Source organism: Moorena producens 3L (genome assembly GCF_000211815.1).
In the GTDB taxonomy this organism is placed as follows: Bacteria; Cyanobacteriota; Cyanobacteriia; order Cyanobacteriales; family Coleofasciculaceae; genus Moorena; species Moorena producens.
The window spans coordinates 18,649-76,319 of sequence record NZ_GL890840.1; the positions used below are offsets into that span (position 1 = coordinate 18,649).

General features: G+C 44.2%; 35 protein-coding genes and 2 pseudogenes (1 of these 37 running past the window's edge). 11 read left to right on the top strand and 26 right to left on the bottom strand.

Annotated elements, in window-relative coordinates; genetic code table 11:
* Positions 1-554: 554 nt before the first annotated feature.
* Positions 555-2,276, bottom strand: a complete 1,722-nt coding sequence (locus LYNGBM3L_RS06740) for an ABC1 kinase family protein (RefSeq protein WP_008180667.1) — start codon at positions 2,274-2,276, stop codon at positions 555-557.
* Positions 2,277-2,857: 581 nt separating this feature from the next.
* On the opposite strand from LYNGBM3L_RS06740, the gene LYNGBM3L_RS06745 reads away from it, so the two are divergent.
* From LYNGBM3L_RS06745 to LYNGBM3L_RS06755, 5 genes are all read left to right on the top strand, one after another.
* Positions 2,858-3,874: a hypothetical protein gene (locus tag LYNGBM3L_RS06745; protein WP_008180669.1), complete on the top strand. Its 1,017-nt coding sequence runs from the start codon at positions 2,858-2,860 to the stop codon at positions 3,872-3,874.
* Positions 3,867-4,157: a hypothetical protein gene (locus tag LYNGBM3L_RS37970; protein ID WP_008180671.1), complete on the top strand. Its 291-nt coding sequence runs from the start codon at positions 3,867-3,869 to the stop codon at positions 4,155-4,157. The genes LYNGBM3L_RS06745 and LYNGBM3L_RS37970 overlap by 8 nt, the downstream gene beginning before the upstream one ends.
* Positions 4,136-4,429, top strand: a complete 294-nt coding sequence (locus LYNGBM3L_RS33715) for a hypothetical protein (RefSeq protein ID WP_229414346.1) — start codon at positions 4,136-4,138, stop codon at positions 4,427-4,429. The genes LYNGBM3L_RS37970 and LYNGBM3L_RS33715 overlap by 22 nt, the downstream gene beginning before the upstream one ends.
* A complete protein-coding gene (locus tag LYNGBM3L_RS34705; protein WP_229414385.1) occupies positions 4,351-8,331 on the top strand; it encodes a PAS domain S-box protein in 3,981 nt (1,326 codons plus the stop codon). Before LYNGBM3L_RS33715 ends, LYNGBM3L_RS34705 begins: the two co-directional genes overlap by 79 nt.
* A 169-nt stretch (positions 8,332-8,500) precedes the next feature.
* Positions 8,501-9,574, top strand: a complete 1,074-nt coding sequence (locus tag LYNGBM3L_RS06755) for an ATP-binding response regulator (RefSeq protein ID WP_008180677.1) — start codon at positions 8,501-8,503, stop codon at positions 9,572-9,574.
* Between the two features lie 127 nt (positions 9,575-9,701).
* Here the strand turns inward: LYNGBM3L_RS06755 and LYNGBM3L_RS06760 are convergent, their stop codons facing one another.
* The 6 genes from LYNGBM3L_RS06760 to LYNGBM3L_RS06785 all read right to left on the bottom strand — a co-directional run bounded on the left by LYNGBM3L_RS06760 (position 9,702) and on the right by LYNGBM3L_RS06785 (position 18,939).
* Positions 9,702-12,320, bottom strand: coding sequence for a M1 family metallopeptidase (locus tag LYNGBM3L_RS06760; RefSeq protein WP_008180678.1), 2,619 nt, complete (start codon positions 12,318-12,320; stop codon positions 9,702-9,704).
* A gap of 259 nt (positions 12,321-12,579) precedes the next feature.
* On the bottom strand, positions 12,580-13,362 hold the full coding sequence (locus tag LYNGBM3L_RS06765) for an MlaE family lipid ABC transporter permease subunit (protein ID WP_044492430.1): 783 nt from the start codon (positions 13,360-13,362) through the stop codon (positions 12,580-12,582).
* 7 nt (positions 13,363-13,369) lie between these two features.
* A complete protein-coding gene (locus LYNGBM3L_RS06770; RefSeq protein ID WP_008180681.1) occupies positions 13,370-16,429 on the bottom strand; it encodes a methyl-accepting chemotaxis protein in 3,060 nt (1,019 codons plus the stop codon).
* Between the two features lie 85 nt (positions 16,430-16,514).
* Complete coding sequence (locus LYNGBM3L_RS06775) at positions 16,515-17,045, bottom strand: chemotaxis protein CheW (RefSeq protein ID WP_008180683.1); 531 nt, start codon at positions 17,043-17,045, stop codon at positions 16,515-16,517.
* Between the two features lie 21 nt (positions 17,046-17,066).
* Positions 17,067-17,432, bottom strand: a complete 366-nt coding sequence (locus tag LYNGBM3L_RS06780) for a response regulator transcription factor (RefSeq protein WP_008180685.1) — start codon at positions 17,430-17,432, stop codon at positions 17,067-17,069.
* Between the two features lie 298 nt (positions 17,433-17,730).
* Entirely contained in the window at positions 17,731-18,939 is a 1,209-nt protein-coding gene (locus LYNGBM3L_RS06785) for a response regulator (protein ID WP_008180687.1), read from the bottom strand.
* Positions 18,940-20,294: 1,355 nt separating this feature from the next.
* On the opposite strand from LYNGBM3L_RS06785, the gene LYNGBM3L_RS06790 reads away from it, so the two are divergent.
* Both LYNGBM3L_RS06790 and hmpF read left to right on the top strand, forming a co-directional pair.
* The gene (locus tag LYNGBM3L_RS06790) at positions 20,295-21,815 is read left to right on the top strand and encodes a group II intron reverse transcriptase/maturase (protein ID WP_008180688.1); all 1,521 of its coding nucleotides are present in this window, start codon (positions 20,295-20,297) and stop codon (positions 21,813-21,815) included.
* 627 nt (positions 21,816-22,442) lie between these two features.
* A complete protein-coding gene (gene hmpF, locus LYNGBM3L_RS06795; protein WP_044492395.1) occupies positions 22,443-24,206 on the top strand; it encodes a pilus motility taxis protein HmpF in 1,764 nt (587 codons plus the stop codon).
* 161 nt (positions 24,207-24,367) lie between these two features.
* Here the strand turns inward: hmpF and tilS are convergent, their stop codons facing one another.
* Complete coding sequence (tilS, locus tag LYNGBM3L_RS06800) at positions 24,368-25,381, bottom strand: tRNA lysidine(34) synthetase TilS (protein ID WP_008180692.1); 1,014 nt, start codon at positions 25,379-25,381, stop codon at positions 24,368-24,370.
* A gap of 115 nt (positions 25,382-25,496) precedes the next feature.
* Here tilS and LYNGBM3L_RS48440 point away from each other — a divergent pair, with 115 nt between their 5' ends.
* Together LYNGBM3L_RS48440 and LYNGBM3L_RS50150 are read left to right on the top strand one after the other, a co-directional pair.
* Positions 25,497-26,357 carry an RNA-guided endonuclease InsQ/TnpB family protein gene (locus LYNGBM3L_RS48440; protein WP_008180695.1) on the top strand — a complete coding sequence of 287 codons (861 nt, stop codon included), beginning with the start codon at positions 25,497-25,499 and terminating at the stop codon, positions 26,355-26,357.
* Between the two features lie 73 nt (positions 26,358-26,430).
* Positions 26,431-26,733 carry an RNA-guided endonuclease InsQ/TnpB family protein gene (locus LYNGBM3L_RS50150; protein ID WP_008180697.1) on the top strand — a complete coding sequence of 101 codons (303 nt, stop codon included), beginning with the start codon at positions 26,431-26,433 and terminating at the stop codon, positions 26,731-26,733.
* A gap of 257 nt (positions 26,734-26,990) precedes the next feature.
* Here LYNGBM3L_RS50150 and LYNGBM3L_RS33720 read toward each other — a convergent pair whose 3' ends face one another.
* From LYNGBM3L_RS33720 to LYNGBM3L_RS06830, 4 genes are all read right to left on the bottom strand, one after another.
* Positions 26,991-27,977: a KGK domain-containing protein gene (locus tag LYNGBM3L_RS33720; RefSeq protein WP_008180699.1), complete on the bottom strand. Its 987-nt coding sequence runs from the start codon at positions 27,975-27,977 to the stop codon at positions 26,991-26,993.
* Positions 27,978-28,178: 201 nt separating this feature from the next.
* On the bottom strand, positions 28,179-29,273 hold the full coding sequence (gene ccsB / locus LYNGBM3L_RS06820; RefSeq protein ID WP_008180701.1) for a c-type cytochrome biogenesis protein CcsB: 1,095 nt from the start codon (positions 29,271-29,273) through the stop codon (positions 28,179-28,181).
* A gap of 140 nt (positions 29,274-29,413) precedes the next feature.
* Positions 29,414-30,952: an MBOAT family O-acyltransferase gene (locus LYNGBM3L_RS06825; protein ID WP_008180703.1), complete on the bottom strand. Its 1,539-nt coding sequence runs from the start codon at positions 30,950-30,952 to the stop codon at positions 29,414-29,416.
* Between the two features lie 290 nt (positions 30,953-31,242).
* Positions 31,243-34,368, bottom strand: coding sequence for a DUF1574 family protein (locus LYNGBM3L_RS06830; RefSeq protein ID WP_008180706.1), 3,126 nt, complete (start codon positions 34,366-34,368; stop codon positions 31,243-31,245).
* Positions 34,369-34,770: 402 nt separating this feature from the next.
* Between LYNGBM3L_RS06830 and LYNGBM3L_RS06835 the strand changes: the two genes are divergently transcribed.
* Entirely contained in the window at positions 34,771-35,013 is a 243-nt protein-coding gene (locus tag LYNGBM3L_RS06835; protein ID WP_044492433.1) for a hypothetical protein, read from the top strand.
* Between the two features lie 58 nt (positions 35,014-35,071).
* Here the strand turns inward: LYNGBM3L_RS06835 and LYNGBM3L_RS06840 are convergent, their stop codons facing one another.
* From LYNGBM3L_RS06840 to LYNGBM3L_RS06900, 14 genes and pseudogenes are all read right to left on the bottom strand, one after another.
* Entirely contained in the window at positions 35,072-36,109 is a 1,038-nt protein-coding gene (locus tag LYNGBM3L_RS06840) for a pentapeptide repeat-containing protein (protein ID WP_008180709.1), read from the bottom strand.
* A 365-nt stretch (positions 36,110-36,474) separates the two neighbouring features.
* The gene (hemB, locus tag LYNGBM3L_RS06845; RefSeq protein ID WP_008180710.1) at positions 36,475-37,497 is read right to left on the bottom strand and encodes a porphobilinogen synthase; all 1,023 of its coding nucleotides are present in this window, start codon (positions 37,495-37,497) and stop codon (positions 36,475-36,477) included.
* Between the two features lie 313 nt (positions 37,498-37,810).
* On the bottom strand, positions 37,811-38,557 hold the full coding sequence (locus LYNGBM3L_RS06850) for a CmcI family methyltransferase (protein WP_008180711.1): 747 nt from the start codon (positions 38,555-38,557) through the stop codon (positions 37,811-37,813).
* Positions 38,558-38,597: 40 nt separating this feature from the next.
* Complete coding sequence (locus tag LYNGBM3L_RS06855) at positions 38,598-39,149, bottom strand: HD domain-containing protein (RefSeq protein WP_052308411.1); 552 nt, start codon at positions 39,147-39,149, stop codon at positions 38,598-38,600.
* Between the two features lie 19 nt (positions 39,150-39,168).
* A complete protein-coding gene (locus tag LYNGBM3L_RS06860) occupies positions 39,169-40,293 on the bottom strand; it encodes a TauD/TfdA family dioxygenase (protein WP_008180713.1) in 1,125 nt (374 codons plus the stop codon).
* 35 nt (positions 40,294-40,328) lie between these two features.
* Complete coding sequence (locus LYNGBM3L_RS06865) at positions 40,329-40,955, bottom strand: class I SAM-dependent DNA methyltransferase (protein ID WP_008180714.1); 627 nt, start codon at positions 40,953-40,955, stop codon at positions 40,329-40,331.
* A gap of 390 nt (positions 40,956-41,345) precedes the next feature.
* Positions 41,346-42,113: a CmcI family methyltransferase gene (locus tag LYNGBM3L_RS06870; RefSeq protein ID WP_008180719.1), complete on the bottom strand. Its 768-nt coding sequence runs from the start codon at positions 42,111-42,113 to the stop codon at positions 41,346-41,348.
* A 275-nt stretch (positions 42,114-42,388) separates the two neighbouring features.
* A pseudogene (locus LYNGBM3L_RS06875) lies at positions 42,389-43,624 on the bottom strand (RNA-guided endonuclease InsQ/TnpB family protein).
* A gap of 65 nt (positions 43,625-43,689) precedes the next feature.
* A complete protein-coding gene (locus LYNGBM3L_RS06880; RefSeq protein WP_008180723.1) occupies positions 43,690-44,055 on the bottom strand; it encodes a thioesterase domain-containing protein in 366 nt (121 codons plus the stop codon).
* 388 nt (positions 44,056-44,443) lie between these two features.
* Positions 44,444-44,596, bottom strand: a pseudogene (locus tag LYNGBM3L_RS36030) (thioesterase domain-containing protein); the annotation flags it as partial.
* 15 nt (positions 44,597-44,611) lie between these two features.
* Positions 44,612-45,394, bottom strand: coding sequence for an SDR family NAD(P)-dependent oxidoreductase (locus tag LYNGBM3L_RS06885; RefSeq protein ID WP_008180729.1), 783 nt, complete (start codon positions 45,392-45,394; stop codon positions 44,612-44,614).
* 12 nt (positions 45,395-45,406) lie between these two features.
* Positions 45,407-46,171 carry a sulfotransferase-like domain-containing protein gene (locus LYNGBM3L_RS06890; protein WP_008180731.1) on the bottom strand — a complete coding sequence of 255 codons (765 nt, stop codon included), beginning with the start codon at positions 46,169-46,171 and terminating at the stop codon, positions 45,407-45,409.
* A 58-nt stretch (positions 46,172-46,229) separates the two neighbouring features.
* The gene (locus LYNGBM3L_RS06895) at positions 46,230-46,856 is read right to left on the bottom strand and encodes a class I SAM-dependent DNA methyltransferase (protein ID WP_044492435.1); all 627 of its coding nucleotides are present in this window, start codon (positions 46,854-46,856) and stop codon (positions 46,230-46,232) included.
* Positions 46,857-47,107: 251 nt separating this feature from the next.
* On the bottom strand, positions 47,108-56,623 hold the full coding sequence (locus tag LYNGBM3L_RS06900; protein ID WP_071986817.1) for a hybrid non-ribosomal peptide synthetase/type I polyketide synthase: 9,516 nt from the start codon (positions 56,621-56,623) through the stop codon (positions 47,108-47,110).
* Positions 56,624-57,423: 800 nt separating this feature from the next.
* On the opposite strand from LYNGBM3L_RS06900, the gene LYNGBM3L_RS06905 reads away from it, so the two are divergent.
* Positions 57,424-57,671, top strand: partial view of a hypothetical protein gene (locus tag LYNGBM3L_RS06905; protein ID WP_008180740.1) — the 5' portion only. The gene runs 181 nt beyond the window's last position; the window shows 248 of its 429 coding nt (coding positions 1-248); it begins with the start codon at positions 57,424-57,426; its stop codon lies beyond the right edge, outside the window.

A 57,671-nucleotide genomic window follows, 5' to 3' on the forward strand; every position in this document is an offset into this window, starting at 1 on the left:
TGTAGCTTCAAAAGCTAGCCCACAGGTAATCCCAGCAAACAAACCAAAAATTAACAAAAAATACGGTGGGTCTGGCCAAAAATTATACACAAATAACTCCTAATCTTCATGGTTTTACTGCCTGTGAAGATTATGACAAAGAATGACACCTTATCCAATAGCAAAGGGAACAGGGAATAGGGAATAGGGAATAGGGAATAGGGAGTAGGGAATAGGGAATCAAAAATTCTCACAATCCTGTTTTATTCAATAGCTGTTCCCGTAGCCCATTAGCTGTTGGCGTAGCCTGCGCGTAGCGCATATGCTGATAGCTGAATGCTGATAGCTGAATGCTGATAGCTGAATGCTGATAGCTGAATGCTGATAGCTGAATGCTGAATATAATCTTATAGTTTCCTAGGGTGGGTTAAGCGCAGCATTGATTTTTTTTCGGGCTGTAACCCACCAAATCCTATAACGTTTGGAAGCGCTAATTAAATAACAACAAGTAGTGAATAGCCAGGAGTCAGTAGTTACGATAAGGATATTCCTTATCGGCCAGTTGCTCTGACACACTATTTGGTACTCACAGCAGGAGCTTTCGGTAAAATAGCCCCAATCCCATCACTGGAAATAGTACTTAGTGCATTCAAAGCTACATTGAATAAACGTCCTGGTGGTAAATCATCTTTGACTAAGTTCCACAGACTCTGAATTTCTGCTCCATGGAGTTGGTCATCTTCGGTTAACGCTAACAACAGTTCACGTCGCAAAAACTGACCTTCCTCAGACAAGAGATACTGCAAACCAAGTTGAGCGGTTGGGAGCAAATCAAAGTTCTGATCAGACCGAGCGATCGCAATCATATTTTCCAGTCGTTCCCACTGGAATTTACCGTCTTTGAACAACACCTCAATCAAACGCCGCCGCATTTGTGGGGTTTCACCGGTAAGCAGACGCTGAGCTACATAGGGGTAGGAAACCTCGACAATTTTGAAGTTGGGATCTAAGGTCAGTGCCAGTCCTTCCTGAGTCACCAGAGAACGGATAATTAAGGAAAACTTGGCTGGTACCCGGAAAGGATAGTCGTACATCAACTCTGAGAACTGATCTGTGATCGTCTTGAAGTTGAAATCCCCGACACTTTCACCAATTGCTTCTCCCAACACTGCTTCTAAGGCTGGGATAATCGGCTGGATATCTGTGTTGGGTGCTAGGAAACCTAATTTAACAAAAGCCTGGGCTAATGATTGATAATCTTTATTAATTAGATCAACGACACAGCTGACAAGAGTTTCTTTGGTGTCCTGATCTAACTGATCCATCATACCAAAGTCAATATAGCCCATGCGTCCATCCGGAAGGGCAAATAAGTTACCTGGATGAGGATCAGCATGGAAAAAGCCATGCTCTAACAACTGACGTAAACCAGAGGTGACACCGGTTTTAATCAAGCTTGCGCTGTCTAGTCCTAAGGCTTCAATACGTTCTGTGTCTGTTAACTTGAAGCCATCAATCCACTCTAGGGTGAGGACACGGAGACTGCTGTAGCGCCAGTATATTGCTGGAACCTTCACAGTGGGGTCGTCTTGGAAGTTTAGAGCAAACCGTTCGGCATTGCGACCTTCATTGAGATAATTAATTTCCTCAAAGAGCTTAGTACCAAATTCATCTACAATCAAAGTTAGGTCATGACCGAGATTGAGTGGTAACCAGGGAGCAATCCAGCTAGCTGCCCAGCGCATCAAATAAAGATCTAGGGTGAGGATAGGGCGTAAATTAGGACGTTGTACCTTAACCGCCACCTCTTCACCGGTGTGGAGTTTAGCCCGATAGACTTGACCGAGACTAGCGGCTGCTACAGGTTTTGGGGAAATTTGGCTAAACAGTTTTTGGATGGAGCGCCCTAACTCTTGCTCGATTATGGACAATGCGATTGCATTGTCAAAGGGAGGTAGCTGGTCTTGTAGTTTGATCAGTTCATCTAGAAAATCTTGCCGAATCAAGTCAGGGCGGGTGGAAAGAGCTTGTCCGACTTTAATAAAGGTTGGACCGAGGTTAGTCAGAAGTTCCCGTAGCTGTGTGGCTCGTTTTAACTTATTTTGCTCAGTCCGGTTGCCCCATTGGTCTAACTTAAAACTAAAAACAAAGCTAGCGAAACCCCAGACAATCCTCAGGCAACGCCAAATCACTACCCAAGGTCTGGAACGGTAGTAGCGCGCGATCGCTTGTGGATCATAGTACCTTTGGGGTTCATTAGACCGCTGTTCAGGAGATACAAGTTGATGCTGACTCACGCTGAGTATAGGCCTCTCTAATAAATTTATAGTTTTTTATCTATCTTTTGCTTTTTATTAAATAAGTATACACAAGTACATATACAATAACTCGGTGTTTAAGTCCAATAGTTCATGTAGGGTGGGCAGTGCATCAGACAGATAATGAAGCTTGCAAACCACGTTGGTAGGCACTGCCCACCCTAGGATGAATGACAATGGTGCAAGATCTCACTTTAAGTCCAATAGAGGGTTTAGGGCAGGTTTTGCTACCAGGACAATAGAGAGTCCCATAGAAACCTACACCAGAAACTTGCCCATTTCCTGAACTGGGGAATTAAATTCGCCACGGGTCGCACCTCTTGATGCATATATCTATAAATTTGTCAACTTCTATTATTACATTAACCGAGGCTCTAGCTTGAGATTTCAGCTGTTATTTCCGTGTTATCACCGACAGTCTTTAAATTAAAACTTCAGCAGAATCCTCCATGACGGGGCTAAATCAACAAAGCAACAATGGTGTCATATCGATTCCGGTGGTATCGTAGCGAACAAGCATGGGCAATCTGTTGATTTATCTACGTTGATTTATCTACACTATGCTGTTTCCACGATTGCCCGCAGCAAATCGGCACTACCGGATTGGATACCAGTTACAGACGCACGAAAATGCTTTGCCAGCAAGCAACTTTCCCTGGATTATGCAAGATTCTCCATCTTTCCCTAACCCTTCCCAAGACATTCGGTTAGGCTGCCTACAGTGGTTTTATAACTTACCACTAAGTAGTAAGCTGCTTACTGGTTTGTTTGCCTCTGAGCTAATTTCTCTGATTGGATTCTTCGGCGTCGCTGCTTCAATGATCCTAACAGGAGGGCAAATCGAACTACGAGACCAAGCTGAGTCTGAATTAGCAATCACCGAGACCAACTACAATTCTCAAATTGAGCAAACTAAGCTGGGCTTCCGTGGTCAAGCCGATAATGCTGCCATCATTGCTGCTGCGATCGCTGATCATTCTGGTCAGCCCATAAAACCAACCCTCAAGGCTGAAGTCAGACGGGTTCTGAGGAACGAAATTAAAGCCCGCAACATTGAATATGGGACTTTAGTAGGTACCAATGGCAAGATTATTGCTAATGCCAACGCTGACCGGACAGGAGAGAGGTTTAATCCTAATCAATTAGTCAGTCAAGTTTTCCAGAATCGAACGGCGATTGGGACCAGTCAAATTGTCAGCTGGGTTGAGTTAGCTAAGGAGTCACCTCAGCTACCGAATGGTTTTGTTGAACAAGACTCCCTAATTCGTTACACACTCACTCCAGTCACGAACCCAGAGACTGGAAGTATTGTAGCTGTCTTGGTATCTGGTGACCTGGTCAATGGCAAATTGCCCATAGTTCAGACCACTCTGCGGGGGGTGACAAAGGCTATAGTGCAATCTACTATCGTCAGAGTTCGGGGGAAATTTAACTTAGCCACTGCTACTTTGGATAACAGTGAAGGTTTAAGATTTAGAGCAGGGGGAATCGAGTTTAGATTTAGTAAACGGGTCCCTGTTGGAGAAAGCAGTTGCCCAAACATCAGAGGTAGTTTACACACGGCAAACCTTGGGTAAACAATCTTACACTATAGTCGCTAAAGCTCTAACTAATTTTGATAGTGAAGCGACCGTAGTGTTAGTCAGAGGAACTACTGGATCCTCCTTCAATCAATTTCTTAGGAATAATTTAGAACTTGAGCTGACCGTCCTTGCTATTGCCTTAATCGCAGATGTCTTCTTGGCTATCTTGCTTGGACGAGCAATTGCTAAACCACTCAAGCAACTACAAAAACTACCCAAGAATTTGCTGCTGGCAATTTGGAAGCGCGAGTCGAGGTGTGGACGAAAGATGAAGTAGGGCAACTTACTATCAATTTCAATCCTATGGCTGACAGTCTGTTGACTGTTTTTAAGCAAAGGGAACGTTATGCAGCTCAGCAATCACGACTAAACAGTCAATTGCAGCAAGAGATTGCAGAACGTCTCCTTACTCTGGAAACACTAAAGCTGATCGATTTTTCTCTGGATCGGGTAGGGGATGCAGTTTTTTTATCAAAACAGATGGCGGATTTTGTTATGTCAATGAAGCTGCTTGTGATTTCCTTGGCTACTCCCGTGAAGAACTACTGACGTTGCACGTTTATGATATCGATCCCTTACTGTCAAAAGATAACTGGTCGCGGTTTTGGGAAAACCTGAAACAGCGAGGTTCTTTTAAGCAAGATTCAGTACATCGCACTAAATACGGGCGAGAATTTCCTGTAGAAATTGGGCTTAATTATTTAAAGTTTAATTATCAAGAATATAACTGTGTTATTGCTCGCGATATTACCGAGCGTAAACAGGGAGAAAATTTACTGAAACGAACTAAATTTCTGTTAAAAGCCCAACAAGAGGCATCAATTGATGGTATATTAGTTATTGATGAAAACCAAAAAATTATATGGCATAATCGGCGTTTTGGTCAGATGTGGAATATCCCAGAGGAGATTCTCAACTCTTCTGGTGACGACCAAAAACTTTTGAAAAGTGTGCTATCTAAGCTAAATAAACCTAAAGAATTTATCCACAGGCTGAAGTATCTGTGTGAACATCCCAGCGAAGTAAGTCGTGATGAAATTTACTTGAATGATGGTCGGATTTTTGACCGTTACTCTGGCTCTGTGGTGTCTGAAGCTAGTGATTACTATACTAGAATCTGGTATTTCCGAGATATCACCCAGAGAAAGCAAGTAGAAGCCCAAGTTACTCAGCTCAATCAAGAGTTGAGTAATCATGCCTTGGAACTAGAAGTAGCTAACACAGAACTGGCAGCAACCAAAGACTTTATCACGAACATAATTAATGCAGTATCCGATCCAATTTTTGTAAAAGATAAACATTATAAATGGAAATTTTTTAATGATAGCTTTTGTGAGTTTATCGGATATTCTAGAGAGCAACTATTAGGTCATTCAGATTCGGAATTTTTCGTATCAGAAGAAGCTGAGGTTTTCCGAAAAACCGATCAACTCGTCATGAAGAATGGTGTCGTTAATGAAAATGAAGAATACTTTACTGATGCTAACGGTATCCTTCATTTCATTTCTACCAAGAAAACTCGTTTCTTCGATTCCAAAAATAATCCCTATATTGTGGGGGTTATTCGAGACTTGACTCATCGGAAGCAACTTGAAGACCGACTGGCGAAACTTAATGAATGCTTTCTTGACTTTGGTAGCAATCCCGACAAAAATATTAATCATCTGGTAGCCGTTTGTGGGCAATTACTCAATGCTAGTTTCGCTCTCTATAATTGCCTGGAATACAATCAACTGGTGACATTAGGACAGTGGCAAGTCCCGCCAGATTACCCGACTATGGATAGCGCAAAAGGACGTATTTGCTACGACGTGATCCGACAAGGAACTGATGAGTCAGTGGTCAAGCAGGATCTCCAGAATACAGCTTATGCTCAAACTGATCCCAACATTACGGCTTATAATCTGTGTACTTACATCGGTATTGCGGTCAAATGGAACAAAAAGGTAATGGGTTCCCTTTGTGTTTTGTATCAGCAGCAGGTAGAACCAAGTACAGAAGACAAACAACTGCTTAACCTGATTGCCAGCGCTATTGGTGTAGAAGAACAACGAAAACAGGCTCAGCAGGAACTTCAGGATAGTAAAGAGCGATTTGCTTTAGCTGTAGAAGGAGTAAACGACGGGATTTGGGATTGCAATCTCCAAACCGGTGAAATGTATTTATCCCCTCGTTGGAAGAGTATGTTGGGGTATAAAGATGATGAAATTACCAATACGTTTGAATCCTGGACACAGATTATTCACCCAGACGACTTAGAGCAAACCTTACTCAGTTTTAATAATTACCTAGAGGGCAATTTTTTTCAGTATCAAGAAGAGTTCCGTGCTTTACACAAAGATGGCTCCTACCGTTGGCTGCTGACTCGTGGAGCGGCGCTGTGGGATAAAACAGGTAAGCCTTATCGCATAGCAGGTTCTCACACCGATATTTCAGAGCGTAAAAAAGCAGAAGAAGCTCTCAAAAGTCAGTTAACAGCTCTAGAAGCAGCTACTGATGGCATAGCATTAGTTAATCCAGCAGGTGAATACTTTTACCTCAATCAGACTCACCTGGAATTGTTTGGCTACACTCAACCGAATGAACTGGTGGGTCGGCAATGGCATATAATTTATCCACCAGAAGAAATTGAGCGTATTGAGAAGTCAGTTTTTCCCCAATTGTTTAAAACAGGAAAATGGAGTGGAGAAGCCACGGCTGTGCGCAAGGATGGTAGCACATTTGCTGAGGAATTTTCTCTAACGTTACTTGAGGATGGTGGTTTAATCCGTGTCTGTCGAGATATTACACAGCGCAAACAGGCTGAAGAGCAGATGCAGCAAAATCATCAAAGACTGGCTATGGCTAATGCCCAGTTAGAACGGGCTACTCGTCTCAAAGATGAGTTTCTTGCTAGCATGAGTCATGAATTACGTACTCCCCTCAACGCTATTCTTGGTTTATCAGAAGCTTTGCAAGAGGAAGTGTATGGTTCGATTACAGATAGGCAGCGTAAGTCTCTCAGTACAATTCAGGGCAGTGGTCAACATTTGCTAGAACTAATCAATGATCTGCTTGACCTTGCCAAAATTGAATCTGGAAAGATGGAACTCCACATCTGTGCTGTTTCCCTCCAAAAACTCTGCAATTCCAGCTTAATGTTTGTTAGAAACCAAGCCCATCACAAAAATATTAAGCTGACTTCTCAGGTAACTGAGAAACTATGGGAAATAGAAGTGGATGAGCGACGTATCCGACAAGTCCTGATCAATTTGCTCAGCAATGCTGTGAAGTTTACCCCAACCGGAGGAAGCGTTATTTTAAAAGCTGAGGAAGACTTATTAAGAAATACTATTTGTTTTAGTGTCATGGATACTGGTATTGGCATTGCTAAAGAAAATATGCCTAAGCTATTCCAATCCTTCGTCCAAATTGACAGCCGTCTGTCCCGTCGCTACGCCGGTACAGGTTTGGGTTTGGCTTTGGTGCAACGAACCATAGAAATTCACGGGGGTAGGGTAGATGTCGAGAGTGAAGTGGGTCAAGGTAGTTGCTTCAGAGTAACTCTGCCGATTAAACAAAGCGGTGAGCCAAACGGAGAATACCAGAGTGATTTGGGAGACCTAAGCCAATTTACTCAATCCGCCATCTCCAATCCCCAAGTGCTGATCATCGAAGACTCTATTACTGCAGCTGAAGTCATTTCTCGCTATATCAGGGAAATAGGGCTACAAACCTTGACTTACCCTGAAGGAGAAGGAGCACTCGAGCAGGTTATACAGGTCAACCCAGGGGTGATTATTCTAGATTTGCAATTGCCGAAGGTGTCTGGCTGGAAGGTTTTGGCTCAGCTAAAAGCTCATCCCCAAACCCAACACATCCCAGTGATGATTCTTTCTGTAGTGGATGAGCGATCGCAAGCGTTGGAGATGGGTGCTTCTGAATATCTGGTTAAACCAGTCTCCCGCCAACTGTTGCGCTCAACAATTAGCAAAATTTTGGGTCGTTTAGAAACACCAGAGTCAGTCAACCATGCTGAAACTGCTCTGGTGGTTATGCCTCAAACAGCTCCAGAGTCACCGTTAATCTTAATTGCAGAGGATAATGAAACTAACATTAAGACGATTTGGGATTACTTGCTCAGCAAAGGCTATCGGTTGATATTAGCCAAGAATGGCTGGGAAGCGATTAGCCAGGCTAAAGAGTACCACCCACAGCTGATTATGATGGATATTCAGATGCCAGATATGGACGGTATTGAAGCGATTAAGCGAATTCGAGACAATCAGAAGACTAGAGAAATTCCGATTATTGCCGTAACAGCACTGGCGATGCCAGGGGATAAGGAGAAATGTCTAGGAGCTGGCGCGGACGAATACATCTCTAAACCAGTGAGTCTGAAAAACTTGGTCAGTACTATTCAACAGTATGTTCATGTAGAGGTTAAGGATTTGCAATTAGTTAGTAATTAGTTATTCGTGATTAGCGTGATTAGTCATTATTTATCAGTCCCAAGTAGGTTTAAACATACTAATCAATCGTATATAAATTAATGGTATAATAATTTATATTAGCCAAAATAAATCCCAGATATCTATATTTAATATGGTGAACTATTCAAGCGCATAAAGGGTGTTATTGATGGATAGTCAAAACTCTATACTAGTAGTTGATGATGAACCCTGTGGGTTTGATGTCATTGAGGCTCTGCTATTCAAGGAAGGTTACAACTTGAGCTATGCCTCTTGTGGTCAAGAGGCATTAAACGGTCTAGAAAAAATTCAACCGGACGTAATCTTATTGGACGTAATGATGCCAGAACTTGATGGTATAGAGGTTTGCCATCGGATTAAGTCTCACCCAAAGTGGCACCATATCCCGATTATTATCGTAACGGCTCTCAATTCTAAGGAAGATCTTGCCCGATGCCTGGATGCAGGAGCCGATGATTTCCTAGGTAAACCTGTTAGTGGAATCGAACTGCGATCTAGAGTGCGTTCGATGTTGCGGATTAAAAAACAACATGATGAACTAGCTGCTACTCTACAGCTGAGGGAAGATATGTCTCATATGATCGTGCATGATTTGAGACATCCTTTGGCTAATATTATCATATCTTGTGAGATTTTGCAGCAAACTGAACTCAAAGAAAAACAGCAAAGAAAGACTGAACAAATCTTGAAATCAGCTCTCCAGCTGCGCTCAATGACGGATAACTTATTGATGATGGCGAAGTTACAATCGGGAAAACTTACCCTTCATCGAGACTTGGTGGATTTCAATGCACTCGAACAAGAGGTAGTCTTAGATTTCCAAGCCATTGCTCACGAGAAAAACATTCAGCTAGTTAGCGATATACCAGAATCCAGTAATACTCTTTTAATTGATGCTAATTTAATCCGGCGTGTCTTAGATAACTTGCTCTCAAATGCCATCAAATTTTCTCCTTCACAAAGTAAAATTATACTGCAAGTAGATTATCCAGTATATCCCGAACCCCAAGCTATAATTCGCATTGCTGATTCTGGACCTGGGATTAATGAAGAATTGCGAAAACGTATTTTTGATAAGTACGATGTGGGAAATTTAATGACTGGAATTTATCAAACTGGTCTGGGATTAACGTTCTGTAAAATGGCAGTTGAAGCCCATGGTGGTAGAATATTTGTAGAAAATAATCAACCATCAGGGTCAGTGTTTACTGTAGAAATTTAAGTAGAAATTGTAAGCATTCAGCGGTCAGCGGTCAGCCGTCAGCCTTGGCCTTTGGCTGAGAGCTGAGAGCTGAGAGCTGAGAGCTGAATGCTTACGAAATTTAATTAGAAGCTGTAAAAGAAAGACTTCATGCTTGATTAGATTTGGCTTCCAAGTTTTCCAGGCGGCTTTTGAGTTCCTGATTATCTTTTTTAAGTTTGTCAAGTTCGTCCCGTAGCTGTTTAATGGCTTTGTCAGAGCCAATGGTTTTCTGGACTTTCTGAATGGCTTCTTCTGCAATGCGACGAATTCGCCCATCAGGAGTATGCTCTAAAAGCGATCGCAAAATATCCATGGCTTTCGGAGTTTCCATTTTTCCTAGGGCACCAACTATGGTCACTTGAGTCAAATAGAAGGTTTCACGGGACAGTTCTTCTAATTGCTCCAGGATCGACTCTATTTTATTGGGAGTCTGACCTGTAGAAATCTCTCCTAAAGCTCGAATCGCTGTTATACGAAGGGGTTGAGGTATGCCAGGAGTGGTATATTCTAAAATTACGTCTAAGGCAATAGGTGAAGATTTAATTTGACTTAAGCCACCAATGGCACCGCTACGTACTACTTCATTCCAACCACTCCGTTCTTGAAGTACTTTTGTGAGCAATTGGATTACTTCATCTTCTCTATCCTTAAGGCTTGCCGAAACCATTCCCCCAAGTGACCTGGCTGCTGAAGCTTCTACGTAGTAGCTGGCATCCCCTTTTTCTAGTAATTGCTTGAGAGCATTGTAGCTTTCTGGAGTCTTCACGTCACCCAAGGCTTGGACAACGGCACGACGCACACGGGGATTTTGAGCGGACAAGCCAGCAATTAAGGCGGCTTCAGCTTGATCTAGTTTTACCTTAGCTAATTGTTTGGCTATTTCTAAACGAACACCCCAGAATGAGTCACTAGTAAGGGCATCAGACAATGCTTGTACTGCTTCTAATCCTCCCTTTTTCGCCAAGGCTTTCCCTGCATAGATACGGGAGATGGGGTCTGGGTCAAATTTCAGCTGGGCTTTGAGTTCGGCTATTGGGTATTCTAGGGAAACGGTTTTCAGGTAATTATTCCCGTGGTCGAAGCTAATTAAGTTAGGTTTTTTCGCCAGTGGGAAATAGAAACTTTGTTCCCGTTCATGAACCCTGACCGTAAATTTCTGTAGACAGGTTTCATTAGAGGTTTTCACAGGAGAATCGTCTTCGAGCTGGGTGTAACCAAAGGCAATCGGGATTTTCAGGTCAAATAGCTCACTATCGCTACCCGTTTTACTATCTTTTGCCTGAGTTTGGGTTACTGTCAGTTTAGCCAACTGGCTATCCCCATCCCAGGAATAGGCAACTTTGTAATCAGGATGACCCCCCCGGAAGACGTACTGGTCAAATAGGAATAACAGATTACGACCGGTAGCTTTTTCAATCGCCCTTAGCAGGTCAATGGTTTCTACGGTTTTGTGAGCATTATCTTGAACAAAGGTTTGGATTGCTTTCCAGAACAAGTCTTCCCCTAACTCTGCCCGAATCATATGATAGACGCAAGCACCTTTTTCATAAAGGTGCCTATCGTAGAGTTCAATAGCTTCTCGATAGACATGGGTAACCATGGGGCGGCGGTAACGGGAACTATCTTCTGATATATAACTGCGTGCTTCATTGAGTAGGTAGTAGGCAGCATCATCTTTACCATACTCATTTTCGGTCCAAAACACTTCTGTGTAGGATGCCATGCCTTCCTTAATCCAGGCATGGGACCAGTGTTTAATCACCACTAAGTCCCCAAACCACTGATGAGCAAGTTCGTGAACCACAAGGCTTTCAGTCCGTTGGTTATCGATAGCTGCTCGTTCATCGACCAAGCAACGGTCTGTTAACAGAGTGGTGGAGGTGTTTTCCATACCACCAAAGATGAAGTCATCTACACAGACTTGGGCGTATTTCGGATAGGGGTAGGGATAGGCAAAGGTTTCACTCAAGAACTCTATCATTCCAGGAGTTTTGCCCATGCTGCGGCGAGCATCCTCCTCTCGCCCCTTCTCCACGTAGTAGTTTACTGGTTTGCCCTGCCATTCATCCCGAATTTCCGCAAAGTCCCCTACGGCTAGAGTCATCAGGTAAGTGGGATGAACTTCTTGCTGCCGCCAGTGGTATATCGTTTCATTGCCGTCTTCTTCTGTAGCAATTAGTTCCCCGTTGGAGATAGCAATCAGGGGTTTTGGCAATCTAACGCGGATTTCGGAGGTAGCAAGTTGACCAGGATAATCGAAACAAGGGAACCAGAAGCGAGAGTCTTCATCTTCTCCTTGGGTCCAAACTTGGGTAGGTTTGTTGGGGTAGTGCTGGTTTGGATGAATGAAGTAAATACCCCGCTGGGGGTTGTCTACACTGTATGCGATCGCAATCTTAATCGCTTTTCCAACAACAGCGGGGTTAAGTAGGTGGATCTGTAGTTGTTCCCCGTCATAGTCAAAGGGCTGGGGGATTTGGTCAACCTGCACTGAGGCGATAGTCAAGTTGACCGCATCAAGTACTAGCTGTTTAATGCCATTGCGTATTGGTTTGAGGGTGATGGTGCAGGTACCGCTAACCCTTTGGAGGGGGATATCCAGAGTTAAATCCAGGAAAATATGCTCCACTTGTCCTGGGCGGTCAGGATTGTATTGGGGTCTAGCACCAGGTAATTCAAACGACTTGTGAGTTTTGCTTTCGGTATCAAAATACGACTGGGACATTAGTGAAGTTGTAAAACTGAACAGTGTGGACAATAGGGTTAAGTGGAGCTCTTGGAAGTTTCCGAAAGGAAAAGGAATCGACCGCTACACAAAGTGCGATTGATCTATTCTAAATTAACTGATCTGTCGATTAATCCTGATCAGGTCAGGTTTTAGGGAATTTTGAACAGCTACAGACCTTGAGGGAAGATTACTGGTTTGTGAGTGTCTGTTAACGGATTGCTTTTGGGCAATTAACAATGAACGATCAACAAGCTATTCAGCTGATCACCGCACTACCCATCCCTTGGAACATCAACCATGATAATAAAAAGTTGCTAATAAAAATTGCTAGCAAAGCAGTAACCACAGCAGTGGTGGTAGATTGACCCACACCCTTAGCCCCTCCTGTAGTGGTTAACCCCCAGCTACAACCAATCACAGCAATCAACAGCCCAAACACTAAAGATTTAATAGCAGCAGAGAACAAGTCCCAAATTCCTAGGAAGTTACGAGCGGAATCAAGAAACACAGACTGGGGAATACCATAAAGATTTTGAGCCAGTACCACTCCTCCTACCATACCAGTCACAATTGCGAGAATGGTCAACACTGGCAGCATCAGACAACAAGCAATAACCCGAGGAATCACTAAGTAATCAATCGGGTCAGTCTTGAGCATATACAAAGCATCAATTTGCTCTGAAACGCGCATCGTACCAATTTCTGCAGCAAATGCCGAACCAACTCGTCCTGCCAAAACCACAGCAGTCAACACCGGAGCCAATTCCCTAGCCAAAGCTAGAGCCAAGACTCCCCCAATGGCATTCGTGGCACCAAAATTAATGAACTCTCGTGTTACCTGAATGGTAAACACCATACCGATTACAGTAGCAGTGAGCAAAGCAATTATCAGAGACTCTGGTCCAACGGTTACCATTTGCTCGATAGTATTGCGGCGGTGAATCTTCCCAGTCAGTAGATGAAGTATCACTTGCCCAGCTAAGAAAATCGCCGCCAGTAAACGCTGACTCCATAACCCGAGGCTGGTAGTTTTAGCCATTAGTCGATCATTTCCCATCATTCGCTTCCACACGGAAACGCTCAACAAATGTCCGCAACTCTCCCGCCACACCCACCAAGTTTTGCAAAGCTCCAGAAACCCTTTGGGCTTCTTGGGAGGTTTCTTGAGCAGTTAACTCAACGGATTGCATCACTTGGGCAACAGCACGGGATGTTTCAGTTTGCTCGATAGTATCCGCAGTGATGGCACGTACTAAAGCATCGATCCGGTTTGCCACTTGCACAATATCTTCTAGCGATCGCTTGGCTTGTTCTGCTCGTTTAGTACCTTCAATCACCTGTTGGGTGCCTTCTTCCATAGCTGTCATAACTGAACCGGTTTCACTCTGGATTTGCAAGACAATATGTTCAATATCCTTGAGTGCCTTGGCTGACTTATCAGCGAGCTGTCGTACCTCATCCGCAACAACAGCAAAGCCTCGACCAGCTTCTCCAGCTCTTGCCGCCTCAATACTAGCATTGAGTGCTAACAAATTCGTTCGGGAGGCAATGGTAGAAATCGATGTAACAATTTTAGAAATTTCCTGGGAAGATTCTGCCAAACGCTTGACTTTACGAGTCGTTTCTGCTACAGTCTCACGAATTTGCAAAATTCCTGCCACAGTGCGCTCCACAGCCTCACCACCTTTGAGAGCAGTAGCCGAGGCTGAGCGGGCAACTTCCTCAGCTTCTCTTGCACTCTCTGCCACCCGCTGAATAGCATCGGTCATCACCTGTACAGAGTTCAGGGTCACCGCCAGTTCCTCAGCTTGCCGTAAAGCATCAGAAGACAAGCTACGGGCAAAGGACTCACTATCGGTGGAACATTTGGTCACCTGACGGACTGCCTGCTTGACTTGTTGTACAATTTCCCGTAGGTTTTGAATGGTCAGGTTGAAGGAATCAGCAACTGCCCCCAACACATCCGCAGTTACCTCTGCTTGTACCGTTAAATCCCCCCGTGCTGCCCCTTCCACATCATCAAGCAATCGAATTACCTGGCGTTGGAGGTCTTCTTTTGCCTGTTCTTGCTCTTCTGCCTTTCGTTGTGCTTCCGTCATCGTTGTCAAGATGACTCTAGCCATTTGGTTGAAACTATGGGCTAACTGACCCAATTCGTCCTGGGAATAGATCGTAGCATGGGCATTGAGATTACCCTGAGAGACTCCTTCAAACTGGGTTTTCAGGTTTTCGGTACTACGTCTAATCTGCCTAGCTGTAATATTTCCCACAGCCAGAGTAGTACCAAAACTGGCAACACCAGCGGCTAGGGTCATCATAATACTAGTATTTCGCACGTGGTTTTTGAAGGATGGATTATCTCTAACCATGTATTGTGCTCCAGCACTCACCCCCGCTACCACCACCATTGAGACCGCGCCAGTAATCAAGGCAGTCATCCAATTCTTCTGGTTGACAGGAGCGTTTTCTATGGGAGCTAGTCGACCTTGGTCAATACTAACAACCAGCTCTTTGTCAATGTCTTTAGTGGGATTATAAATAGGGATTGGCTCGGTGGCACTACTAAGGCTAAATAGCTCCTCATTCCCAGTGGCTGACGGATAATCATGACTGGGTACAGCACTAACACCACTGGTGTTCATCTCCATTGACCCAGTACTTCCCAGTGTTGAGCCAGTAGTGCTTAATACATCAAAATCACTATTGTCATCACTCTCATTGGACAGTGGTTGCTGATCATCAACAGAGAAATCAGGGATTGAATCTAAATCATCATCAAATAGGTCAAACTCATCTAAAAAACCCTCTTTTACCCCTTGATGTGCTTCAATTCCTGACAAGATTTCCTCTTCTGATTCCGTTACATCATCCATTGTCCAAGAATCATCATCAAAGGATTCCAAATTAATTTGGTCTGGGCTTGGAGAGTTTAACCCATTGTGTTCATAAGCTGAGTCCAAAAGTTGCTCATCCGAGCCATAGTTTCCCGATAAATAGGGTTCAGTAGAGTCAGGAGCCTGATTGAGATATTCTAAGTCCTCTTGATTGTCAGCATAGGCTTGAGTATCCCCAGAAGTTGGTTTCTCTGTTTCCAAAGACTGCTCGGTCCTGGAATAATTTTCTTCGGTAGTCGGGGTAGGATCAGAACTTGGAGTCGGGGAAAAATTCCCCTCAAGCTCTGGTGAATTCATTAACAGGGTTGCGGCTTCAACAAAGGAATTCTTTGATTGCTCCTCGAGATCACTAAACTCGTAATCTGCCAGAGACTCTAATTCTTCTTCAGCCAGGACGTTAAACTCAACTGTGCTAGATTCACTAGTTAACTGTTCTGAACCATAAGAGAGCTCTTCGTCTAAATTCTCCTCAGGAGACACCATAAATGTTTGTAGACCCTCCTCTTGAGAGAGTTCAGGAAAGTGTCCTTCTGTGCCATTGTAACAAGTCTGACTACTGACAGCATTAACATCGAGTTCTAAATCAGAGCCAATTTCCCAACTCTCTAAATCCTCACTGTCTTCTTCTAAGTCACTGACCATACTAAAAGGGTCTAGATTATCAGCAGACTGTAACTCTATGGCTCCTTCATCACTATCACTAGTGGAATCTTGAAAAGACTCCTTAAAGGGTGAGGTGGATTCTGAAGCAAAATCATCAACCCCTGTGTTATCAAAACTTAAGCTTTCCGGGTCAAATTCACTGATATCATTAAAATCAGCGAAGTCTTGCCAATTTCCTTCTGTGGGTTCTGCACTCAACTCCTCAGTCTCATCTAGTTTCACCTGTGATGTATTGACATCATCAGGTGATAACCCAGGATCTTGATGACCATTTGTGGATTGCTGGGCGTACTCTAGACCGTTATTGGCATAATTAACAAAATCCGGCTCAGAGGTCAGATTGAGTACTGATTCATACTGTTGCCGAGCCAAATCGTACTGCTGTAGACCATAGCAGTAAATATGACCCCGCAGTAGCAGCGCACTGGGTTCATTGGGGAAATCCTCAATCAAACGATCAACGAGTGTTGCCGCTTCTTGGTATTTGCCCTGCATATAGGCTTTTTCGGCTTCCCCATACAGCTGGGGGTAATTTATACTGGATGCCATTTACCTCCTCCCGAAGCATTAAAAATTAATATTTAATAATAATTAATCCAACTAATTTTTAATGTTCAATTTTTAATAATTATTTTTAGGCTGCCCACCTTGCTGAGCGTATAATCGCCACATGATCAAGTAGTCGCAGAACCTGATTAGACTCAATGTCTAGCAACCACTCACCGCGTAAGAAAGGAGTCATACTATCGGCAACATTGGTAGGCATATGTAACTTTTCCACATCCAGCCAGTCTGTACAGACAATTTGTTGAACTGCCAACCCCAGCATAGTGTCTTGATCTTCAATAGCAATAACAGGGATTTCTATACGGTCTGTATTTAAAACCGTTTTATCCCCCAGAAACTGACCCAGATCTGAGACCCAAATTACCCGTCCACGTCGATTGAAGGTCCCCAACAATAAAGGGGAAGCATTAGGAATAGGAGTAATTTGTTCAGGGGAGGGGTCAATTACCTCTTTGATACCAGTAGCCGGCAGAGCAAATTCATCACCAGATGGCAGATAAAATCGCAGGTATAGTTCGCCTTCAGGACTTTCCAATTCCTGCAATTCTGGGGCTTGTTCAAGAGCCGAGTCAGTTACAAAGTCCGAATTAGCAACCATTCCCGTCAAATACCAATATATTTATCTTCTGAGTAGCTGTCTAACTGTTCCAATCAACTCCGTTGGCTGAAAAGGCTTCGCAATGTATGCATCTGCACCTTGCCTCATGCCCCAATAGCGGTCAAATTCTTCACCTTTTGAAGAACACATCACCACTGGCACATTCTGAGTTTTGGGGTCAGCCTTAAGACGCCGACAGACCTCATAGCCATTCATGCGTGGCATCACTATATCCAAGACAACTACATCTGGACAAGACTCTAAAATATGTTCTAAAGCCTCAACACCATCACTGGCAACATCCACCTTCAAACCACTACCTTTAAGGAGGTCTGAGATCATCTGCCGTTGAGCAAGGCTGTCTTCTACAACTAAAACTTTACTCATAACTCCTAGCTCGACCCTCGGGAAAGGTCGTGAAATTAAACCACAGCCCGATTTGGGTCTATAAATTAAATCATGATTACAGTATCCCTCATCTATCGGTGGTGATAGCAAGAAAGACTATATTTTTCTTGAATTTGTGGAAGCTCCTAGCTTGACCAGTGGGTTTAATTAGGATAGTGTTGGTTAATTAACTGATAGGTTAGACGCCTCTATTAATAACTCAAAGGCTGACAGAGCAATATTCTCCCCTTGATCTAATTCTTTGCTCAGGGCATTACTACCTTGGTATTGTTCTAGATCACCTCGACCAAATGTATTTCTCCAAAAGCATCAATAACTCATGATCTCCGAAGGGCTTGGTTAAGTAGTCAGTTGCACCTACCATTCGCGCTCTGACCCGATCAATAAAGCCATCTTTGCCTGTGAGCATGATGATGGGGGTTTGCCGAAATGCTGTGGATTGGCGTAACATGCCACAAAGCTCATAACCATCTAGGTCGGGCATTACTAGGTCACAGAGGATGAGATCGGGTTGGAGTTGGAAAACCTGACTCAGAGCCTTTAGGGGCTTCTGTATTGCTGTGACTTTATAACCTTTGGCTTCTAGGGTATATTCCACAGCTTTTCCAACTGCGAGATCATCATCAACACAGACAACAGATCGTGTAACTTTCTTGAACTCCCATTGCTCTTCAATGGCTGGCGTATCTGCTTCTTTGGGGGTCACCATTTGGATTGACCCCTGTTGTACATAGGGATGAATAGCCCGAGCTACGGTGATTAGGTCGCGATGGAGATAACGGGACAACTGGCGTAGAGAAGTTTTGCCATCTACCCAACTGCTTATGAGTCTAAAGGATTTTTCCGGCAGTGTAGCCTGTAACTGGTCATGGGCAGTAATCATTGGACACTGATGGGGAGATTGGATATGAGGGCACAATTGCTTCCACTCCTGCACCTGCTTCATCATCTCTCTGACCAATGGTTCTATTTCTAAGGTAGTAAGTTGCGGTGCTAATGCCGGACCAATTTCAAATACAAAGTAGCCATGGTGAAGGCTCAGCAAATCAAAAAGGGTTTCATTAACCATGCTTTGAATGATGCTTCGCCCTTGGTTTGGTGTGATCACATGCTTTTCTAACAAAGCCCAAAGGTAACCATACTCTAGAGCATTGGTAGCCGCAATCGACAGACTTTCCAATTTATCGAGAGCATCATTGGCTTTATAGCGGCGTAGATAATCATGCAGGCGCGTCAAGCTCCCATCGCTGTCAGCAGCATAGGCAATCTGGCCATTCAGGAAGAATACAAACCAATACGGACGCGGACTTGGTAGTTTTGGCTGCTGGTAAAGTCTAGCTGAGGTAAAACGATTGCTGCCACTATTGCTAGCCTTGCTACTAGGGTGAGGGCTGTATGCCTCGACTAAGAGTTCCCCGGTTCGCTGACCTAGCTCGATCAGTTGCAGGATGCTACGGATATCAATTTCACTCAAAGTTCCCTGCATTTAAAGACAATGTGCTCCTAACAACCTGTTGATGTATCTGAGATTATGACCTGTCATTGAGTTAAAGGATGCCCATACACTGGTACTGATCTATCTTTGCTCAAGAAATGGCTTAACTGTACACTGAAAATATCCCCAAAAATGAGTTGGTAAGGAATGACTTCTGTAAGCCAACTGGTCGAAGCTTACCATGGCTGGAGACAGCTAAGCATGAGCGAAGTACCTGATTAGCGGTAAGAGTGGGATTTTGACGGTTACTGGAAAATTAAGCTAAGATGTCTAAGGTTATAGGTTAGGACTTTAAACACCATTGGATAGCATATAAGCATATAAATTAAGTATATTTATTTGAAAAAAAATGAGCGACGCATTCCCCGGAGACGAAACCTTAGACAGGCTCGCCTTATTTCATATAACTTAAACTTATGACTCACAGGCTGTCGCGCCTATCGCTCAACTGTCTTACGGTAACTTCTTTCACCTCGTTCAGGTGGGGGTTAGGAGCTCCAAAATGTGATATAATCGCATCATCTTGAGCGGTACGGCAAAGGAGAGAAAAGATTCTGAGCAACCCTGAGGCACGACCTCTCTACGATTGGGAAAATTAACCTATAAATCCTTTGTAGTCGGTTCATAAACGTCAGACTCTCAGGTAAAAGCTTCATTGAAGTGCGGCTCGTTCCAGCTAAGAGCCTTATTACATAAGGGGTATGAGCTGGGGGAAAGAAGGACTAAAAAACCTTCAAACCTAACTGACTGTTTGGATGGCGGTGAAAACCCGACCCCTTCAGGAGTGAAGTGACACCCGATCTGGCCACACCGAGACAGACGGCATTCTGTCAGAGTGACGCTGGCGACAGGGCGCAATCAGACATATTTCAGATGTATGACACTGGCGCTAATGGGAAGATGTCATGGGTAGATTAACGAAAGTCCTTAAAAAGTGTCTAAAAGCTAAGCCGCAATCTGATCGAGCCAAAGCGAGACTTCATCCTTTTATTCTCACGGTGTATTTTGAATGACAACCGTAAACTCCGAGAAGAGGATAGGCAAATTGGTTAGAAGTTACCGCAAGAATAGTGGAGCCTTTATAGTTAGTCGGCTATGGGTAAAAGGGTTAAAAATTTTGTAGTAAGGCTCCACTATTCTAAGGTTTCATCTCCGGACTGCCCTAAAACCTCATAACAATCTAACAGTCGGAACGAGTAAAAACGACAGCAACAAATGAGTCTAAGGAAAGGTCGAATCCTTAGTAAGTTATGCCAAACCTAATCCTCACTGTCGGGTAGGATGTAGCCGGAAACTGGCTACGGGTATTCAGAAAACACGAACTCTAGGAGAGCATAGGTAGACCCATGTCAAACAGATATAGCGACCTTTGGAAAGGACAAAAGTGGAAGAAACTCCGCCAAAATCTATTCCGCCTACAAAAGCGAGTGTTTAAAGCAGTTCGAGATGGCGACCTAAAGAAGGCGCGGTCACTCCAAAAACTGATTATGAAATCCCGTGCAGCACAACTTTTGGCAGTCCGTCAAGTGACACAGCTAAATAAAGGGAAAAAAACGGCGGGAGTTGACGGTAAGTCAAGCCTCAACTACCGGCAGAGATGGGAACTGGTAGAAACATTGAACGACTTTGCTTCGGACTGGAAGCATAGCCGACTCCGCGAAATCCCCATCCCTAAAAAGAACGGGAAAGTAAGGGTGTTGAAGATACCTACCATCGCTGATAGAGCATGGCAATGTCTAGCCAAATACGCTCTGGAACCTGCCCATGAGGCAACGTTCAGTGCCTATAGTTATGGATTCAGGCCGGGAAGAAGCGCACAAGATTCTCAGAAAATGCTATTCCTAAACCTGTGTTCGACTAAAAACGGCATACAAAAAAGAGTCTTAGAACTAGATATCAAGAAGTGCTTCGACCGAATAGCTCACACCACCATAATGAAGGAATTAATTGCACCTTCAGGCTTAAAATACGGGATATTTAGATGCCTAAAAGCAGGAACACATCCCGAATTCCCTGAGCAAGGAACTCCTCAAGGCGGTGTAGTTAGCCCGCTACTAGCAAACATAGCACTGAACGGAATAGAAGAATTAGACCCCAAAGTCAGAAGCATTAGATATGCCGATGACATGGTAATAATTCTAAAGCCAAAAGATAACGCTGAGAAAGTTTTAAATAAAATCAAAGCTTTCTTAGCAAAACGCGGAATGGAAGTCAGCGAGGAAAAAACCAAGCTAACTAAGACGACAGACGGGTTTGATTTTCTGGGGTGGTACTTCCGTGTCCAGAAAAACGGAAAATTTCGATGCATTCCCTCAGAGGATAATCATCGAAAAATACGTGAAAAAATCAAGCACGTAGTCAATAACTCGAACTATGGTGCCGAAATAAAAGCACAAAAAGTAGCCCCGATCGTACGTGGATGGAGAAACTACCATAAGAACTGCTATATGAGTAGTTCCAGGGATTCTCTATGGTTCATGAGAAATACGGCTCACCAGAAATTCCGCAAAGAAAAAAAGGTAAGTCGCTATAAAGCTACTGAACTATGTAAGAAAGCATTCCCGAAAGTAGGATACAGCCAAAATGAACACGTTAACGTTAAGGGGACTAAGTCACCTTATGATGGTGACCTAGTTTATTGGAGCAGAAGGAACTCGAACCTCTACTCAGATACTACCTCAGCAGCTTTGAAAAGGCAAAACCATTCCTGTGGATTTTGTGGACTAAGATTCCTAGAAGACGAGGATGTACACCTTCATCACATAGATGGAAACCACGACAACTGGAAATCAAAGAATCTAATAGCAGTACACAATAGCTGTCACCAGCAAATTCACTGGAGCACTCCTAAGGGAGAGAAGATCTAGGAGCCATATGAGGGGAAACTTTCACGTATGGTATGACAGGAGAGGTGCCCTCCTTAATCGGAGGCATCGACTCTAACTAAGCCCCATAGCGGAAACGAGGGGGAACATGCCAGCAAAAGTCCTGGATGTTCGGCGAGGATGCCGCCTGTCGCGAGGGATAAAACCTTGTAATCAAGACGGATACCCCCACCTCGCGAACGCAGGTGGGGGAAGCATTCAGTAGGGATTAGGCACAAGGGAAAAAAGTGATGGGGTAAGATGTTATGTTCAATCTAGAAAATTCGACCCTCTGGGTGGATAAAATCTATGGTTGGGGAAACTAGACCGGTTGGGGAAACTAGACTCCCCCTGTGGGAAGATTCCTAAGACTATCCTCATCAATCTATTTCTATTCTGCTCACCTTTATTGACTGGTAAATCAGGTCTGGGCAATACCTTAAAATAGGTTAAGTGTCTAAATATACTGACTGCCGTCATCCTTTAAAGGATTAATAGCCTTAAGGATCAAAACTAGGTCGGTTGACCAATAATCTCCGAAAATTACCATCCTGCAACCCCAAAGGGGTTAAGCGTTCAAATGTGTTAATCAAGAATTGGGCACAATAAAAGTAAAAGAGGACGATCAGTGTGCTGTATCTCGCAGAGGTAAGAAAGCAGAAAACTGGGTTTATGGGTAGAGCTCAGGCCGAACTTAAACTGCTGGCTTTTCAGCGGACTGACCAGAGTTGGAATAAGGTGTCTGGGGAGGAAGTGCTTCCGACAGAACAAGCCAATAACTTTGGTGATGGTGCGTTGGTGATTGTTAACCTGAGTGGGAATCGACAAATACAGGGAACAATCGAGGCAGCGGGGGGAAGGTTAGTCAATCTGTTGCAAAATTTCTCTCGCTTGCTAGAAAAGTCAAAAAACCAGGAAGAAGAAATTGAGCAGTGGAAGCAATCTTTGACCTATCAAAGTCAAGAACTCAACCGTCGCGAGATGGAAATGGAAGCGCGGCTTGAGCAGATGCAAACGATGGAGGAGGATTTTTCCAGAATAGAGCAACAACGCCAAGAACTGGAAAGTACTCAGGCAGAAACTGCTAAACTCAGACAAGAATTGGAGCGTAAAAGTAAGGAGCTTGAAGGTGCTTGGGAACAACTCCGGGGACAGCAGCTACGCTTAGAAGAGCAAGTTTCAGAGGGTCAATACTCTGTTGGTTTAGATGCTCAGCAGGCTGGTGTGATTCAGCAATTGCTCAATCGCTTATCAGGAGGATTAGAATCAACACAATCTGTCTGGGAACCACTGAATCAAGCCTTGGAAGTAGTCAAGCATCAGCATTCGGTGTTGGATACTCACTGGCAGCAGTTAAATGAACAGCGTCTATTAGCTCAAAAATTGGAAGCAGACGTTGAGGGTCACGGGGAGGAAGTCCAACATCAAACCCAAAAGTTACAACAATTACAAGCATCCTGTGAACAGGCAAACCGCGAAATGCAAGTGCAGCAAACCAATCTAGAGATCAAGCTCGAATCAGCTAGGATGGTGAGTCTGCAACTCCAAACTCAGCAAGAGTTATACCAAGAACTGGCTCGAATGGCAGCAACATCAGGGGATGTCAAGATTAGCCAAATGGTGGATATTGCAGCACTAGAAAAAATGCCCTTGGGTGAGTTACAGGATATAGTTCAGAATTTGCAGCAGGATTTGGAAAAAGTTGTACGCTTCGTCAATGACCAAGAAGAAGAACTAACACTCCAACACCAAGGGATTGAAGAACTACAAGAACAGATTAGGGTCGCTAGTGAGTATGATCGTATTAGTCTAGAAACCCAGTTAGCAGATGAGCAAGACCGTTACCAGATGCTGGACAGAACCTTGGTGGGTCAACGCCGGACTCTATGGGAACGAGAAGAAATTCTAAATCAGCACCTACGAGTGTTGCGACTGCGGCAAGGAATTGTGGATAGTAATGGTCAACAAAACCAGAAAATTGACTTAGGACCAATTTTGCTCGAACTAGAAGCACAGTGCAAACAACACTCAGATCAATTGCAACAACTAGAACGAGAAATTGAACAGATGCGCCTTAGGGTTAGCGAAGCTGAAGAATTGATGAATCAACAAACCCAAGAAAAGGATGCTAAGCTGGCTCAGGTAAAAAATTGGGAGGAAAGTTGGCTATCCAATCAGGTGAAGGTAGCTCAACTTTGGGGGAAAGTCGATATCTATGAAGAAACCCTACAGCCATTGCAAGATGCTCTCAATGAACTTCGACAGAAGCTGGAGGCGATCGCAAATGCTCTGAATCAAATCCAGGAAACAGGTGATTCTCAACAACAAGCGATCGCTCAAATATCCCAAATCATCAGTAGCTTAAGCCAATCTCCAGAGTTGGCAGCTTCTTAGGTTTAAGGTTTAATATTGAATGTTGAATGTTAGAATGTTGCTCCCCCAAGGCGATTCGTTGTAGGGTAGGTTGAAGAAGAAAAATTTATCAGAAACTAAGAGATAGAACTGTTTCATAGTTCATACTTTATAGTTAATCTTTATAGTTAATACTTCATACTTCATACTTCAGTATTAAGAATAATCCATTCTTCTTCTACCAAGGCTGTTACTCCACCAGGAAAGGATGACGTTCGAGAGCAGTTGGGAGCAGCAATTAAACCAGTCACGGCTTCGATTTGCTCAAAGCTGAGGGCTTTGGTTTGGTTTTCCTGAAGGAACTTCCGAATCACACGACGTTGCAGAGCTAGGGGAGCTTGCTGTAATACCAGACGATTCAATCGTGGAGGGCTATTGCTAGCAGGATCTTCCTCGACCGTAGGTACTGCCATGGCTTGCTTCTGGATTTGCTCAGCAGTGTTTTCCAGATATTCCACGTCTGCTCGCAAGATTTCAGCAATTTGGGACAAGGCTGTCTCAACTTGTGGGTTGAAATGGGTTTTTAAATAGGGGATTAGCTCTTGGCGGATGCGGTTACGGGCATAGTTAAGGTCTTGATTGTAAGCATCCACCCAAATGGACAGTTGCTGCTGCTCGCAAAACTGGAGAGTTTCGCTACGGGATGTGTCAAGTAGGGGACGCACCAGACGTACTCCAGGAGCAAGAGGTCGTTCCCAGGTCAAAGCTTGCAAGCCATCAGTCCCTGAACCTCTGATCAGGTTATAGAGGACTGTTTCAGCGCGATCGCTTTTTGTGTGACCAGTGACAACAGTGGCGTAACCTTGAGTTTGGGCAATGTCAATCAGGGCTTGATAACGCCACTGCCGCGCTGCTGATTCGCTCTTTTTCACTTCAGGGGCAATTCGTAGATGAAATGGAAGCCCCCAACTTTGAGCAATTTGCTGTACATGAAGGGAAATTCCCTCATCATAGGTCCAACGGTGGTCACAGTGGGCGATTCCTAGCTGCCATTTCCACTTGGGCTGTAAATCTAGCAGTAGTTTGCTTAGGCAAAGGGAATCTTGCCCACCGGATACGGCTACTAAAACCTGCTGATTCTTTGGTAGTAGCTTCTTTTGCCGCAGGGTTCTATGTAGCCGTGCATGAAGAGGTGTCCAACTCGGTATCTCAGACATTAGAGTGGTTATGAATAGTTATCCAAAACTTTGACCAAAAATTTGGGTCTCAAGCCCCGTCCTTCGTCCGACGGCTTTTGTGCTATAATATTACGTAGGGTTATCCCACGTCAAAATGATCGTCTTAGAATTTAAGGTCAAAGGGAATAAAACTCAATATGCTGCCATTGATGAGGCGATACGCACTGGTCAGTTTGTACGAAATAAGTGCATCCGTTACTGGATGGACAACAAAGGGATAGGACAAAAAGACCTGTATCGCTATAACACGTGGCTGAGATCTGAATATCCTTTTGTCACAGACTTAAACTCTCATGCCTGTCAAGCTTCGGTGGAAAGAGCTTATAGTTCAATTTCTAGGTTTTACGATAAGTGTAAAAAACAAGTCCCTGGCAAAAAGGGTTATCCCAAGTTTAAAAAGTTTTCTCGGTCAGTTGAGTATAAAACATCAGGCTGGAAACTTTCAGCTGATACCAAGTATATAAAATTCTTAGACAAAAAAGGTATCGGGAAACTAAAGCTTAAGGGAACCTGGGAGTTATGGCGTTACGACCAAAATTTGATTAAACGAGTTAGATTGGTTCGTCGCGCAGATGGCTATTATGTTCAATTTTGTGTAAAAGTTGAGATTAAAGAATCTCTAGATCTGTCCCATACCAATGTGGGACTTGATGTGGGTTTAAAAGAATTCTACACTGATTCAAAGGGAAACACAGAACCAAATCCAAGATTTTATCGTAAGGGCGAGAAACGGTTGAAATTTTATCAACGCCGAGTTTCTCGTAAAAATAAAGGCTCTGCTAACCGAAAGAAAGCCATTGATAGACTAGGTAGGCAGCATCTTAGAATAAGTAGACAACGTGAAGAACATGCCAAAAGACTGGTTAGAAGTTACCGCAAGAAGAGTGCAGCCTTTATAGTTGGTAGGCTATGCATCAAAGGTGGCAGGTTTTGTTGTAAGGCTGCACTCTTCTAAGGTTTCGTCTCCGGCACGTTGCGTAATCAGGTCTAACGACCTTGTCGCCTACGAAGATCTAAGAGTTAGGAATTTGGTTAAAAATCACTGTCTCGCCAAGTCTATTAATGATGCAGGTTGGTATCAATTCAGAAAATGGTTGGAACATTTTGGTACTAAGTTTGGTCGGATAACTGTTGCAGTTAATCCGGCTTTAACCAGCCAGAATTGTTCCCAGTGTGGTGAAGTTGTCAAAAAATATTTGTCAACTCGAACTCATACCTGCAAATGTGGTTGTCAATTAGACAGAGACCACAATGCAGCCATCAACATTCTTAAGAGAGCCTTCAGTACGGTGGGGCACACCGGAACTCGGATCCATGATCTGTTCGCGTAGCGTCGGCGAAAGCCGATACGCTTTGGGAGATCTGTCCTCTACTCTTCCTGACTCCGGTCTGGTTGAGCAAGACGGGTCGTTGAGCAAAGAATCCCCGTCCTTTTAGGCCGGGGAGTGTCAAATTTTGAATTTTGTAGGTCATGGATAGCCTAGAATCCTATAAATTCTAAACGCTCAAGGTTGTTAAAAGCTTTGAAATCGGCCTGTTCACTACGATGCTCCCATGTCAACATTTACCAATAGACTATTAGTTCAGCTTATTTAAGCTCATTCATTTCTTGCCAGACATCATCCATTAGGGAATTATCATCACCGTTTTCTGATTCCTCATCAAAGGAAATATCGTCCAGTTGAAACATATCTTCATCACTATCATCAGACATTTCACCGAGATCAAAATCATTACTACTGTCTGTTGATACTGCTGACAAATCCAGCAAATCTTCTTCCGCTGCTGTCGGTGATTCTACGAACTCTATATCTTCGTCAACACTATCGGAAAAGTCTCCTAAATCAAAATCATCTTCTTGACTAGTTGGGGTTTGTTCAAAACCAATATCTTCCTCACTTTCCGACTCACTATCGGAAAAGTCTCCTAAATCAAAGTCATCTTCAGTACTGCTTGGGGTTTCTTCGATAGCAATATCTTCCTGACTATCGGAAAAGTCTCCTAAATCAAAGTCATCTTCAGTACTGGTTGGGGTTTGATCGATAGCAATGTCTTCATCTGCATCAAGTGTTGGTTGAAGTTTCATCTCATCGGAGATAGCAGTTGAGGCATCTTCCTCCAGTGCTTCAGCTACTGATATTCCAGTAGCAGTCACAGCGGCTGTGGCTGCTCCAACTCCAAGCTCCAATCCAGAATCATTGCTAGTTTGTGGCTCTGGGAGGTCTGGCTGTTCTGCTACCTGGGTTGATGTGCTTTGCAATGTTTCACCACCAATAGCTGATATATCATCAACTTTATCCTGAGTCTCGACAAGGCAAAATTCTAGATTAAGTCTTACCTTGCCTTGCTGCCAGTCATTAGCAGCAAATTGCAACACTTCACAAGGAATACCCGATTCGCTAAACCAACTTTCCTGTTCTGGAGTCCATTCATCCCCTAAGACTTCTACCAATTTCTTTTTGATAGCAACTAAGAATTCACCGACCCTAAAGGTACGGTTACCAATAAAGATTTGAGCAGATTCATCCACTGATAGTACTTCACCAACAGCGAGTGGCTTGAACTGATTATCCACGACTATTTTCCCCGATCAAACTTTTCGATAAGCTTCCATGCCTAGAGGGCAGGAGTTTCATTGCCCAACCATTGAACTAACTATTCCTTTGAGGCAAAGGTCGGTTTCCTAGGGTTAATTCCCCGATGCCTCTAGGCATTAAAGCGGGTTTTCAGTAGAAGCAATTTAGGGCATGCACTCAATCACGGAAATATATAGTTCTTAGAAGAACCAGCCGTAGGAATGTAAGCCTTTACCCAATAGATTGACTCCCAGATAGCAAACCCAAACAACTAGAAGTCCTGTCCCTGCCAAAATTGCTGGTCGGCGTCCTTGCCAGCCACGGGTAATGCGGGCATGGAGATAGGCAGCAAACACTAGCCAGGTAATTAATGCCCAGGTTTCTTTTGGGTCCCAACTCCAGTATGAACCCCAAGCCTCGTTTGCCCAAACGGCACCGGCAATAATCCCAATGGTGAGCAGAGGAAACCCCAGCCCAATAATACGATAGCTGATATTATCGAGAGTGTCGGCAATACTAAGCCTCTGGGGTGAGAGGGTGGGTGCTGTGGATACCGATGGTAGGGGTGAGTCGGGGGTAGTTACTAAATCGAGCACTGCTGTAGTACTAGCTGCATTACTCTGTCCCAGTTCAGCTAAAGGGGATGAGGTATCAGAGGTAACTACAGCCTGAGAAATTGGATCATTACCGTTGCGCTGTAGTTTAAAATTGGAATTCCCTGGTAAGTTATTCGGTAAGTTATTCTTGCTGCGATAGCCACCAGTACCGACAGAACTTCCTCGCAGTTCCACGTTCTGACCACGGGTAATCACTAAAAATGCGATCGCTACCAGGGCACCTACCATCAGGGTAGCGTAACTAAGCATCATGATACTAACATGCATCATTAACCAATTGGATTTCAGAGCAGGTACCAATGGAGCGCTTTCCTGCATGTCTGGTGGTAGGGATAGAGCGGCAAACGCGGTAATTCCCATGGCGACTGGTGCAGTAGCCACCCCTACCAATCGGCTGCGACTCATGTTTTCAGCAATTAGGTGAACTGTGGTAATTCCCCAGGTCAGGAAAAACAGGGATTCATAGAGATTACTGATCGGGAAGTAGCCTGCCTCTAGCCATCTTGCTCCGAGTAAGGTAGCAGTGCAAAGGTTGGCGGTTGCCATCCCTGATATTCCTAAGGGTGACAAATAAGGAATTTTAGGAAAAGCGGCTCCTACCCAGTAAATTAACATCGTCACAAACAGGACGAAAAAGGAAATATTATCTAATTTGTTCTGGAGTGTAACCAGATCCATAAAGCGTTCTCTCTCAAGTCTTGTATAAAGCTTATATTATTGCAGCATTACTACTATCCTATCGGTTCGATGTGCCCCTTTTGATAGAGTGCTAGTGGGTTAGTGTGTGAGTTCGTCTTTAGGGCAGAAATAGTTTAAGTTCAAAAATCGAAATAAATGTAAGGCAGACCACTCTGAGGAGCAAACAACCAAACTACGTAGAGACCTACTGGTACCAACAACAACTTCACCGGCCAGTTGAGTTGTAATTTCAGACCCCTTCGGATACTGTAAACCCCAGCCATTGAGGCTGCTAAGCTAACTAACAGGAGAAGCACCCAGAAGCGTTCCATACCAATAGCGGTTAAGTAGACTTTTTGACCAAATTGGATGTCAGCTGGGTGACCCCAGAGATTCTGGATGACTAAACTGGCTTGTTTGAGATTGGGGATGCGGAAAAAAATCCAGGCAGTAAACACCATAAATTGGGTCAAAAACCAGCTTACCAAGACCCCTGACCAACTTTGCCACCAACGTTTTATCCCATCTCTATTTTCACAGAAAGCTTCGGTCAAGCGATGAAGGACTAAGGCTAGACCATGCAAGCCACCCCAGGCTACAAATCCCCAAGCTGCTCCATGCCAGATACCAATAATGACCATTACGATGAATAGGTTAACGCAGGTACGAGCAACCCCTTTACGGGAACCGCCCAAGGGAAAGTAGAGATAGTTACGGATCCAATCCCCTAGAGTGATGTGCCAGCGACGCCAGAAATCCGCAATGCTGATACTGAAATAGGGAAAATCAAAGTTTTCTGGAAGATTAATGCCCAGTAACACTGCACTACCACGGGCAATGTCTACATAGCCGCTGAAATCGAAATAGAGTTGTAAACCGTAGGCAAAGATAGCTAACCATAAATCTCCACTACCAGCCCGTTCTATATTGCCAAAACACAAATCAACAAAAATCCCAATGTGGTCGGCTAACAGTGCCTTTTTAATCGCACCAGATGTAATCAACCAAAGTCCTTCTGTTGCTCGATCAAGACTTGGAAATTGTAAGGTTTTAAGTTCAAGGGCAAACGGATGATAACGAGTAATTGGACCAGAAATAAGTTTAGGAAAAAACAACTTATAAGCAGCAAACTGGAGGAGATTACGAGTTGCTGGAGCCCCACGATAGACATCAATGAGATAAGCAATGCCCTCAAATATAAAAAACGATATTCCTAGAGGAACAATTAAGTTATCCCTAATCCAATTCGCCCCATCTTGGGCAATGGTAAAGTTGATGATTACTGCCAAATTTGACAACAGAAAAGGAATATACTTGAAGCCGAGCAAAAAGATAACATTTAGGAAAATACCTAGCCACAGTAGTCTTGACCGTCGGTTATTCCAAAAACTATCAGCCAATAGCCATTCTTCATTGGAGAGATGATAATTCGTAGCATGGGAACCAGAAACTGTATTCGTTCCAAGTGCTTGTCCAAAGTAAAAATTAATTAGGGTAATCAACACCAACAGGGGAATGTATTGGATTTGTAGTGAAGCATAAAATATTAGACTGCTACTTAATAAAACCAAAAGTTTTAGTTTGGGAGAACCTGTGGCAGCTGTAGAAGATTGCACCAACCAGTAGATTCCCAAAACTGCTAGCAAGAAACAGCTGTAGGTAATCGAAATAAATGACATTTTTTAAAGATCAAGGGTGAAGGATGTTTGCCTGATAGTGTGTAAGCATTCAGCTATCAGCCATCAGCATATGCCCGTAGCGCATATGCTTACATATCGTTTCCGTTTGAATAGTTATAGCGGTTTGCGTGTAGGTTAAGTATAATTACGAATCTTGACTACTGACTACTGACTACTGACTACTGACTACTGACTACTGACTACTTGTTGTTATTGTAATTAGCGCGGGTTGCAAACCGCTATATAATTATTGGTTGTTCGTTAATTTAAAACTGATTAATAATTAATTATTAATCACTAATGACTAATGACCAAGGCATCATTGGATCTTTAGCCAACTGCTTAGAAACTTGGTAAGCACCATAGCGGTTGAGATGGCTGGGGTCGGAAAAGTAGTCATGTTTAGTTAGCAACATCTTATTGAAATCTCGGAAAATCAATCCCCCTTCTAGATCAAAGTTGTACATGTATCGCTGAAATTGTTTATCATATTTGCTCCGCACTGGATCTAAATATTCTTTAGTCAGGGGTAGGTTGACCATAACGATACTAAGGTCATGCTTCTGGGCAAATTCCAGCAAATTTCTTAGGGCTTTGTCTTGCTGACCTCCTAGCTGAAAATACCGGTAATCACCATCATAAATACCGGGAACTTTAGGATGTTTCTGGTAGTAGGTAGCGGTGTTAAAACGAGTTGACAGGGGAAGGAAGCCATCAAAGTCAATTTTCCAGGTTGGGGATAATGTCTTTTGAGGCTTTTTGGCAGTCTCGGTTGTGTCTAGTTGGAGGAACTTTTCTAGGTCAACCAACTTTTCCCGTAACAGAGATTTGAGCTGGCTTCGGTGAGGATAAGTTAAGGAAATTTTGGCTATTGACTGATTTAGCCAGTCACTGATTAACTGATAACTATCATTAAAAACCTCTAGAGGTTGGTCTGTGGCATCTGTCGGTAATAGTGGTTGTTTAGTGCGGTTCGGAAAAACTCCTGCCATTAGAGCTTGGTAGCCTGGTGATGCGATAATCGAGTTGTAGGTAGCATCAACTCGACCATTGTTAAAGGCTCTGACCCCATCAGCCCAAATAATCAATTTAGGCAGTTGCTCCGGAGTTAAGACGCGCCGAACCATGAAGTCTACTACCTGAGCTGTGGCACCATTAACCCCAAAGTTAAACACGTCAATGCCAGGATAGCCCTGTTCTTCCAAGGCATTTTGGAGGGCAATGGGATCGATTCCCCGCATGGCTCTGGAACTGCCCATAATCAGTACATCAGGGATACCACTCTGAAGCAGGCGTTGTTGGTACAGAGCTAGCTTTTCATCTAACATCTGGTTATTGAATGAAGGATTGGGCGATCGCGCTGCAGCCAGCATGGCTGCCATGGTGGCATTGCCGTTTTCATTCACAATCACCATGGTATCCCCAGGAGCAGTAAACCCAGAGGTGTTGAAGTTTTCAGTCCCGAGACCCGCCCCTTTTTGCAAAGATATTTGGGGCAAAGCAATGGGTTTGGGTGATGAGTTCGTCACTGCCTTTACTTCTGCTGATGGTGAGGCTTGAGACTGTAGCAGCTCACTAAAGCGCCAATCTGTGATCAGTGTTAGTAGTAATCCTGCTACGCCCCATACCATGCCTACTGCTACGCCTTGGATAGACAATTTTCCCCTAGCCTGTCTCTTGTCTGAGAAGGCTGCCATGTCTTGGTTTTCTACAGTTGGTACAAATAGCTGAGAGTAGCATAGCAAACGCTGGAGTATGTAAACTAAACCATCAACTGCTCCTTTGAAACCCTGGTTGAGATCGTCGTGGGTTAGATCACGACGCAGTACTGGTTCCCCACTGGGAGTTACCAAATCACTCAGGTAGGCATCTGAGGCAGCAAACTCTGGGGTAGCTTCTGGGACTAGACGCTGTCGATGAACAAAATCAACTCCATAGTTCCAGGAGGGGGAGGTAGCACCAGCGCGACGTCCATAGAGCCGCAACCCAGTAATTTCCGACATAGCCAGCTGCTCTAGGAAGCGGGTAATTTTTCGAGTGACCTTAGATTTTCGAGGACAGACCGTTGCCTCGCTCATGATGTGCAACAAGTCTTGTTTACGGCGAATTTTTACCCTTACTCCACCTGTTACCAATCGTTGGTCAATGTCGGGATTAAGTAAGCGTTCCAACAAAAAGGTCAAGGCATCGTGATGCCCTGTTTGGGCTAAGGAATAGGTGGATTCTCCTAAACTCTGGTGGTCTGCTGCTGGTAAGTTGAGCCAGTGAATCCAGGCTGGGGATTCGGTTTCTGGCAGTAAGGAATTGTTGGCAGCTTGACCATTCTTTCCCAAGGGGGGTTGGAGAGAGTCAGCTTCCTGAGACAGTAAGGTTTGACTAGGGAACTGACTTGACTCTACACCATAAATAGTGGCACCCTGGATACCTTGAGGAGCGATTAAATCGAGTATTGAGGCAATGGTACTGACTAAGGTTTCTTTTTCTGGGGCAATAGTTTTTCGGCGGTGGATGAAGCTAGAAAATACATGTAGGGTGGTTTCTTTAAGAATGGCTCTAACGGTTATTCCTACCGCTGCTAACCCCTGATTTAATAACCGCTGGATTGCTTCTACATCTCCCCAACGAGCCCATTCCTTGAGGACTTCTTCTGGAGGGGTCAAATCTACTCGCAGCTTCCAATCAGGAGTGGCTTCGCCACTTACCTGAAAGCAAATCAGGGCATCTCGAAACCCTTTGAGTTGCAAGGAATGTAACCGGTCGATGATGGGCTCAGATAGTAAGGAGGGATCGGGGCTGTAGTTAGAATTACAAATTATCCAGAGCCGTCGGTTAGGGGGTGAAGGGTGAAGGTTAGTTTGTTTAAGGTTAGAACTTGCCCCGGAAAATCTTCTAGCTTTGGAATCTTGGTGTTGGATCCGGACTTTAACACTGACACCTAGGTAACTGAGGGATTCACTGAGATAACGAGCGATCGCATCTGGAGAACCAGAACGGGCAAGACTTTCGTTTGAGACAGTTAAGTCCGCATCAGTATCAGTGGTTATGGCGTCGAAAGACGTCTGGGAAGATTGGTTAGAAGCATTAGTGGCATCATCGGTCGGTAGTTTGATAGCGATTTGCTTAATCCAGTCTGGACGCTTCTGCCCCACTCGACGCCCATAAACAATTATTTGATAGATCGGGTTTGCTAAGTCTAGGGGAAACTGAACTTCTCCCTGTTGCAGTTTCAGGGCTTTGATAAGGCGGTTGACTAACTTATTGGCTTCTACTCCCTGAGGGTGTTCACACAGAATGTGCAAATTGTTCCCTCGCAAACGGATTCGTATGGATAACCCAGGTTGCCTAATGGCACAATAAGCCCACTTGGCAAGGGAGGGCGGAGGAGCTTTTGGGAGACTCTGATCGACATCCAACATCACAAATTGATTAACTGGACTGGTAACGGAGGAATGATTTCTTCATATCTTAGATGCTCGCCTTGATTTAAGCACAATTTTCTGAAGACTACTTATTTGTTGGGCAAATAAAATTCATTTAGCTGACAATAGAGGTTGAAATCCTCAGCAGCCCAGACTCTAAAACAGGGGGGCTACACAAATGAACGCTGACAAAAGCAGCTTTGAGACTCAGTAGGTAAATCCCAGGTAATATTGGAGTCAACAGGACTTACGCCAAACTGGGAAACGCCCTTATCTAGTAGTCTCAGGAGGGAGACCCTACAAATAGATAAAAATCGAGTTACTGTGGAAGTCTGGCTCTTGTGCCCCGATGTGAAATTTTTGGCTTTGTTTAGTTCATTTGTACTAAAAATAACCCAGATGTCTTCTTCTCAACCAGAAATACCAGAAATCAGGTCAGCAGACCTGTTTAATTTAGAAATGCCCACAAAATTCTTCGTAAGTCTAGGGACTGCTCCAATGCTTTTAGGTATACTCTCAATACAAGCTATGGGTTCATGGTTAGAAGCTACAGGTATTAGTAGTGAGGAAGTGTTTCGAGGGCAGAGATTGCCTGTTCTCCCTTTCCCAGATTTGGAAAGGGATGATCAAGATGATCAATAGTTTAAATTGACTTCAAATTTGCTGTTGTTTTTGCTATGGATGTACTACAAAGTTGCTCCTAGTCGTGGATACTGCCATCGGGCAAAACTGCCCCCCTTAGGTTTGCCCCTGTCAGTTTCACCAAAAGCTTACCATTAGAACCCACTTTAGCTCCACTCAAATCAGCTCCACTCAAATCAGCTCCACTCATGTCAGCTCCAATCAGATTAGCCTCTCGTAAGTTAGCATTACTGAGGTTAGCTTGAAATAAATTGGCTCTAAAGAGATTAGCACCTTCGAGGTTAGCCCCGGCAAGATTAACCCGATGGAGAAAGGCATCTTTTAGGTTAGCTTGACTTAAGTTAGCGGATTGGAGATTCCGATTTGAGAAGTCTCTTTCTTTGAGGTCTGCTCCCCTAAAATCAGCACCACTCAAGTCAGGAGGGGCTTTGGGAGCCCGAGATTGAGCGGTCGTGGATGGCTGGGTTCTAGAGTTACCAGGGGGCTGGGCAGTCCGAGCTTGGGCTGGAGTAGTCCGAGATTGAGCCGTCGTGGATGGTTGGGCTCTAGAGTCAGCAGGGGGCTGGGCAGTCCGAGCTTGGGCTGGAGTAGTCCGAGATTGAGCGGTCGTGGATGGTTGAGCTCTAGAGTTACTGGGGGGCTGGGCAGTCCGAGGTTGAGCGGTCGTGGATGGTTGGGCTCTAGAGTTACCAGGGGGCTTGGGAGTCCGAGGTTGAGCGGTCGTGGATGGTTGGGCTCTAGATCGTTCTGGTTGTTTGTATTTGTAATAGTTTGGTGGGTTTGGCTGGGGTGATGGTGGTGGTTTTGGTCTTGGATTTGGATTACGATAATTCCGATACGGTGTTCTGCCCCTAGCTTGTGTTTGTGAAGCAGTGGGTAAGGTCTGATGCGATCGCAATTTTTCTCGTGCCTGATTGAGTAACTTAAGTTTTTCTTCAGCTTTTTGCTTGAGGCGAGGATTATCCTCAGGCACACGATCGGGATGCCAAATAAATGCCAAATCCTTGTAAGCCTGGTTCACTTCTTCCGGTGATGCTCCAGGCTCCAGTTCAAGAACTCTATAGCATTGCTCTAGCTCATTTTGCTTCACCACCATATTATGTGTAACCTAGCGACTTTTCCTTTCTCGACTCTAGACTATCAACTATAGGCTTGCTTGTGTTGTTCCCTATAGTCTAAAGACTACAGCCTAGGTAAGCATTCAGCTATCAGCATTCAGCTATCAGCATTCAGCTATCAGCATTCAGCTATCAGCATTCAGTTACAAGCTATCAGCCATCAGCTAATGCGCTACGCGCACGCTTGGCCAAAGGCCACGCTGCTTGAGGTGCGAACAGCTATCAGCTATCAACCAAAGGCCAACGGCTGACCGCTGACTGCTGACTGCTGACTGCTGATAACTGACCGCTGATAACTGACCGCTGATAACTGACCGCTGACCGCTAACTACGGTTCAATGCCTTACTGCAGGATTGTAGCTACTTCTTTGGCAAAATAGGTCAAAATTAAGTCAGCACCAGCCCGCTTCATGCTAGTCAGGGTTTCCATCATGACTTTTTTCTCATCAATCCAACCATTCTGACCGGCTGCTTTAATCATGGCGTACTCACCACTAACATTGTATGCAGCAACGGGTAAATTAGTATGCTGTCTAACCCGGTGGATAACATCCATATAGGCTAACGCTGGCTTAACCATGACCATATCTGCCCCTTCTGAGATATCCAAGTCAATTTCTTTGAGGGCTTCAAGGGCGTTAGCGGGATCCATTTGGTAAGTCTTCTTGTCACCAAATTTAGGAGCTGAATCTAGGGCATCCCGGAATGGACCATAATAAGCGGAGGCGTATTTAGCGGAATAGGCCAGAATTCCGACATCAGTGTAGCCTTCACCATCTAGAGCTTTACGAATTGCACCAATGCGTCCATCCATCATGTCGGAAGGCGCAACCATATCTGCCCCAGCTGCAGCTTGAGATAGGGCCATTTTTATCAATACTTCCACGGTGGCGTCATTTAGGATAGTGCCATCTTCGGTGACAATGCCATCATGACCATCACTGGAAAAGGGATCAAGGGCGACATCGGTAATCACCACTAGCTCTGGAACTTCTTGCTTAATTGCTCTGATAGTGCGTTGGATTAATCCATCAGGGTTGTAGCTTTCAGTACCGGTAGCATCCTTTAAGTCCTGGGGGATGAGGGGGAAAAGTGCGATCGCATTAATCCCCAGTTCAAATGCCTCGGTTACTTCTTTGAGCAATAAGTCCAGAGAATAGCGGTAACACCCTGGCATGGACTTAACCTCTGGTTTTAGACCCTGACCTTCCATCACAAATACTGGATAAATCAGGTCATTAACCGTCAGTTGAGTCTCTTGGACCATCCGACGAAAGGCTGCTGTACGGCGCAGACGTCGAGGCCGATGGGTTAATTGGAGTTGGTCAGAAGCTATTGACTTGTCGATCAAGTTGGGTAAGGACATAGTGAATCCGGTAGTAGATGTGAACTTGAGTTAAGTCTGTTAAATTCGTGAAGTTCATTATCAAGCATTTTGGTTTCAAAAATTATTCTGCGCAATAAAACTTTGATTTTGCCGGTTTACTTGACTAGTGACGGTGGCTTATCAGCAATTAAGGTAGTGGTTACTTAACGGGAGTAAGGGATAATAGGGTGATCGCTCTGGGGGCAGATCAGCTGCTAGATTTACTGGCAGGACTTCCGCCAAGCTGGACTGGAAACGTTATAACTAGTAGGGTATGTTATTAATTCACCCTACTGGACTGACACCTTTGAATTCAAACTCTTTTGAGAATAGAATTCCAGTTTTTTGACCCGTTGTAGCCGTACATATCCTGATAGTAGGTATCTATCAGATACTCGTCTTCGTGGTTTTGCAACCAATCCCTCAAATCCTTCAGTTTCCGCGCTCCTTCCTCAACTTCGGCAGCATCATCCCAGTGTTTGCGCCAATAATCCCACATTGATTGGCTCGTGTCCTCGACAATTAAGTAGTCTCCACTCTGAAAGCCATTTTGATGAAAATATTCTAGGATACCAACCAGATTGACGTGGGAGTCTTCAATCAGCAACCAAGGATGAGGCAGATCCCAAAGCATTTGACTAGGAAAGGTAGCAGCCAAGTCATTGGAATCTCCCTGCAAAAAATGCACCCGAGAGTCTTGTTTTGCTACCTCGTCTAAAAGGGAGAGATCGATATCCATCGAATAGACTCTACCTTTTATGCCAAATAGTTCCAAATGATCCGCCAACCAAATGGCACTTCCTCCGTTAAATGCACCAAGTTCGATAATCGTTTTTGGTTGGAGTTCGTGGATTAATATAGGGTAAACCCCAATTTCGGTTACGGACTTATTCAGAATTATCCCTTTCCAAGTCTGTAACATGGCATTTTCCAGCAGAGGAATCCAAGCTTCAACAGGAATATCGCATCGATCTGTTCGTTCTGAGATTTTAGCGAATCGGTTGGGTTTTAACCGTTGATTATGGTGTTGTTTTTCTTGGATAACAGTTTTATAATCCATAATTATTGTTTTAACAACTTTATTGGCAATCCTTTTTATGCTAAATCCTGGGTTGGCGACTGAAAATCGAATCGAGCATCGGTCGGAAATCAGACAGAGACATGGTGTCATAATTAGAGTCAAAAGATAATTGATCCCAGCGATCGCAGAAAATAATGGTTTGCTCAAAAGCGGGATGACCTTTGAACTTGTTGCGCTCATGGCGATCGCCACCAATAAAGTGCTGAAAGTAATAGCCTTGAAACACTTCGTGATGTTCTATCATCCAGGCATTTTCCGGAGACACATAAGGCCGTAAAATCGCGGCGGCCACTTGACCGTGATTGTAGGGCGCGAGGTCATCACCAATATCGTGTAGCAGGGCACAAACAACCATTTCTTCATCAGCACCATCCCGGAATGCCCGAGTGGCTGTTTGTAAGCAATGTTCTAAGCGGTCTACTTGACTTCCCATCTTATGACCGCGCAAGTCTAGCAATGTTTTAACAATCCGGTCTGTCAGACTGTTTACAAGTTCTTCAAAACATTGATTCGTAAAATCCCACTGTTCCTTAGTCAGGGTATCCATTCTTGTGTAACCCGTGATAGTCATAATCCCATAATCCTATTGCTTATCTGTAAAAAGACTGAACCTGGTGGAAATTCTGTCGTCCTGCAAAGTAGTTCCAATCCATATATGCTGTTTCCAGGTGTCTAGAGCCAGAACTGGCGTCAAAAGCTTTACGTCCGTGTAGAATTCGGAAATTCTGCACTAACAAGCAGTCTCCAGGTTGCATCCGAAAACAGTATTCGTAAGCCGGTTTTTTTAGGTAGCGAAAGAATCCATAGTAAGCTTCATAAAAGCTTTCCATCTGCTCGAATGGTAAATCTAATCCCAAATTTTTGTGGCTGAAGAATATGTTAGTTACTTCCTCAGTGTCGTTTAGTTTGATAATTGGCTTTGTCTGGGAAACATAATAATCCCAGTCCTGGTAAAGTTGCCAAAAGGTGACAGGGGTTTGAGTTAAAATTTCAAAGTAGTGGGGATGATCTTGACGAAAATCCTGAGCCACACGAAAACCGTCTACTACGGTGGACTCACCCCCACAGGCTTCATTTTCTACACAATAGAGTAGTTGGACAATGGGTGGGGTAGGCAAGAAGGTGATATCGGTATGGGGTGATAAGGCATTACCCGCTGCTGAGAGAGACAAGTCTTGACCATTTGGGATAGCCTTAACTGTGGAGTAGCGTCCGTATTGAGCTAGATAGTAAATTGGTCCAATGGAAGAGACGAAAGTCTCTAACTTCTCCCAAGGCATTTTTCGCAATAGGGTAAACCCTAGGGTAGAAAGTTGATTCATCCAGAATTCAAAAGAACCATTACTATATTCACACCACTCTGGTGGATTGGCATCTAACCAAGCTTTGTCCCAAAGTTGCTTTTCCCTAGGAGATAACCTAGGTTCCGGTTTGGGGTCGTAGGCACGACTCAGGAGCCAAGATCGGGGAAAAATACTGCGGTGGGGAGGGTCTTCATCCCAGTCAATGATGAGTTTTTCATCTTGGAACTGCACGGATTTGGGTTTTGGCAGTTCTAGGCGATCGCTGAGATCGTTAATTTTCTGAAACGAACTAGGATGATAACACCGAGGACACAAACAATGGTCATATAACCAGATGTAATGAAAACGCTTCCCGTCAAGGGTTAGGAAGCGATCGCTTTGAATTAACTCTTTATAGTCTAATTTCAACATTTGTTTTTCTGTTGCTTAGAGTTCGAGCCTAATAACTAGCAAACTTTATAGGCCCAGACTTGTAAATAAATATCTGGTTCGGCTTCCGGTAGGTTAGCAAATGGCTCTCCTTTTTCAACTAACTTCCACTTCCCAGCAGCTTCTAGGGCTGCTTGCTTGTCTTTAAAATCACTATTCTGGTAATAATCGGGACGAATAGTAAAAATGATATATCCCCCTGGCTTAGTAATACGAATTAGTTCATCAAAACCACTGCTGGGAGCATGGCCTAATGTGAACGTTCCGACGCTAATAATCCCATCAAAGGTGTCCGTTGCCAAGGCTAAAGGTTCGCCCAATATTCCTTGGTGAAGTGCGATGTAAACGTTCTTTTTTCTCGCTTCTTCCAGCATCCCTGCTGAAATATCCATTGCCTCTAGATTGCCATATCCGCGCTGATGAAGAACTTGCCCGACTAGCCCAGTTCCCGCCCCAGCATCTAATATCTTGGCTTCTTTAGAAAGATACTTGACCAAAACCTCGACGGCGGGTTCGGGTCCGGTATAGTTTTCAGGCAACAAATCTTGCTCATACTCCTTAGCCCATACATCATACCTTTCGGCTAATTCTTGATTGTTTTGAGAACTGTATACCCAATGTACCGTATCTGTTTTTTTGCTCATACTTTTACTGAACACTATTTTCTACATTCTTAAGAGAGGTTTTAACGTAAGTTGCTAGTTATAGCAATTCTACGACTTGTGAGGTACAAATTTCTGGTTTTTAGGGAGCAGGGAGCAGGGAGCAGGGAGCAGGGAGCAGGGAAGAGGGAAGAGATAAAAAATAATGTGTACCTCATGAGCCCTATAAACGTTATACAAAGGTTAAGTGTTAACACACACCTAAGTCCCCTTGTTCTACGCCCTTGGCGTATGCCCGAAGGGCTATAGGGGGACCAACGGGGGATCTCAAAAGATTAGGTATATAACTAGCAACTTGTGTTTTTAGTCATGAATTAGTTATACTATCCCCCCTCATAAAACCAGGATAGCTCTGGCTTTTTATCATGCTGTTTAGACTCTTTTCATAATTGAATTCCAACACTTTGAACCATTGTAACCAAATAAATCTTGATAGTAAGTATCAATTCGATAATCGTTTGTATACTTTAGCAAAAAATCTTTAACACAATTATTTTTTTCTTGTTTTGCCTCTCCATTATCTTCATCATTAAAACTTTCATTCCAATATTCCCAACCGTATAAGTTAGTATCCTCAACGATCAAGTAATCTCCTGTCTGTAAACCTTTTTGGTGAAAATATTCAAGGATTCCAACTATATTGAAGTGAGCATCTTCTATTACCAACCAAGGGTGGGGAAGTCCAGAAAGCATCTCGGCAGGAAATACTTCATCAATTTTGTAGGAATCTCCTTCTAAAAAATGAATGCGCTCGTCTTTTTTAGCTTTTTCATCTAAAAAAGATAGATTTATATCAACCGAGTAGATCTGACCTTCAATCCCAAACAACTGCAAATTGTCTGCTAGCCAAACTGCACTTCCACCGTTAAATGCACCAATTTCGATAATTGTTTTTGGTCGTAGTTCGTACATTAGCATCGGATAAATAACCATTTCCATGGCGCTTTTCTGAATATGTAAATCTTTCCAATGCTGTTTGTAGCTGCTTTTGAGGAGAGTTTCCCAAACTGGTGTGGGAATATCCCCGCGCTCTTGGCGAATCTCAATACTCGCAAACCGATCTACCCTAGATAACTCTTTTTTATGAGGTTTTTCTTGGCTTAAGCTTTGATAGCCAAATATATCCTGTGCTTTTGACATTCTTTTTCTCCTGTTTTTTTGACCGAACGTGATCACAAATTATATCAATTCCGGCTACATTGGGATAATATTCATTCTGCTTGGGGGAACTTCCGTTCTTAGTTTACTTATCCCGCTCAGCTTTGAGCTGTTGAGCTAAAATCCGAACGTGAGGCTCCATAATCATAGTGAAATGGTTTCCGGAATATGACACTCTAAGGATTGGGTCGCAATCTGGCTCCACCCCCAAGTTGGATCTTCTAGAGTCATTTCCTGATTAGTTGACACTCCCCGCCCTATAAGGACGGGGATTCTTCACTCAACGATTCGGCTTGCTGAACCTGGCCGGAACCAAGAACAGTAGAGGCTAAATCTCCTGAAGCGTTTCGGGGAACCCGACGCTACGCGAACGGGTCTATGACCCAGGTTCCGGTGTGCCCCACCGTACCCAAGGCTTGTTGGAGTATGTTGATTGCGGCGTTATGGTCTCTGTCTAACTTGCAACCACACTTACAGACGTGAGTCCTAGTTGACAATGACTTCTTCACTGTTTCACCGCACTCGGAGCAATTTTGGCTGGTATAGGCAGGATTCACTGCAACCGTGACCCTGCCAAACTTAATTCCAAAATGCTCTAACCATTTCCTAAATTGATACCAACCTGCATCATTAATAGACTTGGCAAGACAATGGTTTTTAACCAGGTTATTTACCCTTAAATCTTCATAGGCGACCAGATCGTTAGACCGGATTACGCAACGTGCCAGTCTCTTGGCATGTTCTTCACGCTGCCTACTTATTTTAAGGTGATGCCTACCTAGTCTATTGATGGCTTTCTTGCGGTTAGTTGAACCTTTCTTTTTCCGAGAAACTCGACGTTGATAAAATTTTAGTCGCTTTTCGCCTTTGCGATAAAATCTAGGGTTAGGTTCAGTATTTCCATCAGAGTCAGTATAGAACTCTTTTAGACCTACATCTAATCCTATAGTCCTTTTAGAGGGGGCTAGTTCCTCTTTCACATCAACTGCAACACAAAACTGAACATAGTAGCCATCAGCTCTTTTTACAATGCGAACTCGTTTGATTTGCTTTATATCAAAGCGCCACAAGTCCCATTTTCCTTTGAGTTTGAGCTTTCCTATGCCTTTTTTGTCCCTGAAGGTTATAGACTTCTTGTCAGGTGAAAGTTTCCATCCAGATTGCTTGTACTCTACAGAGCGACAATGTTTTTGGAATCTAGGAAAACCTTTCTTTCCTGGTACCTTCTTCTTACAATTGTCATAAAATCGGACAATCGATGACCATGCACGCTCAGACGCTGCCTGTCGCGCGGTTGAGTTCAGTTCATTAGCAAAAGGGAATTGTTTGGCCAGTGTTTTGCAATACTTGCTAAGGTCATACTTCCCAGTCCCTTTATTGTCCATCCATAATCTAATGCAAGAATTGCGAATGAATTTGACTGTCCGAATAGCCTCATCTATTGCAGAGTACTGACTTTCTTTACCGTAGGCTTTGAACTCAATTATGGTCACCGGATATCGACCTCCTCCGTTACTATTTTATCTTACACCATTTGGCGACAAATATCCGGGCAGACTCAAAAATAAAAAGCCGTCCTAGAAGGACGGGGCTTTAAACCCAAACTTTTTGGTAAATAATTCCCTAAAGCACCAACCTCACTGGCTCGGAAGAAGTTAATCGGAATTGAATCAATCTTCTGGGGTAGATAGCCAGCACTGGCTTCAGTATTAGCCTTGTAAACTGCCAGAATTCGCTTCAACTCAGTTTGACTCAACATCTGTCCAGACTTTTGCAATTGTTCCAGGAGATAGCTCAGTTGTTCATCCCCATCTAGAGACTGAAGTATTTTTGGCGAAATCTTGAGGTTTTGACCCAAAATGCTTTCGTAAATACTGGCTAGGTTGGTTATGGACTTGGTATAGCAGAAGTCAGAAGTCCGCAAGTCAGAAGTCAGAAGTCAAACTCTTGCGCTTACTTAGGTTTGAGACTTTTGTCATGTCCTAACTGCCCTGTCTTGATGCAGTCGCTCATGGGGGAAACCCCCAAGACCGCGCTGCATCGCTGGCGACTGCTATATTATCCCATTGAGCTGCATCTTTTTCTGGAGCCGGAACCTCTACCTGATATCATGTCCGGTTGAAGACTCAATACATCGGGGTAATGGTTTTAGGTTTTAGGGTAATGGTAAAAGGGCTGATTATTCATCTAATCGCAAAAACCCTGATTGAACAGTATTTTTCAGTTCCGTGCCACCTGCCACCTGCCACCTACCACCTGCCACCTAACACCTTAGACTTTTGTGATGATTAATTATCCGGATTTTATATGAATTCCATAATGGCCAGCAAAGATACTTCCTGTCCTTGATTCCGTAATTGTTGAGCCATCTCAAATGCGACTTTTCCCCCGAAAGAATGACCACCTAGTAGATAGGGTCCGTTGGGTTGAACTGCTTGTAGGGCTTTAATATGGTGGGCAGCAATTACCAATTCTTTTTATTACCATAGAGACCCCGCAGATACAGTTAGCTCCTGCATTGTCATACCAACTGCTTCATCTCGGCAGAGGAAAGCAGCTAGTTCGCCAATTTCTTGAGGCTGTATGATCCTTTTCTGGGGGTAGCTCTGCTTAACTTCTTCAAAATATTCCGCAAAACTTCGACCTTCAGATTCAGCAAACTCTCTCATCGCGTTTTTGCCAAGCTCCGTTTCTACCCAACCCGGACTAATGGCATTGCAGGATACCCCATGAGGCGCTCCTTCTAAAGCCACACAACGAGTTAGCCCAACCACTGCTGCTTTAGAAGCACAATAGGCAGGAACATTAGGATTACCAACTGAGGCAGCAGTAGAAGCAATGTTGATAATGCGACCCCACTTGCGTTCGATCATTCCTGGTAAACAAAACTTGATCGTACGATAAATACCATTGAGATTAACATCAATAATACGATACCAGTCTTGATCAGGATGCTCGCATATTTTATGCAGGTAGGTTATTCCAGCAGCATTAACCAGAATATCGACTTTACCAAAAGTTTTGAATACATTATTGCAAAAAGTCTCAACTGAATCACTAGAAGAGACATCTAGGGTCATTGCTAAAGCCTTAACCCCCTTTGCCTCAATTTCTGTTTGGCAAGAACTTTTCTCAGCGGAGCGGGAGCCAATGGCTACGTTAGCCCCAATTTCTGCTAAAGCAAGAGCGACGGCTTTACCTATACCCGATGTACCGCCGGTTACTATTGCTACGCGACCTTGTAAAAATTTTTCTTTATTCATATTGCTATCCCATTAAATTGCGAAATGATAAAGCTCTTCATAAACTTTCTGCGCTCCCTCAAGCATCCCGAAATCTTCAGGACGAATTTGCACTTTTTTTTGAGTTGGTGGCACAATCCAACTGCTACCGTCTAGAGTTTTATACCATTTAGCTCGACTCTCCATTTCATCAGGCTGACATTCCCTCCATTTATCCTCATTAAAACTCAACATTTGGGGGTCAAACTTAACTCCTATGCGTTGGCAATATTCGGTCAAAACTTTTTGGGTATGGCGACGGAAGGAATTAGCTTCAACAAGGATTGGTTTCTGTTTTAATTGCTTAGTTACTATTTGCCACATTTGTTTCAAGGCATCAAAACCAAACTCTTCATTTGTAGGAGACTCATTTACCCGATACCAGGAAGCCATTACCTGCTGAGGATGACGCACAATGAAAGTATTGATCGCAGAAGCGAGAAAATCCTGAGGGATGTATGGCAGTCCTTGGTAAGCCATCTCTTTCATAAAAACTAGAGGAGCTGCCTCCGCCTTTGATTTTATTTCTTCAAGTACCTGAGTAGGTTGGTAATCTTGGCGCTGTTCACAATCGCCAAAGCGATTGGAACGCCGCCATTTGCTGAAGTAATAAACATCAAGGAATGGTTCATCAATGATTGCTGTATCTGGGCGTTGTGAAAAAGTTCTCTCGAAGGCGGTTGATACAGATCTAGGTGTAGCCCATAATACCACAATTTTGGGTTTATTTACCAAATTGTTAAGGTTTTGATAGTTCATCAAAAAAAAAAACGCTTTCCCTACTATTTTTAGATGATTTATTGTTGATATCACGCTCCTAACAAACCTTGTACACCCAAACTTTTAAATAAACACCAGTGTCTTTCTTTTGATGGGTAATAAATTTCTCTGTCGCTGTAACCATTTCCCATTGACCAGACCCCTCTAGGGCAGTTAGCTTTGGTTTGAACTCGTTACTCTCAGACAGATCGGTAGGCATACTAACAACAATGTATCCCCCTGGCTTGGTAATACGAATCAGTTCGTCAAATGCGTTACTTTTGACATGTCCATAGGTAAAAACCCCAACACTAATGATGGCATCAAAGGTGGCTGAGGGAAAATCCAAGGGTTCACCCAAAACTTGTTGGTGGAAACTGGTGTAAACATTCTTTTTCCGAGCTTCCTCTAGCATGCCTGAAGATATGTCCATCGCCTCTAGGTGATGGTAACCGCGCTGGTGCAGAAATTGCCCAACCAAGCCTGTACCTGCTCCGGCATCTAAAATCTTGGCATCTTTGGAAACATAATTGACCAATACCTCCGCTGCAGGCTCTGGCCCCACATAGCCAAATGCATCATCTAGGTCTTGCTCGTAGTCTTTAGCCCAGATGTCATAGCGTTCAATTAATTCCTGATTATTCTGGGAACTATAGACCCACTGAACTGTATCTATTTTACTCATGTTTTTTCCGATACTATCTTTGTTAACAAGCATCTTGCTTAAGCTCCCAATTTGAGGTGAAATCTTCAGCTAGGCTTTCCCTAGCTGAGGCAGGGCAATAGAAAACACTAACGGGTGCATCTCATTTTTGTAAAAAAGTTGCGTAGGGTGCGTTAGGGGAGCCTCATTTTCCGCCTCGTAGCCAGGGTTTGGAGGAACCGCCCCGTAACGCACCACCGTGTCAAACAGCTTTGAGGAGATGCACCCAAACACTAACCTAATCTTGCTTGTGCTTTATCTAGGCAGTATTGTAGCTGTTGAGCTAAAACTGAAATATGGGGTTCGGTTACCATAGAGAAATGGTTCCCTGGGACAACATGAAATTCTAAGGGTTGAGCAGAAAGTCGGTCCCAGCCCCAGGTTGGATCTTTTAGGGTAGTTAACTGATTAGGTAAATAATCCCCCAAAGCACCAACCTCACTGGCTCGGAAGAAAGTAATCGGAGTTCTATCAATCTTCTGGGGTAGATAGCTCGCACTGGCTTGAGTATTAGCTTTGTAAACCTCAAAGATTCGACTCAGGTCAGTTTTACTCAACATCTGACCAGTCTTTTTCAATCGTTCCATAAAGTAGTTTAGCTGTTCTTCCGAACTAATAAACTGGAGTGCTTCGCGGGAAATATCCAGGTTTTGACCTAAAAGGCCTCCATAGATAGTCGCTAACTCAGCTATGAATTTGGCATTATCCCAATTAACTACGTCTTTCTCTGGTTCAGGAATTTCTACTTGGACATCGACAATGGCCAGCATTGACACTTCCTGTCCTTGATTCCGTAATTGTTGAGCCATCTCAAATGCGACTTTCCCCCCGAAAGAATGACCACCTAGTAGATAGGGTCCGTTGGGTTGGAGTGCTTGTATAGCTTTAATATGGTGGGCAGCAATATCTGCCATACGAGTATAAGGTTGGAAGTCCTCCTCAAGACCAAGCGTACGCAAACCATATAACGGTTGTTCCGAATCTAGATTACGTGCCAACTGCTGGAAGTCAAAGACATTGCCAAGAATTCCGGAAACCAAGAATAAAGGAGGCTTGGAACCCTGGGGCTGAATGGGCACTAAGGTAGAAAGGAAGGAGTCGGTTCCAGTGGAGTTATTTTGGGTTGCTAGGCTTGGCGAATCGAGATCAGCAAAAACTTCTTGGGATAAATAATCAACCATTGCCTCTATGGTTGGATAGTCAAATACTAGAGTTGAACGTAGAGAGCAGCCCACGCTAGATTGGAGATGATTCCTCAACTCCACTGCCATTAAAGAATCTAGACCCAAATCAATTAACCTTTGCCCCAGTTCTATTTGATCTGGAGAACTTAATCCTAAGGTTTTAGCAATTTGGGTACGAACGCGCTCTACTAATAAATCCCGACGTTGGTTAGCAGGAACTGCCTCTAATTCTGTCTTAAAATCAAGATTTGTTTCCCTGACAGTAGTATTTACAGTAGTATTTGGCGCAACATCTTCATAGAAAGGTGGCAGACTGTGGAATTGCCGTAGCCACTTCTGCCAATCCACTGACATTACACCTACTTGTGCTAGATCTTGTTGAAGCAGTTGTTCCAGTGCAAACAATCCCTGCTTCGGAGCTACGTTTGCTAGTCCCCAAGCAGCTATTCGCCCCTGATGGTCAGTACTCAGTTTTGCCCCCATTCCTATCTCACCCCAAGGTCCCCAATTAACGGTTAAAGCAGGTAATCCCAAGGCTTGACGATGAGCTGCTATGGAATCGAGAAAGGCATTAGCTGCCCCATAGCTCCCTAGACCGTGAGAACCTAATAAGGAGGAAATGGAGGAGAAACAGACAAAGAAATCCAAAGGCTGGTTTTGGGTAAGAGCATGTAGATTCCACGTTCCCTGCACTTTGGCAACCAGAACTTGGGCAAAGCGCTGCCAATCTTGCTGCGACAGTCCGCTGAACTCAACAACTCCAGCGCAGTGAACTATACCCCCTAGAGGAAACGAGGATTGCTCTATCTTAGTTAGTAACTCGGTAACTTGCCCTGCATTAGAGACATCTGCTTGGGCTACTACCACCCGAGCGCCTAAGTTTTCTAGCTTTCTTAACTTATGCTCGATCGCTGGTTTAGGACTACTTCGTCCTACTAGCACCAGGTTTTTTGCCCCTTGTTCTACCATCCACTGGGCTACCAGTAAACCTAAATCTCCTAAGCCACCAGTAATTAGATAGCTGCGATCGTTGTGGAACACCAGAGGCTTGTTTGTTTCAACAACAGGGGAGCGAGATACTAGCCTAGCTACATAACGAGCTTGGTTGCGAAATGCTACTTGGTCTTCTTTATCCTCTGACTGAATTTCTGCCCATAGGGTTTGTATCTCATCCACTGCTGGGTTAGGGTCTAAATCCACCAGGACGGAATTGAATTCTGGGTATTCTAAACCAATAACTTTTCCCATGCCCCATAAGGGAGATTGAGCCACTCCAGGTACAGCAGGATTTGCTCCCACTGCTTGCGCTCCTCGGGTAGCAAACCACAAACGAGGAGGTTTACCATCTTGCTTCAGGAGAGTTTGGATTAGATATAAAGTACTGCCACAGCTAATCCTTGAGGCTAACTCTAGGTCAAGGGAGGAATCTAAGCTCCATAGATGTACCACCCCATCAATGTTCGAGATTTTCTCCCAGAGCTGCTGATAGTGTTGAGGGTTAGCAGGGTCTATCCTGAACTTGTGCTCAGCTATCTGTTCGTACTCCTTACCAGGGAAGACAACTGTACATCCCTGGTCTTGGGACTGGAGTAGGGCAACTAACTGCTGGCCAACTCCTTGACTATTAGTAAATATCAGCCAGTTCTTCGGCTTGAGTAGTGCAGAACTCTGAAGTTCTTTGATACGCCACTCTACCTGATAAAGGCAATTCTCTAGAGAGTTCTCGGGGGTTTTTGGTAGTGCTTCGTGGTGGCTTGTTTTACCATTACCATTACCATTACCGTTACCATTACCATTCGGGTGAGGAAGTACTCCCTGCCGATACCAATCGGGAGCCTCTACCCAATAGTGCTGTCGCTGGAAGGGATAAGTGGGTAGTTGTTCCCGACAGCGCCCATAGTCAATATCAAAACCAAACCAATCTACTGATACTCCCTGGACATAGAGTTGACCCAAACTGGTCAGGAGCTGTTGCCAATCATCTTGTTGAGGACGCAAACTAGGAAGCCACAATCCCTGATGTTCCGGTAAACAGTCGCGACCCATTCCCAAGAGGATTGGTTTGGGACCAATCTCTAGCAATACTTCCACACCCTGCTGTTCGAAACTATTCATACTAGCAGCAAATTGGACTGGCTGGAGAATATGACGACACCAATAACCTGGGGTTGCTATTTCTTCCGTTGCTACTTTACCAGTAACATTACTTACAAGCTTGATTTGTGGTGAAGAAAAGCTGATTTGTCGAGCCACTTGCTCAAACTCTGCCAGCATTGGCTCCATCAATGGCGAGTGGAAAGCATGGGATACCGTTAATTTCTTGGTCTTGATGCCATCAGCTTCCAGGGTGGAAATAACTGCATTAATCGCTTCGCGCTTTCCAGAAATGACTATACTTTCAGGCCCATTAATCGCAGCAATAGAAACATCTTTTTCATAGGGTTTAATGGCGGCGATCGCTTGTTCTAATGAACCCAATAAAGAGACCATCTCCCCATCTTGAGGTAAAGCCTGCATTAGCCTTCCCCGTTCCGCAATCAGTTTCAGGCCATCTTCTAGACTAAACACTCCAGCCACACAAGCAGCGACATATTCCCCAACACTATGACCCATAACTACATCAGGTTCTATTCCCCAAGATTTCCACAACTGGAACAGGGCATATTCGATGGCAAATAAAGCCGGTTGGGTATAAGCCGTCTGATTCAGTGACCAGTTATCAGTGGCTAGTGACTGGTCAGAGTCGGGATAAAGTACTTCTAGTAAAGATTGGTCTAGATAAGAGCGCAGGATTTCGTCGCAGCGATCTAGGGCTTCTCGGAAAGTAGGTTGGGTTTCGTAGAGTTGACGACCCATGCCCACATACTGGGAACCTTGCCCAGTAAACAGAAAAGCGATCGCGTTTGGTTTTTGCTGACTATTTACTACACCAACCATCGGTGGTGGGAAAGCTGCCAATTGTTCCTGTAGCTGCTGTTTAGATTCAGCCACAACGGCTAAACGATGGTTAAAGTCTTTGCGTCCTGTATTAGCTGTAAAACAAATATCACCCAACTCTGCATCTTGATCACCATCAAGATAATTCACATAACGCTCTGCCAACTCTCGTAAAGCCTGATCTGTTTTCGCCGATAGTGTCAAAACATGCCACGGGCGCTCATTTTTTAATTTTGCATTTTTAATTTTGAATTGTTCCGGTGCTTCTTCCAAAACCACATGGGCATTGGTTCCTCCCATACCAAAAGAACTCACTCCAGCCCGGCGGGGAGTTCCATTTCTTTCCCATTCAGAAAGTTTTGTATTAACGTAGAAAGGGCTATTTTCAAAATCAATGTTGGGATTAGCTTGTTTAAAGTGGAGCGTTGGCGGTATTTGCTTGTGTTTTAAGGCCAATACTGTTTTAATCAGTCCGGCAATTCCTGCTGCTTCAATCAAATGTCCAATGTTAGTTTTTACTGAGCCAATGGCACAAAAGGGCCGAGACCCCGCGCCGCCGTTAGCGAAGCTCTCCGCCTCAGCGGAGTAAGGCGCAAGGGAACCCTCGGCAAGACCGCCTTTTTTATCACTACTCTTGGCAAATGCTTGGCTTAGGGCTCCTATTTCAATCGGGTCTCCCAAAGCTGTTCCTGTGCCGTGGGTTTCTACATAAGTAACCGTACTAGCATCGACCTCAGCTTCTGCCATAGCCGATGATATTACCTCTAGTTGACCTTCCACGCTGGGAGCTGTATAGCCCACCTTCAAGGCTCCATCATTATTAACTGCAGAACCTTTAATCACTGCTTGGATATTATCCCCATCTTCAATGGCTTTGCTGAGTAATTTGAGGATAACAATGCCAACTCCACTCCCAAACACAGTTCCCTTCGCTTCAGCATCAAAAGCTCGGCAGTGACCATCGTCAGAAAAAATCATATCCTCTTGATAGAGATAGCCCGTCTTCTGGGGAACTGTCACCGCAACACCTCCTGCCAGAGCTATGTCACATTCGCCGCTTTGCAGACTTTGGCAAGCCATATGTACTGCCACTAGGGAAGTAGAACAAGCGGTTTGTACATTAACGCTCGGCCCAGTTAAATTCAACTTGTAAGAAACCCTTGTGGGCAGAAAATCCTTACCATTAGCTAACCTTACCTGAAGATCTAAGGCTGAACCTAAAAAGGTGCGTTGGGGGGAAAAACTGCGGTTAGGATGAACATTGTTGATTAAGTAAGTATTCATGCCAGAACCAGCATAAACCCCTACTGATCCGGAATAGGTTTGAGGATTGTAGCCAGAAGTTTCTAGAGCTTCCCAGGCACATTCTAAGAAAATCCGCTGTTGGGGATCCATAATTTCTGCTTCCTTGGCGCTGTAGCCAAAGAAAGAAGCATCAAACTTCTCAACACCAGGTAAAACTGCCCCCGCATTGACGTAGTGAGGCTGGTTCAATAAGGTGGTGTCCTCTAATTCCAATTCCTGCTCAGCAAAGAAGGAAATGGATTCGATACCATCTCGCAGATTTTGCCAAAATTCATCAATATTCTTAGCACCTGGGAAACGACCAGATATGCCAATGATGGCTATTTCCGTTCCAGTAATGGTACGCCTTTTCTTTTGTTTACGGTCACTCAGACCTAGTTCTTCTTTTTGTACCTTACTTAAATTTTGAGCCAAACGCTGTATGGTTGGGTATTGAAACAGCTTGACAATGGATAGTTGGGAGCCAAACGTTCCTGTTAATTTGTTATAAACCTGGGTCAGGAGTAAAGAATTACCACCTAGTTCAAAGAAATTATCCTTAATCCCCACTACCTCTAACTGCAGAACTTCCTGCCATACCTTAGCTATAACTTGCTCTGTTTCTGACTGGGGCCTCACTAGAGCTGTTGCCAAATCGGGACGAGACCGGTCTGGGGCAGGCAGTGCCCGGCGATTTACCTTGCCATTCGGGGTCAGAGGCATTTCCTCTAGGGTCACAAAGCCAGCCGGAACCATGTAGTCCGGTAGATTTTTGTGCAAATAACGGCGTAATTCTGGTTCCAATTGGCTGGCTACTTGTCCTTGTAAGGGATTATTAGCATAGGCTGTCCAGGGCAGACCAGCAGATCGGGTCATGGGGAACTTGGGCGCAGATGTGCCTTTTTGAAATAAAACATCATAGCAACCCTTAGTTTGGGAGTCAGACCAGTTAATAGCAATGGTATAAGGCAGTTGATCGCTTAATTCCCACCAATCTTCTGGTTCTATGGCATCAACCTTTAACTGTTGGAGGTTTTCCCTTAGTTCACCTACTGTGGCAGTTTCTCCATTGTGCAGCAGTTTCAGAAGCTGAATTTCTTCGGACAATCGGCCATTAGGTACTCCTTTAATACCTAGGACCTCTGGCTGTTCTGCCACCAGTAGTTCCTGGATACCACTCAATTGGTTATCATTACCATTAGCTTTCGCCTCTTCCCAGTTTAACCAGCTTGGCTCTGCTGTAGGAGAAATATCTTTACCGACATGAAGAATCGCATCATAGCGGAATTTGCTCATTTCATTCTGGTAACGCCCCCGCCTGAGCTGTATTTGGACGTCACTAATTTGGGGAAGATGTGCCCCCAAGGCGGTGAAAAAGCCCGGGTCGATGGCCATTTGCCCCTCTTGGACTATGGCTTTGCGCACTCGCTGCAGCAATTGCTTTTTGGTCAAGGAGGTGGGAGCTTGCTGCAGTTGCACAGAGGCGTGGAAAGCTTCTAACAAGGGCAAACTACGTACATCTCCGATGAAAATGCTTCCCCCAGGTTTTAGCAACTTCGCTGCGATTTCGATAACCTCTACTAGGTAATCTATACCGGGGAAAAGTTGCACCACTGAGTTAATGATTAAGGTGTCAAATGCTCCTGCCTCAATTTCCTCAAACGCTTTGTCAGCATAACCCTGGCGCAGCTCTACATGAGACCAACTGCCCTCCAATTTATCCATCTGTTCCTGGATATAGCGCAGGGCTTGGGGAGCAATATCTACACCGCAGTAAGAGGAACAGTGGGGAGCAACACGAAATAACAACATCCCAGTACCGCAACCAATTTCTAGTACGCGGTTGGGTTTACAGGAGAGAATCCTCTCAACTGTCCCCTCTACCCATTCGCGCATGTGGGCGGCTGGGATAGGCGCACCGGTATAGCTGTCGTTCCAACCACTGATGTTGAAGGTGGGATCGGCTTCAGTTGCTTCTTGGCTATAAGCCAGGTTCCACAACTCTTGCCATTGCTCTTGGATAGCTTGGGCTTCGCTTTCGTCTGTATCTTCACTACCTTGGTAGTTGGGATTGGGAACAATATAAGCTACCAGGCGTTTATCCCCTCCTGAAACACCATTGCCTTGGTTTTCCTGGGCAACAACGACACTTTGATTTACCCCAGCATGTCGGTTCAGCACTGATTCGATTTCTCCAAGTTCAATGCGGAAGCCGCGAACTTTTACTTGATGATCGATACGACCGAGAAACTCGATCTTGCCATCGGGCAAGTAACGGGCTAAATCTCCAGTTTTGTAGAGGCGTTCTGATTTTGATTGATCAAAGGGATTGGTAATAAATTTTTCTTTGGTTAAATCTGGACGATTACGATAACCTCTAGCCAGCCCGGCTCCACCAATGTGTAGTTCGCCAGCGACTCCAATGGGGACTGGCTGCAGATGGGCATCGAGGATATAGATTTGCGTATTGGCAATGGGTTGGCCGATTGATTCTGGAGCATCTAATCCTGGTTGGGATTGCCTGCCTTTAGCTACTTCATGGACAGTTGACCAGATAGTGGCTTCTGTCGGACCGTACATATTCCACAGGGAAGCTTTCCTCGAGAGGAGCTGATCCGCCAGTTCTGAGGGTAACGCTTCGCCACCACAAAGGATTTTTAACCCTGGGATACCTTCCCAACCGGATGCTAAAAGCAAATACCAGGTGGCTGGAGTGGCTTGCATCACCGTAGCGTCACTATCTTTGATCAGTTTCCCCAACAACTGCCCGGAAGAAGCTACTTCACGGCTGACCAAAACGATCTTGGCTCCAACACTAAGGGGCAGGTAAAGTTCTAGTCCGGCAATATCAAAGGATATGGTGGTAACTGCTACCAGAGTATCCTGTGACCTTAATCCAGGCCGTTGGGCCATCGAAGTTAAAAAGTTGACTACGGATTGATGAGGAATTTGCACTCCCTTAGGTTTGCCTGTGGAACCAGAGGTGTAGATCGTATAAGCTAAGTTTTCCGGCTTTACGCCACTATCGGTGTTTCCCTGGCTTTGTTGAGAAATTAGTTCCCAATCAGTATCTAAGCAAACTATTGTTAATTTTTCTTTGTCGGCAACTAATGACTCTTGATTGGTAACTAAGGACGAATGAGTCAATAATACTGGTGCTTGGGCATCTTCTAACATATAGGCCAAGCGCTCTTGGGGATAGGCTGGATCTAAGGGCACATAAGCCCCACCTGCTTTAAGGATTGCCAATAGTCCCACCAGCATTAAATGCGTTCGCGAAGCGGCTCTGAAGGAGCTTCGCTCTACACAAATACCCACTAATACTTCTGGCCCTACACCCAGTTCTTGCAAATAGTGGGCCAGTTGATTGGCTCGTTGGTTAAGTTCTCGGTAACTTAGTTGTTCTTGTTCAAATACTACAGCTACTGCATCTGGGGTGCGTTCAGCTTGCTCTTCAAACAACTGATGGATACACTTGTCCTGGGGATAGTCTGCTGAGGTATCGTTCCACTCCACCAGCAGTTGCTGCCGTTCGGCTTCAGTTAATAGGGGCAAGGTAGAAATTGACTGCTCCGGATTGGCAATCATTCCCTCTAGCAAGGAAAGCCAATGCCCCAACATTCGCCTAATTGAGTCGGATTTAAATAACTCTGTGTTGTATTCCCAGCTTAATCTTAATTTTCCTTCTGTTTCTTTAGCTACCACCACTAAATCGCACTGGCTGGTGTAGGCTGAGATTTCTTTGAGTTCTGCTTCACTAATTCCTGTCTGTGACAGAGGGAATGGTTGATCGCACCACACCAACATCACTTGAAAAATCGGGGCTTTTGCTAATTCTTCTGCTAATTCTTGATTGCTGTTAATCCCCTTGAGGAGTTCTTCAAATGGGTAATCTCGATATAAGGCAGCTTCTTCAACGGTTTGGCTAACCCGCTTTAAAACTTCTTTCCCACTGATATCACTGCTTTCATCACTGCTTAGATCTGTCCGCAAGGCAATCGGATTAATCCTAACTCCACCCTTGTGTTCCCCTTCCTGGGAGGTCTTCAACCCCCTGGTTTCTTTTACACTAGTTGCCACAGACCCGATGATGATATCTGCGATGCCCGTATAACGGAGCCACATAATTTTCAAGGCGGCCAGGAGGACGGTAAATGGGCTGACCTTGAAGCGATCGCTTAGGGTTTTTAGGTCTTGGTAAAACTCTCTATCCAGCTTGGTGACTTCTGTTGCTACCTTTACCGATGACACCGATAAACGTGGATAATCTATTGGGATTTCTAACACTGCTAAACCCCCTGAGAGCCTTTGCTGCCAGTAGGTTCTTTGTTCGGTTAGATTGATTTTGGTTCAATCGTTGTCCCTGTAACCATTACACAATCCCAAGTTTTTCAAACACTAGATACCTTAAACGATAATCAGAGATAAATCAAGGGTGAGCTGCTGAAAACTACTCTCAACTCCTTAACTGATAGTAGGGCTGTGACATTGCTCGTCCAAGATAGATGGGGAGATGGGGCGATTGTTATTAAGGGGAATTATCGGGACATGATATTACTCATTAGGTTGAAGCCAAACCGGGAATAGTTTCTAGTTTAGCTGGCTGTTTGGTCGATAATTAGTTATAATTAAAAACTTTTACTTTTTCCCTTTGACCCTGTTATCAACGGTGAACAGGAATTTTGGGATGCTCTGTAGGAGCTGCGAAGCGAAGGCTAATTTCTGGTCAATAAATCTGTCCTAATCGTTTCTAAGAGGGGTAAAACAGTGCTGCTCGGATAGTATAGCACTACGCATTAAGGTGTTTGACATTGATCAAAGCTGACAAAGTGCGACCCGTGGCGAATTAAATTCTTAATGCGGAAAGCGCACCTAAGCTAATGCACGTCAACTTTTGCCTCTTGCCTGTTGCCTCTTGCCTTGCGCGTAGCGCTATACCGACCGATAATTTTGACCTTCGCGCAAGCCTGTGCGCCTTAGCTCACCTTAAACTTTACCCCAGTAATAAGGGAGAGAGGGCTTATTGCCATCAACCCTGCCAAGGATTATCCCACAGTCAATCAATTCCCTTGTTTCGAACTTACTAGACGAGTTAAACTATTAAAGTTCCTGTTCTACCGTAAGCTATTAGATAAAATCCGAGTATGATACATGCTGGTGTAAGTGAATTAAAACAAGCTTTTCATAAGCATCTTGCAGCTCATACCTCTGTTACTGGTTCTTCTTCCTATCTTTTGCTGTTTTATGCTGCGGAATGTGGACTCAAGAGTATTTGCTTGAGAAGAAACAACTTACGAACCACAAAATCCTTTCAAGATCCGATAAAAAACCATGGTCATAACTTAGATAGCTGGTGTAAAGAGCTGAGAATTTCTGCTAGTCAACTTACTGT

Bases quoted from the DNA above. Each gene is read 5' to 3' on its own strand.
- LYNGBM3L_RS06745 (WP_008180669.1), top strand. From the start codon at position 2,858: ATGCTGTTTCCACGATTGCCCGCAGCAAATCGGCACTACCGGATTGGA.
- LYNGBM3L_RS06755 (WP_008180677.1), top strand. From the start codon at position 8,501: ATGGATAGTCAAAACTCTATACTAGTAGTTGATGATGAACCCTGTGGG.
- LYNGBM3L_RS06760 (WP_008180678.1), bottom strand. From the start codon at position 12,320: ATGTCCCAGTCGTATTTTGATACCGAAAGCAAAACTCACAAGTCGTTT.
- LYNGBM3L_RS06765 (WP_044492430.1), bottom strand. From the start codon at position 13,362: ATGGCTAAAACTACCAGCCTCGGGTTATGGAGTCAGCGTTTACTGGCG.
- LYNGBM3L_RS06770 (WP_008180681.1), bottom strand. From the start codon at position 16,429: ATGGCATCCAGTATAAATTACCCCCAGCTGTATGGGGAAGCCGAAAAA.
- LYNGBM3L_RS06775 (WP_008180683.1), bottom strand. From the start codon at position 17,045: ATGGTTGCTAATTCGGACTTTGTAACTGACTCGGCTCTTGAACAAGCC.
- LYNGBM3L_RS06780 (WP_008180685.1), bottom strand. From the start codon at position 17,432: ATGAGTAAAGTTTTAGTTGTAGAAGACAGCCTTGCTCAACGGCAGATG.
- LYNGBM3L_RS06785 (WP_008180687.1), bottom strand. From the start codon at position 18,939: ATGCAGGGAACTTTGAGTGAAATTGATATCCGTAGCATCCTGCAACTG.
- LYNGBM3L_RS06790 (WP_008180688.1), top strand. From the start codon at position 20,295: ATGTCAAACAGATATAGCGACCTTTGGAAAGGACAAAAGTGGAAGAAA.
- tilS (WP_008180692.1), bottom strand. From the start codon at position 25,381: ATGTCTGAGATACCGAGTTGGACACCTCTTCATGCACGGCTACATAGA.
- LYNGBM3L_RS48440 (WP_008180695.1), top strand. From the start codon at position 25,497: ATGATCGTCTTAGAATTTAAGGTCAAAGGGAATAAAACTCAATATGCT.
- ccsB (WP_008180701.1), bottom strand. From the start codon at position 29,273: ATGGATCTGGTTACACTCCAGAACAAATTAGATAATATTTCCTTTTTC.
- LYNGBM3L_RS06825 (WP_008180703.1), bottom strand. From the start codon at position 30,952: ATGTCATTTATTTCGATTACCTACAGCTGTTTCTTGCTAGCAGTTTTG.
- LYNGBM3L_RS06830 (WP_008180706.1), bottom strand. From the start codon at position 34,368: ATGTTGGATGTCGATCAGAGTCTCCCAAAAGCTCCTCCGCCCTCCCTT.
- LYNGBM3L_RS06835 (WP_044492433.1), top strand. From the start codon at position 34,771: ATGTCTTCTTCTCAACCAGAAATACCAGAAATCAGGTCAGCAGACCTG.
- LYNGBM3L_RS06840 (WP_008180709.1), bottom strand. From the start codon at position 36,109: ATGGTGGTGAAGCAAAATGAGCTAGAGCAATGCTATAGAGTTCTTGAA.
- hemB (WP_008180710.1), bottom strand. From the start codon at position 37,497: ATGTCCTTACCCAACTTGATCGACAAGTCAATAGCTTCTGACCAACTC.
- LYNGBM3L_RS06850 (WP_008180711.1), bottom strand. From the start codon at position 38,557: ATGGATTATAAAACTGTTATCCAAGAAAAACAACACCATAATCAACGG.
- LYNGBM3L_RS06855 (WP_052308411.1), bottom strand. From the start codon at position 39,149: ATGACTATCACGGGTTACACAAGAATGGATACCCTGACTAAGGAACAG.
- LYNGBM3L_RS06860 (WP_008180713.1), bottom strand. From the start codon at position 40,293: ATGTTGAAATTAGACTATAAAGAGTTAATTCAAAGCGATCGCTTCCTA.
- LYNGBM3L_RS06865 (WP_008180714.1), bottom strand. From the start codon at position 40,955: ATGAGCAAAAAAACAGATACGGTACATTGGGTATACAGTTCTCAAAAC.
- LYNGBM3L_RS06870 (WP_008180719.1), bottom strand. From the start codon at position 42,113: ATGTCAAAAGCACAGGATATATTTGGCTATCAAAGCTTAAGCCAAGAA.
- LYNGBM3L_RS06885 (WP_008180729.1), bottom strand. From the start codon at position 45,394: ATGAATAAAGAAAAATTTTTACAAGGTCGCGTAGCAATAGTAACCGGC.
- LYNGBM3L_RS06890 (WP_008180731.1), bottom strand. From the start codon at position 46,171: ATGAACTATCAAAACCTTAACAATTTGGTAAATAAACCCAAAATTGTG.
- LYNGBM3L_RS06895 (WP_044492435.1), bottom strand. From the start codon at position 46,856: ATGAGTAAAATAGATACAGTTCAGTGGGTCTATAGTTCCCAGAATAAT.